44 protein-coding genes, 3 pseudogenes and 1 other annotated feature (2 of these 48 running past the window's edge) are annotated in these 57,671 nt (G+C 65.0%); of the genes and pseudogenes, 31 read left to right on the plus strand and 16 right to left on the minus strand.

The window, feature by feature from the left end; translation table 11 throughout:
• Window positions 1-559: the 5' portion of an IclR family transcriptional regulator gene (locus LRS09_RS05925; RefSeq protein WP_257804884.1), read on the minus strand. It extends 257 nt beyond the left edge of the window; the window shows 559 of its 816 coding nt (coding positions 1-559); the start codon lies at window positions 557-559; its stop codon lies off the left edge, out of view.
• Window positions 559-1,782, minus strand: coding sequence for an FAD-dependent monooxygenase (locus LRS09_RS05930; RefSeq protein WP_257804885.1), 1,224 nt, complete (start codon window positions 1,780-1,782; stop codon window positions 559-561). The genes LRS09_RS05925 and LRS09_RS05930 overlap by 1 nt, the downstream gene beginning before the upstream one ends.
• Window positions 1,783-2,149: 367 nt before the next feature.
• Between LRS09_RS05930 and LRS09_RS05935 the strand changes: the two genes are divergently transcribed.
• From LRS09_RS05935 to LRS09_RS05950, 4 genes and pseudogenes are all read left to right on the plus strand, one after another.
• Complete coding sequence (locus LRS09_RS05935; protein WP_257804886.1) at window positions 2,150-2,599, plus strand: tripartite tricarboxylate transporter TctB family protein; 450 nt, start codon at window positions 2,150-2,152, stop codon at window positions 2,597-2,599.
• Window positions 2,600-4,106, plus strand: a pseudogene (locus LRS09_RS05940) (tripartite tricarboxylate transporter permease). It begins immediately after the preceding gene.
• A 55-nt stretch (window positions 4,107-4,161) separates the two neighbouring features.
• Window positions 4,162-5,151 (plus strand): tripartite tricarboxylate transporter substrate binding protein, encoded by a 990-nt coding sequence (locus tag LRS09_RS05945; RefSeq protein WP_257804887.1) that lies wholly within the window; start codon window positions 4,162-4,164, stop codon window positions 5,149-5,151.
• A 194-nt stretch (window positions 5,152-5,345) separates the two neighbouring features.
• Window positions 5,346-5,822 carry a MarR family winged helix-turn-helix transcriptional regulator gene (locus tag LRS09_RS05950; RefSeq protein ID WP_257804888.1) on the plus strand — a complete coding sequence of 159 codons (477 nt, stop codon included), beginning with the start codon at window positions 5,346-5,348 and terminating at the stop codon, window positions 5,820-5,822.
• A gap of 3 nt (window positions 5,823-5,825) precedes the next feature.
• On the opposite strand, the gene LRS09_RS05955 is transcribed toward LRS09_RS05950, so the two are convergent.
• From LRS09_RS05955 to LRS09_RS05980, 6 genes are all read right to left on the minus strand, one after another.
• Window positions 5,826-6,842 (minus strand): amidohydrolase family protein, encoded by a 1,017-nt coding sequence (locus tag LRS09_RS05955; RefSeq protein ID WP_257804889.1) that lies wholly within the window; start codon window positions 6,840-6,842, stop codon window positions 5,826-5,828.
• Between the two features lie 74 nt (window positions 6,843-6,916).
• Window positions 6,917-8,296 carry an FAD-binding oxidoreductase gene (locus LRS09_RS05960; RefSeq protein ID WP_257804890.1) on the minus strand — a complete coding sequence of 460 codons (1,380 nt, stop codon included), beginning with the start codon at window positions 8,294-8,296 and terminating at the stop codon, window positions 6,917-6,919.
• Between the two features lie 4 nt (window positions 8,297-8,300).
• A complete protein-coding gene (locus LRS09_RS05965; RefSeq protein WP_257804891.1) occupies window positions 8,301-9,950 on the minus strand; it encodes a thiamine pyrophosphate-requiring protein in 1,650 nt (549 codons plus the stop codon).
• Window positions 9,947-11,179 carry an alpha-hydroxy acid oxidase gene (locus LRS09_RS05970; RefSeq protein ID WP_257804892.1) on the minus strand — a complete coding sequence of 411 codons (1,233 nt, stop codon included), beginning with the start codon at window positions 11,177-11,179 and terminating at the stop codon, window positions 9,947-9,949. The genes LRS09_RS05965 and LRS09_RS05970 overlap by 4 nt, the downstream gene beginning before the upstream one ends.
• Window positions 11,179-12,876, minus strand: a complete 1,698-nt coding sequence (locus tag LRS09_RS05975) for a thiamine pyrophosphate-requiring protein (RefSeq protein WP_257804893.1) — start codon at window positions 12,874-12,876, stop codon at window positions 11,179-11,181. The genes LRS09_RS05970 and LRS09_RS05975 overlap by 1 nt, the downstream gene beginning before the upstream one ends.
• A 27-nt stretch (window positions 12,877-12,903) precedes the next feature.
• Window positions 12,904-14,373 (minus strand): NAD-dependent succinate-semialdehyde dehydrogenase, encoded by a 1,470-nt coding sequence (locus tag LRS09_RS05980; protein WP_257804894.1) that lies wholly within the window; start codon window positions 14,371-14,373, stop codon window positions 12,904-12,906.
• A 176-nt stretch (window positions 14,374-14,549) separates the two neighbouring features.
• Here LRS09_RS05980 and LRS09_RS05985 point away from each other — a divergent pair, with 176 nt between their 5' ends.
• Window positions 14,550-15,482, plus strand: a complete 933-nt coding sequence (locus LRS09_RS05985) for a thioesterase family protein (protein ID WP_257804895.1) — start codon at window positions 14,550-14,552, stop codon at window positions 15,480-15,482.
• A gap of 71 nt (window positions 15,483-15,553) precedes the next feature.
• Here the strand turns inward: LRS09_RS05985 and LRS09_RS05990 are convergent, their stop codons facing one another.
• The 3 genes from LRS09_RS05990 to LRS09_RS06000 are packed head-to-tail and all read right to left on the minus strand — an operon-like array spanning window position 15,554 to window position 18,652.
• Window positions 15,554-16,282 carry an enoyl-CoA hydratase/isomerase family protein gene (locus LRS09_RS05990; protein WP_257804896.1) on the minus strand — a complete coding sequence of 243 codons (729 nt, stop codon included), beginning with the start codon at window positions 16,280-16,282 and terminating at the stop codon, window positions 15,554-15,556.
• Window positions 16,279-18,033: a xanthine dehydrogenase family protein molybdopterin-binding subunit gene (locus LRS09_RS05995; RefSeq protein WP_257804897.1), complete on the minus strand. Its 1,755-nt coding sequence runs from the start codon at window positions 18,031-18,033 to the stop codon at window positions 16,279-16,281. Before LRS09_RS05995 ends, LRS09_RS05990 begins: the two co-directional genes overlap by 4 nt.
• Entirely contained in the window at window positions 18,002-18,652 is a 651-nt protein-coding gene (locus tag LRS09_RS06000) for a hypothetical protein (protein ID WP_257804898.1), read from the minus strand. Before LRS09_RS06000 ends, LRS09_RS05995 begins: the two co-directional genes overlap by 32 nt.
• Window positions 18,653-18,952: 300 nt before the next feature.
• On the opposite strand from LRS09_RS06000, the gene LRS09_RS06005 reads away from it, so the two are divergent.
• Window positions 18,953-20,184 (plus strand): IS3 family transposase gene (locus LRS09_RS06005; protein WP_257804818.1). Its coding sequence is split into 2 segments (ribosomal slippage): window positions 18,953-19,244 and window positions 19,244-20,184, totalling 1,233 coding nucleotides; the frame shifts between segments, so codons are not numbered across the junction.
• Window positions 19,237-19,353, plus strand: a sequence feature (AL1L pseudoknot). Its footprint overlaps the gene before it by 117 nt.
• A 36-nt stretch (window positions 20,185-20,220) precedes the next feature.
• Here the strand turns inward: LRS09_RS06005 and LRS09_RS30190 are convergent.
• Together LRS09_RS30190 and LRS09_RS30195 are read right to left on the minus strand one after the other, a co-directional pair.
• Window positions 20,221-20,673, minus strand: coding sequence for a transposase (locus LRS09_RS30190; RefSeq protein WP_374684898.1), 453 nt, complete (start codon window positions 20,671-20,673; stop codon window positions 20,221-20,223).
• A complete protein-coding gene (locus LRS09_RS30195) occupies window positions 20,674-20,931 on the minus strand; it encodes an IS3 family transposase (RefSeq protein ID WP_374684811.1) in 258 nt (85 codons plus the stop codon). It abuts the gene before it with no gap.
• Between the two features lie 426 nt (window positions 20,932-21,357).
• Here LRS09_RS30195 and tssH point away from each other — a divergent pair, with 426 nt between their 5' ends.
• The 18 genes and pseudogenes from tssH (at window position 21,358) to LRS09_RS06100 (ending at window position 44,386) form a co-directional block, all read left to right on the plus strand.
• Complete coding sequence (gene tssH / locus LRS09_RS06015; protein WP_374684812.1) at window positions 21,358-24,075, plus strand: type VI secretion system ATPase TssH; 2,718 nt, start codon at window positions 21,358-21,360, stop codon at window positions 24,073-24,075.
• Between the two features lie 188 nt (window positions 24,076-24,263).
• Complete coding sequence (gene tssA, locus LRS09_RS06020) at window positions 24,264-25,418, plus strand: type VI secretion system protein TssA (RefSeq protein ID WP_257804900.1); 1,155 nt, start codon at window positions 24,264-24,266, stop codon at window positions 25,416-25,418.
• A gap of 5 nt (window positions 25,419-25,423) precedes the next feature.
• On the plus strand, window positions 25,424-25,957 hold the full coding sequence (gene tssB / locus LRS09_RS06025; RefSeq protein WP_257804901.1) for a type VI secretion system contractile sheath small subunit: 534 nt from the start codon (window positions 25,424-25,426) through the stop codon (window positions 25,955-25,957).
• Window positions 25,958-25,960: 3 nt separating this feature from the next.
• Window positions 25,961-27,466, plus strand: a complete 1,506-nt coding sequence (gene tssC / locus LRS09_RS06030; RefSeq protein WP_257804902.1) for a type VI secretion system contractile sheath large subunit — start codon at window positions 25,961-25,963, stop codon at window positions 27,464-27,466.
• A 27-nt stretch (window positions 27,467-27,493) separates the two neighbouring features.
• Window positions 27,494-27,958, plus strand: coding sequence for a type VI secretion system tube protein Hcp (locus LRS09_RS06035; protein ID WP_257804903.1), 465 nt, complete (start codon window positions 27,494-27,496; stop codon window positions 27,956-27,958).
• Complete coding sequence (gene tssE / locus LRS09_RS06040) at window positions 27,939-28,706, plus strand: type VI secretion system baseplate subunit TssE (RefSeq protein ID WP_257804904.1); 768 nt, start codon at window positions 27,939-27,941, stop codon at window positions 28,704-28,706. The genes LRS09_RS06035 and tssE overlap by 20 nt, the downstream gene beginning before the upstream one ends.
• 2 nt (window positions 28,707-28,708) lie before the next feature.
• The gene (tssF, locus tag LRS09_RS06045; RefSeq protein WP_257804905.1) at window positions 28,709-30,583 is read left to right on the plus strand and encodes a type VI secretion system baseplate subunit TssF; all 1,875 of its coding nucleotides are present in this window, start codon (window positions 28,709-28,711) and stop codon (window positions 30,581-30,583) included.
• Complete coding sequence (gene tssG / locus LRS09_RS06050; RefSeq protein ID WP_257804906.1) at window positions 30,547-31,620, plus strand: type VI secretion system baseplate subunit TssG; 1,074 nt, start codon at window positions 30,547-30,549, stop codon at window positions 31,618-31,620. Before tssF ends, tssG begins: the two co-directional genes overlap by 37 nt.
• Window positions 31,617-33,029, plus strand: a complete 1,413-nt coding sequence (tagH, locus tag LRS09_RS06055) for a type VI secretion system-associated FHA domain protein TagH (RefSeq protein WP_257804907.1) — start codon at window positions 31,617-31,619, stop codon at window positions 33,027-33,029. The genes tssG and tagH (LRS09_RS06055) overlap by 4 nt, the downstream gene beginning before the upstream one ends.
• A 3-nt stretch (window positions 33,030-33,032) precedes the next feature.
• A complete protein-coding gene (tssJ, locus tag LRS09_RS06060; RefSeq protein WP_257804908.1) occupies window positions 33,033-33,533 on the plus strand; it encodes a type VI secretion system lipoprotein TssJ in 501 nt (166 codons plus the stop codon).
• A complete protein-coding gene (tssK, locus tag LRS09_RS06065; RefSeq protein ID WP_257804909.1) occupies window positions 33,533-34,867 on the plus strand; it encodes a type VI secretion system baseplate subunit TssK in 1,335 nt (444 codons plus the stop codon). The genes tssJ and tssK overlap by 1 nt, the downstream gene beginning before the upstream one ends.
• A complete protein-coding gene (gene icmH, locus LRS09_RS06070; protein ID WP_257804910.1) occupies window positions 34,867-36,228 on the plus strand; it encodes a type IVB secretion system protein IcmH/DotU in 1,362 nt (453 codons plus the stop codon). Before tssK ends, icmH begins: the two co-directional genes overlap by 1 nt.
• Window position 36,229: 1 nt before the next feature.
• A complete protein-coding gene (gene tssM, locus LRS09_RS06075; RefSeq protein WP_257804911.1) occupies window positions 36,230-39,775 on the plus strand; it encodes a type VI secretion system membrane subunit TssM in 3,546 nt (1,181 codons plus the stop codon).
• On the plus strand, window positions 39,772-40,293 hold the full coding sequence (gene tagF, locus LRS09_RS06080; protein WP_257804912.1) for a type VI secretion system-associated protein TagF: 522 nt from the start codon (window positions 39,772-39,774) through the stop codon (window positions 40,291-40,293). Before tssM (LRS09_RS06075) ends, tagF begins: the two co-directional genes overlap by 4 nt.
• 69 nt (window positions 40,294-40,362) lie before the next feature.
• Window positions 40,363-41,450, plus strand: a pseudogene (locus LRS09_RS06085) (DUF2169 domain-containing protein).
• On the plus strand, window positions 41,447-42,454 hold the full coding sequence (locus tag LRS09_RS06090; RefSeq protein ID WP_257804913.1) for a hypothetical protein: 1,008 nt from the start codon (window positions 41,447-41,449) through the stop codon (window positions 42,452-42,454). Before LRS09_RS06085 ends, LRS09_RS06090 begins: the two are co-directional and overlap by 4 nt.
• Window positions 42,455-42,464: 10 nt before the next feature.
• Window positions 42,465-43,529, plus strand: a complete 1,065-nt coding sequence (locus LRS09_RS06095; protein ID WP_257804914.1) for a DUF4150 domain-containing protein — start codon at window positions 42,465-42,467, stop codon at window positions 43,527-43,529.
• Window positions 43,530-43,552: 23 nt separating this feature from the next.
• Complete coding sequence (locus tag LRS09_RS06100) at window positions 43,553-44,386, plus strand: hypothetical protein (RefSeq protein ID WP_257804915.1); 834 nt, start codon at window positions 43,553-43,555, stop codon at window positions 44,384-44,386.
• Here the strand turns inward: LRS09_RS06100 and LRS09_RS06105 are convergent.
• The 3 genes from LRS09_RS06105 to LRS09_RS06115 are packed head-to-tail and all read right to left on the minus strand — an operon-like array spanning window position 44,383 to window position 48,186.
• Window positions 44,383-45,459: a HEAT repeat domain-containing protein gene (locus tag LRS09_RS06105; RefSeq protein ID WP_257804916.1), complete on the minus strand. Its 1,077-nt coding sequence runs from the start codon at window positions 45,457-45,459 to the stop codon at window positions 44,383-44,385. The genes LRS09_RS06100 and LRS09_RS06105 overlap by 4 nt on opposite strands.
• A gap of 13 nt (window positions 45,460-45,472) precedes the next feature.
• Window positions 45,473-45,901, minus strand: coding sequence for a DUF6484 domain-containing protein (locus tag LRS09_RS06110; RefSeq protein WP_257804917.1), 429 nt, complete (start codon window positions 45,899-45,901; stop codon window positions 45,473-45,475).
• An 8-nt stretch (window positions 45,902-45,909) separates the two neighbouring features.
• Complete coding sequence (locus tag LRS09_RS06115; RefSeq protein WP_257804918.1) at window positions 45,910-48,186, minus strand: type VI secretion system Vgr family protein; 2,277 nt, start codon at window positions 48,184-48,186, stop codon at window positions 45,910-45,912.
• 165 nt (window positions 48,187-48,351) lie between these two features.
• On the opposite strand from LRS09_RS06115, the gene LRS09_RS29980 reads away from it, so the two are divergent.
• From LRS09_RS29980 to LRS09_RS06145, 7 genes and pseudogenes are all read left to right on the plus strand, one after another.
• Entirely contained in the window at window positions 48,352-48,963 is a 612-nt protein-coding gene (locus LRS09_RS29980; RefSeq protein ID WP_308240284.1) for an FHA domain-containing protein, read from the plus strand.
• Between the two features lie 5 nt (window positions 48,964-48,968).
• Complete coding sequence (gene tagH / locus LRS09_RS29985) at window positions 48,969-49,424, plus strand: type VI secretion system-associated FHA domain protein TagH (protein ID WP_308240285.1); 456 nt, start codon at window positions 48,969-48,971, stop codon at window positions 49,422-49,424.
• 476 nt (window positions 49,425-49,900) lie between these two features.
• The gene (gene tssL, locus LRS09_RS06125) at window positions 49,901-51,052 is read left to right on the plus strand and encodes a type VI secretion system protein TssL, long form (protein ID WP_257804919.1); all 1,152 of its coding nucleotides are present in this window, start codon (window positions 49,901-49,903) and stop codon (window positions 51,050-51,052) included.
• A gap of 28 nt (window positions 51,053-51,080) precedes the next feature.
• A pseudogene (gene tssM / locus LRS09_RS06130) lies at window positions 51,081-53,084 on the plus strand (type VI secretion system membrane subunit TssM); the annotation flags it as partial.
• Window positions 53,085-53,127: 43 nt separating this feature from the next.
• Complete coding sequence (locus LRS09_RS06135) at window positions 53,128-54,627, plus strand: ImcF-related family protein (RefSeq protein ID WP_257804920.1); 1,500 nt, start codon at window positions 53,128-53,130, stop codon at window positions 54,625-54,627.
• 173 nt (window positions 54,628-54,800) lie between these two features.
• Window positions 54,801-55,583, plus strand: coding sequence for a PP2C family serine/threonine-protein phosphatase (locus tag LRS09_RS06140; protein WP_257804921.1), 783 nt, complete (start codon window positions 54,801-54,803; stop codon window positions 55,581-55,583).
• 3 nt (window positions 55,584-55,586) lie between these two features.
• Window positions 55,587-57,671: the 5' portion of a serine/threonine-protein kinase gene (locus tag LRS09_RS06145; RefSeq protein WP_257804922.1), read on the plus strand. The gene runs 15 nt beyond the window's last position; 2,085 of the gene's 2,100 nt are visible here — the first part of the coding sequence; it begins with the start codon at window positions 55,587-55,589; its stop codon lies beyond the right edge, outside the window.

Genomic DNA, 57,671 nt, shown 5'->3' on the forward strand with positions numbered 1-57,671 from the left:
GCCGCTGTCTGATCAGCGGCAGGCTCTCCTCGGCCCGCCGCTTCAGCGTCGCGTCAACAGGGCGCTCGCGGGCCTCGACATGCTGGATTGCCGAACGCGCCTTGTAGGCGAGATAAACCCGCCCCGTCGCCGCTTGATAGAGCGGCAGGACGTAACCAACGCGTACCGACACCAGCACCTCGACGGTGGCGTCGACCTTGGCGATAATAACCGGACCGCGATTGCCCCAGACGGTGAGGAAGACCAGCAACCCCGTCGCCGACTGCAGGCTGTCGAGGGCCTCCCGAGAGACCTGCGCCACGTCGAGCTGGCGCATCGCCGCGGCGCCGAGCTGCAGCGCGTAGGGACCGAGCCCGTATCGCATCGTAACCGGATCCTGCTCGACGAGACCGGCCTGGATGAAGCTTGCCATGTAGAGATGCGCCCTGCTGGCGGGCATGTCGGCGAGCTCTGCAATCCTGCTCAGCGGCAGCTTGCCGCTGGCCGCCTCGAGCACGCGGATGAGGCGGAAGCCGACATCGATCGACTGGATGCGGCGCTGGTTGCGAATCTTCTCCATCATTCCGCGCCTACCAGGTCCCTCGAGCGGTCCGCGGAGACCGGCACGCTCGTAGCGTCGTATGTGAACAGCCATTCATAGCGCTGCCGGACCTTGGATTCCTCCCATTCGGCATTGACATAGGCTTCCGCCAGCGCCGCGTCCGAGAGGGCGGGGTTGTGGAACCGGCCGAGATTGGCCTCCGCGCCCTTGACGATCTTCGCCGTGCGCTCGTTGCGCGCCGCCTCGTAGTGGCGGAACGCGGACTCGTGGTCGTCGCCGTTGGCGGCGAGCGCCCGAGCCAGGACGAAGCCGTCCTCGATCGCCATCACCGCGCCCTGCGCCAGGAAGGGCAATGTCGGGTGGCAAGCGTCGCCCAGCAGCGTGACGCGGCCTTGCGTCCAGTGCTCCATCGGCTGACGCAGCATCAGCGCCCACTTGTAGGGCGTGTCGATAGCCTTGATCAGCGTATGCACATCCTCGTGCCAGCCGTGATAGTCGGCCAGGCATTCCTCGACCGTGCCGGCCACCGACCAGGATTCGACCTGCCAGTTCGCCCGCTCGACCACCGAGACGTAGTTCATCAACTCGCCCCGGCGCAGCAGATAATGGATGACGTGTCCGCCCGGCCCGATCCAGTTGGTGCCGATGGGACGGTGGAAGCGCTCCGGCAGCCGGTCGACAGGAATGACGCCGCGCCAGGCGACGATGCCGGTAAATCTGGGGTCATCTGCGCCGAACAGCGATTCACGGATGGCCGAATGAACGCCATCCGCGCCGATCGCGATGTCGGAGGTTGCCATCGACCCGTCCGCGAAACGCAGCGTCACGTCGCGGGAGGTCTGGTCGATGCTCGTGCACTTCATGCCGAGCCTGATCGCGTCGGGTGCGATTCGCCTTATGCCGGCGGCGAGGGCCTGGTGCAGGTCGTTGCGGTGGATCGTGATGTAGGGGAAGCCGTAACGCGCCACCGAGAGGGGACCAAGGTCGAACAGCTTCCAGGTCTTGCCGGTGTTCCACAGCCGGATCTGCTTGCCACCGGGCTCGCTGGCAACCTTCATGATGTCCTGCTCGAGTCCCAGCGCAAAAAGGACGCGGGTGCCGTTGGCACTGATCTGTACGCCCGCGCCGACTTCGCGAAGCTCGGGCGCCTGCTCGAAGACCTGGACGTCGAAACCTTGCCGCAGCAGCCCCAACGCCGCCGTCAGCCCGCCAATCCCGCCCCCGATGACAGAGATTTTCATAGCTGGATCACTCCGAATTGCCTGAAACCATGAAACGCGTCCGTATTGATGTCAAATTCGTTTTGACAGTGTATAATTCTCTTTGCTTAAATCCAACGACCGGACGGGAAAGCCGATATCGCCCGGCAAAGCCCGCAGGACCGACATCATCATTGACAATGAATGTATGGTGGCCTGATATAAGGATGCCATACGATCTGCCGAATGTGAAGCGCGTGAAGGGCGAGCCGCCCTCTTTGATATGATCAAATCGAGTTGGCCCACGGCGAACGACCCGGGAGGAGGTCTCCGCCAGTTCAGTGAGCCGATAGGTCGAGACGCCGGCGCGTCGAAGCGCTGAGCGTGCGGAGGCCCGGGAGGAGAATTGATGCTCAAGGTGAAGAGCCCGCAGGATCTTGGCGCGGGGATAGTGTTTCTGCTGATTGGACTCGCAGGCATCGTTCTCGGCCGCGATCTCGATCTCGGCAGTGCGCGGAATATGGGGCCGGGATACTTCCCCCTTCTCATCTCTGGCTTCATCGTCTTGATCGGCGCCATCGTCGCGGGGCGCTCATTCACGGTCGAAGGCCCGGCCATCGAGCGCTTGCAACTGCGCCCGATCCTGATGCTCCTCGTCGCGCTCGCCGTCTTCAGTTTTCTCATCCGAGAAATCGGCGTTGTTCTCACCTCGATCATCATGATGATCGTCGCCGCATATGCGCGGCCGAACGTAGGCATCGTCGAGACAGTTATCTTCGCCATCTGCGTCGCAACGTTCGTTGCTGTCGTCTTCGTCTTCGGCCTCAACCAGCCGATGCCGCTCTGGTGGAACGGCTAGATGGAAATGTTCGAGCATCTGGCGACAGGCTTCGTCGCCGCAGCCTCCCTGCAGAACCTTTTGTTCTGTCTGATCGGCGTGCTGCTCGGCACGCTTATCGGGGCATTGCCGGGTATCGGCCCGATACCGACGCTCGCGATCCTGCTGCCGATCACATTCGGGTTAGACCCCCTTTCGGCGCTGATCATGATGGCAGGCATCTATTACGGCGCTCGAGTACGGCGGCTCGACCACTTCCATCTTGGTCAACATGCCTGGCGAAGCCTCCTCGGTCGTTACCTGCATCGAGGGGCATCAGATGGCCAAGCGCGGCCGCGCCGGGTCGGCGCTCGCCACAGCTGCGCTCGCCTCCTTCTTCGCCGGTTGCGTCGGCACCGTCTTTCTCGCGGCTTTCGGGCCGCTTCTGTCGAAAATAGCCCAGCAATTCACTTCGCCGGATTACTTCTCCCTGATGGTGCTCGGCCTGGTGATGGCGGTGGTGTTGGCGCACGGCTCGCTCCTCAAGGCGGTGGCTATGGTGCTGATCGGTCTGCTGCTCGGTCTCGTCGGCACCGACATCAACAGCGGCCTGACCCGCTACACATTCGGCATTGGCGGCCTGTGGGAAGGCATCGACTTCCTGCCCCTCGTGCTCGGTCTGTTCGGCATTGTCGAGATCATTCGCAATCTCGAGAACCCGCCCGGCCAGCGCATGCCGATCTCGACGCGCCTGCGCGACCTGTGGCCGACCCGCTCCGAGTTCCGCTTGGCCTGGCCCGCCGCGCTTCGCGGCACCGGTCTCGGCTCAATCCTCGGCATTCTGCCCGGTGGCGGCGCCGTGCTGGCCTCTTTCGCCAGCTACACCGTCGAAAAGAAGATCACACGTCGACCGGAGCGGTTCGGCAACGGAGCGATCGAGGGGGTGGCGGGTCCGGAGGCGGCCAACAATGCCGCCGCGCAGACCTCCTTTATCCCCCTGCTCACGCTCGGCATTCCGTCCAACCCCGTCATGGCGATCATGATGGGTGCGATGATCATCCAAGGCATCCAGCCCGGCGCGGCGGTCATGACCGCTCGCCCGGAACTGTTCTGGGGCATGGTCGCATCGATGTGGATCGGCAATCTGATGCTGGTCGTCATCAACCTGCCGATGCTCGGCATCTGGGTGAAACTGCTCTCGGTCCCCTACCGGTTCCTCTACCCGGCGATCCTGCTGTTCTGCGCCGTCGGCGTCTACTCGACCAGCACCGAACCGTTCATGATGGTCCTGATGATCGTATTTTCGATCTTCGGCTACGTGCTGATGAAATTCGGCTGCGAGCCTGCACCGCTGATCCTCGGCTTCATCCTCGGCCCGCTGATGGAGACCAATCTACGGCGTTCGCTCACGCTGTCGCGAGGTGATCCGATGATCTTTCTCGATCGCCCGATTTCGGCAGGGCTGCTGATCGCCACGTTGCTGGTGATTGCGCTCATTGTCTTTCCGCAGTTCCGCAAGACCCGAGAGGTGGCTTTCCAGGAGGACTAGCTTCCGTTCGCATTCACACATGCATCACGCCGGACTCACTCAGGAGGAGAAGAGAATGTCCAATGACCAGATTATGATGACGCGCCGCAGGGCACTGGCACTCGCAGCCGGCACCGCCGCGCTGCTGGCACCCAGATTCGCCTTTGCGCAGACAGCCTATCCCAGCAAGAACATCAGCTTCATCTGTGCGTTCCCGGCCGGCAGCGGCGCCGACGTCCTCGTCCGCTTCTTCGCCGAGAAGGTCGCGGCTGTTGCCGGCCACACGGTCATCGTCGAGAACAAGCCCGGCGCCGCGGGCAGCATCGCCACCGAATTCACCGCGCGCGCCCCGGCCGATGGCCACACGATCTTCGTGCACTCGGGCAATTCGGTCGCCGGCAACATGTGGCTGATGAAAAAGCCGCCGGTCGATGCCGCCAAGGACCTGCAGACCATCGCCACGGTCAACAAGCAGGCCTTCATGATCACCGTGCGCGCCGACAGCCCCTACAAGACACTGGCGGATCTCGTCGCCGACCAGAAGGCCAAGGGCGACAACGGTTCCTATGCGGTCAACGCGACCTCGGGCCGGGTTCTGGCCGAGGAGTTCAAGCAGCTCGCCGGTCTCCAGACGCTGCCCGTCTCCTACGGAACGGCCTCGGATTCCGTCAACGACATGCTGAGCGGCCAGGTCGATTTCGGTTCTCACGATCCGGTCTTCTCGCTGGCGCAAGTGCGCGCCGGCCGCTTCCGGGTCCTGGCACTGGGCGCGGCGGAACGCCTGCAGGGCATTCCCGATATACCGACCTTCAAGGAACAGGGCTACGATATCGACCAGCTCGGCTGGTGGGGCGCCATGGTTCCGGCAGGTGTTCCGGCCGACGTCGTCACCACGATCAATGGCTGGTTCAACAAGGTCCTCGCCGAGGATGCGACGAGAGAATTCCTGATGAAGCAGGGCGGCGATCCTTACATCTCGACGCCCGAGGAGTCGCAGAAGCTGATGGAAGACACGATCACGGAGTGGAAGCGCCTCGTCGAAGTCGCCCAGATCCCGGCGCAGTAAGGCGTAGGAAGGTCAACACGCGGGCGCCGGCAGCAATGCCGGCGCCTCGGCGCTTTTTGGCCCCGACAAAGCGGTCCCCTTTTCCCGTCGACGGAAAAAACCGCCTATTCTGCGCAACGCTGCGATCGGCGTTCGCTTGATGTGGCGCACCAATCCGGTTAGTCCGGGTGGTAAAGCAAGGGGCAGACACGGCATTGTCCAGGAGCAAGACGTCAACCGGCGCCGACCGCGAAATCCTGCGGCCGCGCGCCATGTTCTTCCTCAATCAGGCGAACCATGCGGTGCGCAGCCGGCTGGACGCGGCGCTGGCCGCCATCGAGATGACGGCGATTCAGTATACGGTGCTGAGCGTCATCGGCGCCCGTCCCGGACTGTCTTCGGCCGAGCTGTCGCGGCGCTTCTTTGTCACGCCACAGACGATGAACGAGCTGATCGCCGCCCTGGAGCGCCGCGGCTTCATCGTCCGCAAGGCTGATCCCGCGAACCGCCGGATCCTGCGCATGGACGTTACCGTCGCCGGCCGCGAGATGCTGGCGAAATGCGATGCGCTTGCCGACGCGGTCGAACGGGACGTCTTCGGCGCGATGCCGGACGAGGACTATCGCAGGCTGGCCGAACTGACCCGCGATCTCGCGCATCATCTGCGCACCCGGGACGAGACCGCCGGCTGACCCTTATACGGTCAGCCCGAGCAGTTTCTCGGCATTGCCGTGATAGATCTTGTGGCGCACCTCCTCGGTGACGTCGAGCGCGTCGAGGATCCGCAACGTCTCGCGGATATACATCGGCCCGCCTTCCGGGTCGAAGGGCGCGTCCGAGGCAAACACGACGCGATCCTCGCCGAAAAACTCGATCGCATGCTCGATCGCCTTGCGTGAGCCGAACGAGGCGGTATCGGCGTAGAACTCCTTGAAATACTCCAGATGTGGCCGCTTCAGCGCTTTGAGCACGGGTTTCAGATCGCGGTCGCTGGTGCGCTTGCCCATCTGGTCCCAGCCGGGTCCGACACGGCCCTCGAAATATGGGATCATGCCGCCGGCGTGGTGGGTGATGACCTTGAGCCCGGGAAACTTGTCGAACATGCGCGAGAACACCATGCGTGCCATCGTCACCGAGGTTTCATATGGCCAGCCGAGCGTCCAGAAGATTTCGTATTCGGAGCGCGTCTCGGTCTCGTAGTCCGCGAACTCCTGCGTTCGTGCCGGATGAAGGAAGATCGGCTTGCCCGACTTCGCCATGTAGTCGAAAAACGGCTCGAACTCAGGCAGATCGACCGGCTTGCCATTGATGTTGGTGAAGATCTGCACACCGCCGGCGCCGAGATCCTCGATCGCACGACGGCTTTCTTCAACCACTGCATCCGGATTGTTCATCGGCGCCGTGGCAATGAAGGTGGGGAACCGATCCGGATATTTCTGCACCAGTTCGGCCATCGAATCCGAGCCGATCTGCGACAGCTCGAGCGCCACCTCTGGCCCCGCAAACTTCTCGAGCGGCGGCGAGGCCAGCGACAGGACCTGCTGGTAGTCCGATCCGAACATATCCATCACCTCGAAGCGACGGTCGAGATCGGTCATCATCGGCACGTCGCCCGAGCGCTTGGTCATCTGAGTCATCGTGCCGAGTTCCTTGACCAGGCGGTCGAAGAAGGGCTTCGGCCAGATGTGGTTGAAAATGTCGATCTTGCGCATGCGGTCCTCCAATATGTCAGGTCGCCTGATACTGTATCGGGTCGCGGGGACGGGTCAACTGGTGACGACGCGATTCACTCGGTCTGGCCCAGCTTGCCGGGGTTCATGATGCCGGCCGGGTCGAGCGCCGCCTTGATGGCGTTCATCACGTCCACCGCGTCGCCGTGTTCGCGGCGCAGGTAGGGGAGCTTCGAGATGCCGATGCCGTGCTCGCCGCTGAATGTGCCGCCCATCTCCATCGCCCGGGCATAGAGCCGTCCGGCAAGCCGCTCGGCCTCGGCGAGTTCCTCTGCGATCTCGGGCTTGATCAGATAGCCGACGTGGAAGTTGCCGTCGCCGACATGGCCGATGATCTTGGCGATCAGAAAAGACTGGTCGACATCTGCCCGTGCCGCGAGCACCGCCTCGGCAAGCCGCGAGATCGGCACGCAGACGTCGGTCGTGTAGGTCTTGCAGCCCGGCCGCAGCGACTGGTTGGCATAGATCGTCTCGTGCCGCGCCTTCCACAGCCGCTCGCGGTCTTCCGGGCGTGTCGACCAGGCGAAGTCCGAGCCGCCATGGTCCGCCGTGATCTCGGCGACCGTCCGCGACTGCTCCTCCACCCAGCGCGGGCTGCCGTGGAACTCGAGGAACAGCGTCGGCGCCCGCTTCAGCCCCAGCTTGGAATGCGCGTTTGCCGCATCCACCGCCACCTCGTCGAGAAATTCGATCCGCGCGACGGGAATGCCGCTCTGCATCGTGGCGACCACCGCCTCCACCGCGCCGCGCATCGTCTCGAAGGTGCAGATGGCAGAGGCGACGGTCTCGGGAATTGGCTGCAGCCGCACGGTGACCTCGGTGATCACGCCGAGCGTTCCCTCCGCGCCGACGAAGAGCTTGGTCAGGTCGTAGCCCGTGGAGGACTTCTTCACCCGCCGACCGGTGGTGATGATCTTGCCTGTGGGCGTGACCACGCGAAGCGCCAGCACATTCTCCCGCATTGTCCCGTAGCGCACCGCCGTCGTGCCGCTCGCCCGCGTCGAGGCCATTCCGCCGAGCGTCGCATCCGCGCCGGGATCGATGGGGAAGAACAGGCCCATGTCGCGCAGGTGCGCATTGAGCTGTTTGCGCGTCACGCCGGCCTCGACCACCACGTCGAAATCCTCGCCGTTGACCGTCACGATGCGGTTCATCCGGCTGACGTCGAGTGAGACGCCGCCCTTCAGCGGGATCGTGTGGCCTTCCATGGACGAGCCGGCTGCAAACGGCGTGACCGAAATGCCGTGCTCGAAACAGGCCGCCACCACGCGCTGCACCTCGTCCTCGCTCTCAGCAAACACCACCGCGTCCGGCAGTCGTGTCGGCTGGCGCGACATGTCGTGGCCATGGTGCTCGCGCACCGCGTCCGACACCGACAGCCGCTCGCCAAAATGCGGCTTGAGCCGGTCGATCACCTGCTGCAGCGAGTTCGTCATACGGTCAGGCTCCTGCCGCGGCGCGGTGGTAGCGCGAGCGCTGGATTTCCTTCGAGGTGATGAACTCGAGGAGGACCGGAACGCCTTCTTTCGTCTTCTCGATCCCGCGCAGGATCGCCGGCACGATCTCCTCCGGCGTCGTCACCCTTTCTCCGTATGCTCCCATGGCGCGCGCGAAAGCGGCGTAGTCGCCGGAAATGTCCGTCGAGCGGTATTTCTCGGTCGACACGGGCATGATCGGCAATTCCATCGCCATCGAGAAATTGTTGAGCAGGATCGACAGGATCGGAATGCGCTCGCGCACCGCAGTCTCGAAATCCATGCCGGTGAAGCCGATCGCGGCGTCGCCCCAGACGTTGATGCACAGCTTGTCCGGATGCGCGAGCTTGGCGCCCATCGCGAGCCCAAGCCCGTAACCGAGCTGGGTCGACTTGCCCCAGCCGATATAGGTCAGCGGTTCGATCGTCTTCCAGAACGGCGACAGCTGGTCGCGCGGGCTGCCGGCATCGTGCGTGATGATCGTGTTGGCGACGTCGACCGTGTGCTGCAGGTCCCACAGCACCCGGTAGGGCGATAGCGGCGCGTCGTTCGAGGTCAGCTTCGGCATCCACTCGGCGAGCCAGGCCGCCTGCACCGACCCGATCTCCGCGGCTGTCTCCGCCGCATCGCGGACGGGCGTCCCCCGCGCGTCGAGTTCGGCGATCACCGCGTCCAGCGTCAGCCCGGCATCGCCCACCAGCGCAACCCTGGCCTCGACGTCCTTGTTGATGTGGTCCGGGTCGAGCGTGGCGTGGATTATTGTCTTGGCAAGCGGCATCTGCACGCCGAACGCGGTCTCCGTGAAGGAGCAGCCGATGCCGAAGATGACATCCGACGCATCGAGGAAATGGCGCAGCGTCTTCGAGATCGCGGCGCCTCCCGCGCCGATCGACAGCGCGTGCGTCTCGGGGAAAGCGCTCTTGCCTTCGAGGCTGGTCGAGACGGGGATTGCCAGCCGCTCCGCCAGCGCCTTCAGCTGCGGCCAGGCGCGGGCGTAGTGGACGCCCTGTCCGGCATAGAGCACCGGGCACCTGGCGGCCAGCAGCAGGTCGACCGCCTCGGCCACCGCCGCCGGGTCGGGCCCGTAGCGGGTGGCGAGCACCGGCCGGTAGTCCAGCGGCTCCGGCACCTCGAGCTGCCACATGTCGTTGGGGATCTCGATCAGCACCGGCCCACCGCGCCCGTTGCGCAGCCGGCTGAAGGCGCGGCGAAACACGTTGGTCAGCTGGGCGGCCGAGGTGATCGGCTCGGTCGACTTGGTGATGCCCTTCATGGAGATCGTGGCGTTGTAGTTCGGGTCGATATGGGCGAGACGGCGCTCGTAGCCCATCGGCAGCACCAGGAGCGGTACCGATTCCGAATAGGCCTGCGCGATGCCGCCGTAGGAATTCTCCGTCCCCGGGCCGAGCTGCATGGCGAAGACGCCGATCCTGCGGCCGGACGACAGCCGCGAGATCGCGTCGGCCATGTGGATACCGGTGCGCTCCTGGCGAACGATGACCGGGCGGATGTCCGCCTCCGCCGCCCGCTCCAGCACGTGGTTGACCGGGTAGCCGCAGATGAGCTCGACGCCCTCCCGCTTGAGGATTTCCGCGATCGCTTCACCGAGCCTCATCGTGCGTCTCCTGTCCGGGCCGGCCATGTCCAGGCCGTCGGATGCCGCACCGATGCGTGGCGCGCCTCCGCGGCCGATCGCAGCCCGGACTGGCCGAGCGCGAGGGTGAATTCCTCGATCAGGCTCGCCGCCATGTGGCGCGCCCCGTCGTCGCCGATGGCAGCCAGCGCCAGCATGAAAGCGCGGGCCGAGAAGGTTGACTGCGCCCCGCAGGCGAGCGCGCGCATCATGTCGACGCCGGAGGTGACGCCGCTGTCGAGGATCACCGTCATGTCGCGCCCGACGGCGGCGGCGATCGCCGGCAGCATATCGACCGAGGCGGGCGCTGCGTCGAACTGGCGGCCGCCATGGTTGGAGACGATCACTCCGTCCATCCCGATCGCGCGCGCCCGTTCGCCGTCGGCGGGGTGCAGCAGGCCCTTGACCAGCATCGGCCCGCGCCATCTCTCCCGCAGCCGCGCCAGCACGTCCCAGGAAAAGCCGCCGCCGACATGCGCCCCAACGAAAGCGGCGGGGTCGCCGCCCTTGGCATAGGCTTCGATGTTGGCGAAGCGCGGCATGCCCCGCCTAGCCAGCGCCCGCATCCACGCCGGCGAAGCCGCAATGTCCAGTGCGTTTCGATAGCTCAGCCTGAACGGCATGACGAAGCCGTTGCGCAGGTCGCGCGGCCGCTTCGACCGAACCGGCACGTCGAGCGTCGCCACCAGCACCTTGGCGCCCACCTCCTGTGCGCGGCGGGCGAGGTCGAAGCTGATGCGGTGATCGTCTGCAGCCAGCGGATAGAGCTGGAACCAGGTCACGTCCGGCGCCCATCTGGCGACGTCCTCGATGCGCGCCGTCGCCAGCGTTCCGACGAGGTAGGGAATGTTCATCCGCTGCGCCGCCCGCGCGAACAGCTCGGTGGCCCCCGGCCACATCAGCCCGTCCATACCGATCGGCGAGATGCCGATCGGGGCGGCATAGCGGCGGCCGAACAGCTCGACCGACGGATCGACGCCCTGCGTCTCGACCCCGTAGCGCGGCACGATCTCGATGCCCCTCAGTGCCGATCGGTTGCGGGACAGGCCGCTCTCGTCGCCAGCCCCGCCCTGCAGGAATTCGAAGGCGAAACGCGGTATCCGGCGCGCCGCCCGCCTCTCCAGGTCTTCAATGGTGGGAAACCGACGCCGCAAGAGCGGCAGCCGCAGCGCCAGCCGCGCCTCGGATGCCGTCTGGCGCGCCGCGTCCACTAGTAGCTCACCACCACGTCCAGCAACGCCTGCTGGCCCGAGCGGGTCGCCGCCAATGCGCGCTGGATGGCGGCAGGCAGGTCCGCGCCGTCGTCGACGCGCTCGGCGTAGGCGCCGTGTGCGCGCGCGATCGCGGCATGATCGGGCAGCGGGTCGAGCGCGGTGATCGGCATCACGTTGGCCGCCGCCGCGCTGCCATCCGGATACATGTAGAGCGTCGAGCGCCGCACGGCGTTCCAGATGCCGTTGTTGAAGACGACAGTGAGCAGCGGCAGTTTCAGCGCCGCCGCCGTCTGATGGCAGGCCACCGGATTGGCGAACATGTAGGACCCGTCGCCGATCGTCGCGATGACCTGCTTCGACCGGTCGCCGAACTGCGCGCCGAGCGCGGCGGTCATCCCCCAGCCGAGGCCGCCGGACAGCGGCGTGCCGAAGTAGCTGTCCGGCACCTCGAACCGCATCGCGCCCGGCTCGATGCCGAGTTCGTTGAAGAAGACCGTGCTGTCGTCCGCCGCGTCGGACAGGCACCGGCTGACATAGGCCGGCGACATCGGCGAGCCGCTGCCGGTCGCCAGCCGCTTCTGCAGCGCGGCCTCCGCCTCGGCGCGCGCCGCGGCGACGCGCGCGCGGCGGGCGGCAAACTGCTCGGTCGTGGGCACGCGGTCGCGCATAGCGGCGTCGAGCGCGGCCAGGCCGGCGTTCAGCCCGCCCGCCAGCGAGATGTCGATGCGGAAGCTGCGCATCGGCAGGCGCGGGTAGAGCGGTTCGGGGCCAAGCGCGATGATGGTGCAGCCGTCGTCCGGCTGAACATGGGCGGCGATCCACGGGACCATCGCGCTAGCGACGAGGATCACGTCGGCCTCGCGCACCCAGGGGGTCGGCTCATGGCCGACATGCATCGGGTGGCTGGTCGGCAGACACTGGCGCGTCGCCCAGTATTCGACGACGGGCAGCGCGAACCGCTCCGCGAAGCCCGCCAGCGGTTCGAAGCCGGAGCCGCTCTCGCCGCTCTGGGTGATGATGACCGGGTTCTTCGCCTTCGCCAGCGCCTCCGCGGCGCGCACCAATGCGGCGGCGGCGGGCGGTCCGAACGTCGTCGGCGCCAGGTTCGGGCCTGTGGCCGGGGGTGCAATGGCCTCGGCAAGCGCCTCCCTGGGCAAGCTGACATAGACCGGACCGCGCGGCTCGCTCATGGCAATGCTGATGGCGCGGTCGATCGCCGGCCCGGCCTGATCGGCATAGCGCAGTTCGTAGTCCCACTTGACGATCTCGCGCACCATGCCGGCCTGGTCGCGCATCTCCTGGCCCCAGTGGATCGGGCTCGACCGGCTGCCGAAACGGCCGCTCTCCGTCAGCGGCGTGCGCCCCGAACACATCAGGATCGGCACGTTCTCCGACGCCGCATTGATCAGCCCCATGACGGAATTGGCCAGCCCGACATTGACATGCACCATTACCGCCGCCGGCTTGCCCGTCGCCAGATAGTAGCCGTGCGCCATGCCGACCGCGACGCCTTCGTGCGGGATCACCAGCGGCTCCGGCATAGCGATGCCGCTCTCCGGCGACCGCGCGAAGGCCTCGATGATCGAGGGGAAATCGGTGCCGCCATTGGCGAATAGGACGTCGACGCCGGCGGCCTTCATACGGCCGAGCACGGCTTCCGCAGCGAACGGGCCCTCCGGACGGGTATGCTTCATCGCGTCGGCCTCCCTGCCATCAAGCCTTCAGACGGTAACGCTGAGCGTCTTGGTGACGAGGAAGGCGTCGATCCCCTCCATGCCGACCTCGGATCCGTGACCGCTCTCCTTGACACCGCCGAATGGCGTCTCGGGCATCGAGATGTTGAACGAGTTGATGCCGACCATGCCGGCCTCGATCGCGTCGCCGAGCCGGGCGATGTTGGAGGCCGAGGAGGTGAAGGCATAGGCGGCGAGCCCATAGGGCAGGCTGTTGGCCTTTTGCACGGCGTCATCGAGCGTGCTGAACGGGTTGAGCACGGCGACTGGGCCGAACGGCTCCTCGCGCATGATCCGCGCGTCGCCCGGCACGTCCGCGAGCACGGTCGGCTCGAAGAAGCTGCCCTCGTTGCCGACACGCCGGCCGCCGGTCAGCAGCCTCGCGCCCTTGGCGACAGCATCCTGCACCAGCGCCTCGACGGCGTCGCGGCGGCGGCCATGGACGAGCGGTCCCATCTGTGTGCTCGCCTCCAGTCCGTCGCCTACCTTGATCTTGGCGGCCCGATCGGCGAAGCCCTCGCAGAAGCTCTTGTAGGACGCGTCCTGCACGTAGAACCGTGTCGGCGACACGCAGACCTGCCCGGAATTGCGGTATTTGCGCTGCACGCCCATGTCGAGCGCGGTCGTCATGTCGGCGTCGTCGAAGACCAGCACCGGCGCGTGGCCGCCGAGTTCCATCGTGGTGCGCTTCAGCCCGTCGGCGGCAAGCTTGATCAGGTGTTTGCCGACCGGGATCGAACCGGTGAACGAGATCTTGCGGATGACCGGCGACGCCAGCAGATGGCGCGAGATCGTGTCCGGCACGCCGAATACGACCGCGATCGCGCCTGCCGGCACGCCCGCATCCACCAGGCACCGCGCCACCGCGAGCGCCGAGGCCGGCGCCTCTTCGCCCGGCTTGTAGACCATGGTGCAGCCCGCGGCCAAAGCCGCCCCCATCTTGCGCGCGGCGTTGCCGATCGGGAAGTTCCAGGCGGAGAAGCCGGCGGCGGGGCCGACCGGCTCGCGCACGACGGTGAAGCGCGTGTCGTGCAGGCGGCCGGGGATGACGCGTCCGTAGCTGCGGCGGCCCTCCTCGGCGAACCACTCCATTTCCTCGGAGGCGAAATGCGTTTCGAGCCGCGCCTCGGCGAGCGGCTTGCCCATCTCGAGCGTCGCGAGGCGCGCGATCTCCTCCTGGCGCTCGCGCATCAGATCGGCGGCCTTCCTCAGGATCTTGCCACGCTCGCGCGGGTTCACGTAGCGCCACGACGCGAAGGCCCGCTCGGCCGCAGCCAGCGCCCGGTCGAGATCGGCGGCGGTCGCGTGCGGCACGACGCCTATGACGCGTCCGTTGGCAGGATTGACGATCGGCTGGGTCTCCCGCGCCGACGCCTCGATCCATTCGCCATCAATGAGGAGTTCAGGAGAAACGTAGCCGCTCGCAACGACGGCAGGGCCCCGGGACACGGCGTTCATCAGTCGTCCTCCTCGATCCGATGGCTGCGCCAACGTATCATCAGGGTCCCTGATAATTGTCAAGACCTAACCGCGATCACCGGTCGTCGGATCCCGGCTCGTCTCGCACCCCGGGAACCCCTCTGATTGAAAGATATCAGGACGCCTGATAACAACCGCTTAGGAAGGAGTAATTCATGAGCGAGCCTGAACACGACATGAGCGGCGGTGTCGAAGTCTGGCGGGGCGGCGTCAATACGTGGGAATGCGACGAGATGGGCCACATGAACACGCGCTTCTACGTCGCGCGCTGCATGGAAGGACTGTCTGTGCTCTTCGCACTCGCCGGACTGCCCGGACTTTTCGCGCACGACGCAACCGCCACAGCGCAGGTGGAGGAGATGCACATCCGCTTCCATCGCGAGGCCCAGTCGGCGACACCTCTCTACATGATCGCCGGCTTCTCTGCCTTGGGCGAATGCGATGCCGAGATCGTGGCTCTGCTGCGGCGCGACATCGATGGCGCGCTTGCGGCCACCTTTCGCATCGTGCTCAGCGCCTCCACGCCGGCCGGCGATCCGATTGCTTGGCCGACACCCTTCCCGGATCGGGCCACGGCTCTTGCGATGGAGGTGCCACCCGAGGCTCGCCCTCGAAGCGTGAACGCCGGTCCCGCACCGTCCTCTGATGCACCGTCCGCACTCGGCGCCCACAGGCGTATCGCACTCGGGTCCGTTGCAACGTCCGACTGCGATGCGTTCGGGCGTATGGTCCCCCAGAAGTTCTTGGGCGCCGTCGCCGACGGCATCCGCGGCCTGACCGCGCCCCTGCGCGAAATCGTCGCCCGGTACGCCGAGACCGTCCCGGAGCGCTTCGGCGGCGCGGTGCTCGAATCTCGCATCGTCCTCGTCGGCCGGCCTCGCGCCGGCGATTGTTTCGAGGTCCGCTCTGCCTTCACCGGCGCGGACTCGAAGACGCTGTTTCTCGAACACTGGATGGTCGACCCTGTCGGCGGTCAGGTCTGGGGCTACATGGAATCGGTGGCGATCGTGTTCGACCTCGACCGCCGCAAGATCGTCGGCATTACCGAAGTCGCGACCGCCGCGCTGAGACCCTTGATGCTGCGTTGAGCAGACGTAAGTGCTCCACGGAACTAACCCTATCCTATCCGCGCGGCCCAAATACCAGGAATGTTCCTCGTTCAGCGGAAGCGCTCGGCAAACGCGACGCTGTTGATCAAGGCCGCCAGCTCCTTGCGGGCGGCGAAGGACGTCTCCGGCGCGGTCGACAGGAAGGCCTTCACGGCCCGCACGGTCGCGGCCGAATTCTTCGCCAGCTGGGTGACGATCCGTTCCGTTTCCGCCTCCAGGGCATCGGCCCCGGTGACGACGCCGATCAGGCTGAGCTCCTTGGCCTCCGCCGCCTCCACCGCGTCGCGTGTTAGCACGAGCCGCGCCAGCGCAGCACGCGGAATGCGGTCGGCGAGCGCATTCATCACCAGCGTCGGCGCGATATCATGGTTCATCTCAGGCACCTGGAAGCGGGCTGTGTCAGCCGCCACCACGACGTCGGCGAGCGCCGCGATGGCGCAGCCTACGCCATTGGCGCGGCCGCGCACCTGAGCCACGACGGGCACAGGAATCTCCCGCAAGACCTGGTAGAAATCGAGCACGGGATCCGAGATCAGCCGCCGCAGATCGAGCGCCGTCGCCCGTGTCCCCGCCGCCGGCGTCGCCGCGCTGCGCCCGGTGCAGAAGTCCGCGCCCGCAGCCTTGACCAGCACCACACGCGTTTCGGTATCGAGCGCGCGCAAAGCTGTCGTAATCGCCTCCGCCATCGCCGGCGTCAACGCATTGCCCTGTTCGGGGCGGTTCAGCTCGATCTCGAGGACGTGGTCGTCGCGCCGGGTAATGATGACTTCGTTCGTCAATGGTCCTCTCCTTCGCTTTGTGTCCGCCCTGCCCGCGCGTCCTGGATCGCCTGCCAGATCCGCATCGGCGTCGCCGGCATCTCGACATGGCGAACACCGAGATGGGCCAGTGCGTCGAGCACGGCGTTGATTGTGACGCCCAGCGCCGGCGTGGTGCCGCCTTCGCCGCCCGGCCGGAAGCCCATCGGGTGGTTCACGGACGGCACCTCGCTTAGGTCGGTCTCGAAGCTTGGGAAGTCGCTGGCGCGCGCCAGCGCATAATCCATCATCGTGGCCGACAGCGCCTGTCCGGTGTCGTCGTCGAAGCGCGACCATTCCAGCAGCGCCTGGCCGGCCCCTTGGACGATGCCGCCATGCGTCTGGCCATGCACGATCATCGGGTTGAGCGCACGCCCGACGTCGTCAACCGAGGTATAGCGCTCGATCACCCATTCGCCGGTCTCCGGATCGATCTCGATCTCGCAAACCGCCGCCCCGTAGGGAAAGGCGAGGCCCGGCGTAACGGCATCGGCGGCGGCGCGGAACGGCCCGCGCAGCGCCTCGGGCAAGCCGCTGCCGTCCTCTCCATGGCGAGCGAGTTCGAACAGGGTCGCTACCCGGTTCGTGCCGGTCACATGAAAGAGGCCATCCGCAAATGCGATTTCTTCCAGCGGCCGCCCCGATATCGCCGCGAGCACCGACCGCGCACGCAGTATGATCACGTCCGAGGCCTGCTGGAACACGATCGAGGCGAAGCGCAGCGACCGGCCGGAATGCGAGCCGCCGCCAGCGGTCACGAAATCGGTGTCGCCGGTTCGGATGCGCACAGTCTCGGGTGGGACTCCGAGCAGGCCGCCGACCAGCTGTGAAAAGGCAGTTTCGTGGCCCTGGCCGGTGTCCTGCGTTCCAACGATGACGTCGACCGATTCAGCGCTGCCGTCGATGGCGATCTCGGCGCGCTCGTGCGGAATACCGCTGGTGCCCTCGATATAGTTGCCGAACCCGATGCCGCGGCAGCGTCCGCGCGTGCGCGCCTCTGCCCGGCGTTCCTCGAACCCGTTCCAGTCGGCAAGATCGAGAGCCCGCTGCATGACCGCTTCGTAAGCACCGTTGTCGTAGGTCACGCCGAACGGGTTCCGGTAGGGCTGGTCCCGCGCCGGGATCATATTGCGGCGGCGCAGATCGATCCGGTCGAAGCCATGTTCGCGCGCCGCCAGGTCGATCATCCGTTCGATGGCGTACATCGCCTCCGGGCGGCCGGCGCTGCGGTAGGGAATTGTCGGCGGCGTATTGGTCATCACCGCCCGCGCAACGACCGATGCGGCCGGGACGCGGTAGAGGCTGGTCATCAGCTGCGCGCCCTTATTGAGCGGCACGTATGAGACGGTGTGAGCGCCGACATTGGCCGTGTTGGTCGAGCGGAACGCGAGGAAATTTCCCTCCGCGTCCAGCGCCAGCTCCGCCTCTATTTCGAGGTCGCGACCCTGGTAGTCCGAGAGAAACGATTCGGTGCGTTCGGCGATGTGCTTCACCGGCCGCCCGATCTGCCGCGCAGCGAGCGCAAGCACGACGAACTCCGGATAGAGCGCATTGCGCGTGCCGAAATTGCCGCCGACGTTCGGCGGCGCCACGACGCGCACCAGCCCCGGGTCCGCGCCGAGCGTCGCCGCCAGTTGGTCCCGCATCATCACAACGCCGACGCCAGAGGACGCATGGAGTGTGAACTGACCGGTGGCGGGGTCATGTGCGGCGGCCGCGCCGCGCGGCTCCATGTGCGCCGGTGACGCGCTGCACGTGGCCGGTAAAGGACACCCGGTGCGGCGCTTTGGCGAAGGCGGCTTCGGTCGCCTCCAGATCTCCGATGACAGCTTCTAGAGCGAGGTTGTCGCTCACATGTGTCCAGAGTTGCGGGCCGCCGTGTCCTGCTGCCTCCGTGGCGCGAACGACCGCATCAAGTTCGTCCCACTCGACGTCGATCAGGTCGATCGCGTCCTTGGCGATGTCGACGCTTTCGGCGATCACCGCGGCGAAGGCCTCGCCGACGAAGCGCACCTTGTCGGACGGCAGCGCATGGTGTGGTGTCCGCGCCCGCTCCGACCCGTCCGTATTGGCCAGAGGAACGTCGGCACCTGCTCCGGACGAGCCGATGTTATGGGGGATCGGCACAATGCCGGCCGATGCGACGTCCTCGCCGGTCAGTACGGCCAGGACCCCGGGATGCGCCCTTGCCCCGGTGACATCCAGTTTGACGATGCGCGCATGGGCGTGCGGCGAGCGGACGAATACGGCGTAGGCGGTGTTCTCGAACGTCAGGTCGTCGGCGAAGCTGCCGGCGCCACGCACCAGGCGATCGTCTTCTGTGCGCCGGATGCCCTCGCCGATCCCCTTCATCCGATCGTCCTCCTTTGTCGCCGGCCCCAACGGCCATCACCGGGCTGAGGTCGCCTCTCCTCCTGGCAGCGCAGCCACGACCATATATCAGGGAGGCTTATATACCATCATCAGCGTATTCAATACGCGCACGCCGAAAATCGTCAGATGCGCTCCGCCGGACACCACCAGTCTCTGATCCGTCCGCGAGAGACCCCTTTCTCGGCTACAAAGACGGGTAGGTCATCGGCAGGTGGGACGTTGTCCGCCCTGAACCGCGCCGGGTTGATCGGAGGCTCCAATCCTTGAGAAGGTGGAGCCATGACAAGCAAGACAACGAACAGGTTTTCTCCCGAGGTCCGTGCCCGCGCGGTGCGGCTGGTTCTGGATCACGAAGGCGAGCACACCTCGCGGTGGGCGGCGGTGTCGTCGATCGCCGCCAAGATCGGCTGCACGGCGCAGACGTTGCATGAGTGGGTGAAGAAGGCCGAGCGCGATAGCGGCGTTCGCGCCGGTGTGCCTACGGATGTGGCGACGAAGCTCAAGGCTCTGGAACGCGAGAACCGCGAGCTTCGGCAAGCCAACGAGATCCTGCGCAAGGCGAGCGCGTATTTTGCCCAGGCGGAGCTCGACCGCCGGTTCAGGCCATGATCGCGTTCATCGACGATCATCGTGGGGCGCATGGGGTCGAGCCGATCTGCAAGGTGCTGCCGATTGCCCCGTCGACCTACCATGACCGTGTCGCCAAGCGCGTCGATCCCTCCCGGCTGTCGGTTCGGGCAAGACGGGATGCAGCCTTGAAGGATGAGGTTCGCCGCGTGTTCGAGGCTAACTTCCGCGTCTACGGCGTTCGCAAGGTCTGGCGCCAGTTGCAGCGCGAGGGCTTCGATGTTGCCCGCTGCACGGTTGCCCGCCTGATGAAGGCCATGGGTCTCGAAGGCATCATCCGCGGCAAGCCGCTCCGCACCACGGTGAGCGACAAGGCCGCACCTTGTCCGCTCGATCACGTCAATCGCCAGTTCCATGCCCCGGCACCGAACATGCTGTGGGTCTCCGACTTCACCTACGTCGCGACCTGGACCGGCTTCGTCTATGTCGCCTTTGTCATCGACACTTATGCGAGAAGGATCGTCGGCTGGCGGGTGAGCCGGACGGCGCATGCGAGCTTCGTCCTGGACGCTCTGGAACAGGCTCTCCACGATCGGCGGCCAATCCATCGCGGTGGGCTCGTGCACCATAGTGATAGAGGCAGCCAATACGTCAGCATTCGATACACCGAGCGCCTGGCGGAAGCCGGCGTCGAGCCGTCGGTCGGCAGCGTCGGCGACAGCTATGACAACGCTCTCGCCGAAACCATCAACGGTCTCTACAAGGCCGAGGTGATCCACCGACGCGGACCATGGCGCTCATTCGAGGCAGTCGAGTTCGCGACGTTGGAATGGGTGGACTGGTTCAACAATCGCCGGCTGCTGGAGCCCATCGGCAACATCCCGCCGGCGGAAGCCGAGGAACGCTACTACGCCATGCTGGTAGAACCAGCCATGGCCGCGTGACTCAAACGAAACGGCCTCCGGAAAACCCGGCGCGGTTCACCCCGAGGTAGAGGGGCATGATCGCATTGGCCCAAGCCACTTGTGCAGGAAGGCTCCTTCCGCGACTGGATCGATTTTTAGTGAATGCATGCTAACCAAATGAATTGCGATACGCTCACGATGTGAGCTGCTCTGCGTGTTTGGATCGCTCCGGGTCGGAACTTCGGGGTGGTGAGGCTGAGGGCGGGACGGCCGCCAGGAGCCTTTCATGAGCGATATCGGCGGCTTGTTGCCGATATCGCTGTGGGGTCGGACTATGTAGTCTTGACACCATTCCTCCATCTTGGCCCGGGCGTCGTCAAGACTCAGGAACCGGTGGGCGTTCAAGCACTCCGCCTGGAACTTGCCATTGAACGACTCGATGAATGCGTTATCCGTGGGCTTTCCCGGCCGAGAGAAATCGAACTCGACACCTTCACTCGGCGCTTCGGTCTTCGGCGGGCAATCGATTCACTGGATCGCTTGCTTGTCCGCCTCACCGTTCCGCAGCTGATGGCCCATCTCGTAAAGGCGATAGATCCGTTTCGGATTGACCACCCAGCCCTCGCGACGCAGCAGGACATGGACCCGCCGGTAGCCATAGCGCACCCGCATCTGGGCGATCTCCCTGATTCTGGCTTTGAGGTCGGCCTGCTCGCCGCGCTTCGACCTGTAGTGATAGAGCGACGTATCAATTCGAAACGTCGCACAAGCCCGGCGGATCGACACCTTCCAATCCGCACGGACCTCATCAACGAGCCGTCGCCGGCAGGCAGGCTTCATAGCGTTCCCCGGACAACATCCTGCAGCATGGCCTTGTCGAGCGGCAGGACGGCGACGATCTTCTCGGCTTCTGGCGGCATAGTTATGTTGTCCTCTAACTCCTTTAGGGCCGTCAGCAGGGAGAATTATAGTCGGTGAAATCCGATACCGCCCGCCGCCACCTTAGAAAGAACCCGGCCCAAAGCACTTTTTAGCCCCGCTTTTTGTAATGGCGTTCATCCACCTCGTGTGGGTGCATTGGCTCCGCCAATTACGCCTCCGCCACAACTGTACTTGGCGCGAGGTCTTACCAGACCAGCGATTCGCAAAGTCCGCGCGGATGTGGCAATCTGTTTCCGTTGCGGCAGCAGGAACATCGTCATGGATGCCAACGTGACACGCAGGTCGTCCCCGGGCGTCAAGCGCAAGGAACTGGTCGGCAAGCTCAATCAGACGTGCATGCTGGCGTTCAGGGCCGCGGCCGATACGGCCAAGATGCGCGGCAACCCCTATGTCGAGCTCGTCCACTTCATCCAGCAGCTCGTGCTGTCCGACCGTTCCGACGTGCAGATGATCCTCGCCGAGGCGGGCGTGGACGCCAGCCGGATCGCCGCCGACATCACGCGGGCGCTCGACAAGCTGCCGCGTGGTGCAACCTCGATCGAGGAGTTCTCCGACCACATCTTCCACGCCATCCAGGAGGCGTGGAACCTTGCGCAGCTCGAGTTCGGCGTCGACGAGGTGCGCAGCGCCCACATCCTGCTCGCCGGGCTGAGGACGGCGACGCTCGAAGGCCTGCTGTCGAAGATCAGCGGCGAATTCGACAAGATCGACGCCGATGCGATGATCGGTCGGCTTGACGACGTGCTCGACGGGTCTCTCGAAGGCCCCGCCGCTGCAGACGCACCGGAAGTCCAGGCTCCCAGGCGCGGGCCGGGCGCGGACTCGGCGCTGGCTAAATATGCGCAGGATCTGACGCAGAGCGCCCGCGAGAGCAAGATGGACCCGGTCGTCGGCCGCGATCCGGAGATCCGCCAGATCATCGATATCCTGATGCGCCGGCGGCAGAACAATCCGATCCTCACCGGCGAGGCGGGCGTCGGCAAGACGGCGGTCGTCGAGGGCTTTGCGATGCGCGTTGCCCGCGGAGACGTGCCGCCGGCGATGCGCAACGTCAGTGTGCGGGCGCTGGACATCGGGCTGATGCAGGCTGGCGCGAGCGTCAAGGGCGAGTTCGAGAAGCGGCTGAAGGCGGTGATCGACGAGGTGCAATCGTCGGACACACCGATCATCCTGTTCATCGACGAGGCGCATACGCTCATCGGAGCCGGCGGGGCGGCGGGCACGGGCGACGCCGCCAACCTGCTCAAGCCGGCGCTCGCGCGCGGCGAACTCCGGACCATCGCTGCAACGACCTGGGCCGAGTACAAACAGCATATAGAGAACGATCCTGCGCTGACGCGGCGTTTCCAGGTCGTCAAGGTTGACGAGCCGTCCGAAGCGACCGCCATCCTGATGCTGAGGGGCGTGGTGAGCAATCTGGAGAAGCACCACAGGGTGCAGGTTCTAGACGAGGCGCTGGTGGCCGCGGTTTCGCTGTCCCAGCGCTACATACCGGCCCGCCAGTTGCCGGACAAGGCCGTCAGCCTCCTCGACACCGCCTGTGCCCGGGTCGCGGTTTCGCAGCATGCGACGCCGGCGGAGGTCGAAGATATCGAGCGGCGGCGGCAGGCGCTGGCCGTCGAACAGGAGATCATCGAGCGCGAGGCGGCCATCGGCATCGATGTCGGCGAACGGCGCGCGCGTGTCGAGGCCGCGCTGGCGGAATCCGAGACGGCGCTGGCGGCCGCAACGGAGCGCTGGAACCGCGAGCGCGCGCTGGTGACGGAGATCCTCGACCTTCGCGCCAAGCTGCGCGGCGAAGCCGTCGCGCTGGATGACGTGACCGCGCCGCAGGATGGCGACGCGGTAGCGACCGATGAAGCAACGCAATCCGCCCCTCCGGACGACATCGCGCCGGACACGGCGGCCGACCTCGCCCGCCTGAGCGAGCTGATGGCGGAGCTCGCGGACGCGCAGGGCGAGGCGCCGCTGGTGCTGCCCTCCGTCGACCGGAACGCGATCGCCTCTGTCGTGCAGGACTGGACCGGCATACCGACCGGCCGCATGCTGTCGAGCCAGACGGAAAAGGCGTTGAGGCTCGCCGAGACCCTGTCGACGCGGGTCGTCGGCCAGGACCACGCGATGGAGATGATCGCCAGGCGCGTGCAGACCAGCCGCGCCGGGCTCGGCGCGCCGGAAAAGCCGGTCGGCGTCTTCCTGCTCTGTGGCCCCTCAGGCGTCGGCAAGACGGAGACTGCGCTTGCGCTCGCCGAGACGCTTTATGGCGGCGAGCAGAACCTGATTTCCATCAACATGTCCGAATTCCAGGAAGCGCACACTGTCTCAACGCTCAAGGGGGCGCCGCCCGGCTATGTCGGCTACGGCAAGGGCGGTATCCTGACGGAGGCGGTGCGCCGCCGCCCCTATTCGGTGATCCTGCTCGACGAGGTCGAAAAGGCCCATCCGGACGTGCACGAGATCTTCTTCCAGGTGTTCGACAAGGGCATGATGGATGACAGCGAAGGACGCCGAATCGATTTCAAGAACTCGCTGATCCTGCTTACCTCGAATGTCGGCTCAGACGTGATCATGGCGAAGACAGACAACGGTCGTCTTCGCACCGGCATCGACGATCTGGACAGCGCACTGCGGGCACCGCTGCTGAAGGTCTTTCCCGCAGCCTTTCTCGGGCGCGTAGTGACGATTCCCTACTATCCGCTGTCGGACGCGATGATCGAGTCGATCACACGCCACCAGTTCGCCAAGATCGCCCGCCGGCTGCGTGCCAATAACGATGCAGAGCTGGTCATCGGCGAAGGAGTGCTCGACCTGATCAAGGCGCGTTGCACGGAGATCGAGTCGGGCGGGCGGATGATCGATGCGATCCTGACAAATACGGTACTTCCGGAACTCAGCCGTGGCGTGCTGAACCGCTCGCTGGAAGGCAGCGCGTTCTCCAGGGTGATGATCGAAGCCTCCGATTCCGGATTCACTTATTCATTTGTTTGAAGTCGACTGTTTCCCCGGGGGTGAGATCGAGACAGACTCGCGCTGAACTCTATTTTGGATCAACTGGTTACTGGTCTATTGACCACTTTGACTGAAACGCGGTCTCCTACTTCCCTTAGGGTAGGTGCAGGAGGTATGATCGCGCAGTTGTTCTCTGATGCTGCAACTCGTCGGCAACGGAGGTTGCGTTGATCGAACTGGCTCAGTGGCTGGCTCCGTTGGACGGTGAGAACCCGTCGGGGGAAGATTTGCGCAACGATGCCCGCTTCCATGACCTCGAGCGGATCCTGGAACCACAGGTGAAGGTCGTCTACGACGACCGCAACAAGCCGACGACGCAGGTCAGCACGCCGGTCGACTGGAACACGGTACTCGCACGGGCGGCCGAGCTGCGGATACATGGACGCGACCTGCGGTTGCTGGTCGTCGTGACGCGCGCGCTTGCCAACGAGGAAGGTCTCGGTGGCCTGGCAGAAGGGCTGACGCTCATTGCCAAAAGCTTCGAAGCCTATTGGGAGAACATGCATCCCATGTTGCGCGCCGGCCCGCCGCGCGACGCCGCGCTGCGCCGCATCAACGCGCTGCTCGATCTGCAGAATGGCCAATCCGGTTTGCTCAGCGACCTCAGGCAGCGGGCCATGTTTTTCTCCCCCGGCATCGGCGGGATAACCGGGCGCGATCTGGAGCAGGCCTGTCTTGACGATCGGGCAATGCTCCAGGAAGCCGCATCCGGCCTGAATGCGGCCGAGAAAGCGATCCTGTCCAAGGCGCATGAACAGCTGATCGGCCGCGTACGAACGGCGATGGCGGCGTTTGCGGACAGGTCGGCCACGGATCTCGCGGCCCTGGTCGAGGCGGCCCGCGCGGCGCGGTCGGCGATGGACCAGCTCGATGTCGTCGTGAACGCCCGGCTCGAGACTGTCGGCCCGGCGATCCCCGAGTTGAGCCGTTTCATCGACCGGGTGCTGGCGAGTCTGGAGCGTGTGCAGCCCGCCAAGGTCAGGGCCGAGCAGACGGTGAATCAAGCGGCGGCGCCCGCGGCGGCACCCCTCCCCAACGGTCACGTCGCGGACTTTCCCTCTTCGATTTCCGCGACCGGTCTGCCCGATCGGATCACCTCTCGCGACGACGTCGTGAAGTGTCTCGACCTCGTTGTCGCGTTCTACGACCGGACGGAACCTTCGAGCCCCATTCCGCACCTGGCGCGCCGCGTCCGGCGGATGGTCCACATGGATTTCGTCGAGTTGATGGAAGATCTCGCGCCGTCGGGACTGAAGGAATTCCGGCTTCTCGCCGGCATGCAGGACAAAGACAAGAAAACCGCTCAGAAGGACGAAAGGTAGCGTACATGGCCGAAAGCAAAGCCAAAGTCATAGAGCGAAACCGCGCACCCCGCGTGCAAATCGCTTATGACGTCGAGCACTATGGAAGCCCGACGACGATTGAACTGCCCTTCGTGATGGGCGTCATGGCCGATCTGGCCGGAGCCTCCCAGACGAAAGAAGCGCAGAAGACCTTGCAGGAGCGCGGCTTCGTCGAGACGGATGCGGGGCGTTTTCCGAAATTCATGGAAGCGCTTGGGCCGCGCGTGAAGGCGCGGGTCAAGAACGTGCTCCCGCAGGCAGACGGCAATGAACGCGACGAGGAACTCGCCGTCGATCTCACCTTCAGCAGTATGGGCGACTTCGCTCCGGACCGGATCGCCGAGCAGGTGCCGCAGCTTGCCGAGATCCTCAAGATGCGGCGGCAGCTGGAAGAGCTCCTTGGCTTCATGGACGGACGCGTCGATGCGGAAAAGCGCATTGCCCAGATGCTGAACAACGAGCCGTTGCTCGCGCAGATCGCCGATCAGGCAATGAGCGAAGACAAGGGTGGAGAATAAGCCATGGCCGAGAAACAGAAGAGCACAGCCGCGGCATCCGAAGCCGAAGCCGTCGACCTGGGCGAGTTCAGCGAACTCCTCGAGAAGGACTTCAAGGTCAAGAAGGACGACAGCGAAAGGCTGCAGCAACTCGTCCGCAATCTGGCGCTTGCGGCGCAGTCGCGCTCCGAGACGACGACGATTTCATCGAATGCGATCCGTTCCATCAAGTCGCTGATCGCCGGCATCGACAAGATGCTGTCGGCCCAGATGAACGAGATCCTGCACGCGCCGGAGGTGCGCGAGATGGAAGGGACCTGGCGCGGCCTCTGGTATCTCGTCAACAACACGGAGACGGACCAGAAGCTCAAGATCCGTGTAATGAACATCTCGAAGACCGAACTGGCGGACACGCTGGAGGACTTCGAGGGCCAGATGTGGGACCAGAGCCCCATCTTCAAGAAGACCTACACGGACGAGTATTCCATGTTCGGCGGCGAGCCGTTCGGCGTCATGATCGGCGCCTATGAATTCTCGAACCATCCGCGCGATGTCGGCCTGCTTCGCAACATGTCCGGCATCTGCGCCTCGGCCCACATGCCGTTCATCGCAGCGGCGTCTCCCCGGCTCTTCAGAATGGACAGTTGGCAGGAGCTCCCAAATCCGCAGGATCTGCAGCAGATCGTCTCGAACCCGGCCTATGCGTCGTGGCAATCGCTGCGCGAAAGCGAGGACGCCCGCTACATCGGGCTGACCATGCCGCGCGTTCTCGCACGCCTTCCCTACGGCGCCGAGACCGTCCCTGTGAAAGGTTTCGCATTCGAAGAGGAAGTTCAGGGCGATCATAACAAATATGTCTGGATGAACGCGGCTTTTCCGATGGGTGTGAATATCAACAGGAGCCACAAGTTGTACGGCTGGGGCACGCAGATCAGGGGCGTCGAGAATGGCGGAACAGTCCTGAACCTGCCGGTTCACTCGTTCCCGACCGACGACGGCTCGATCGCGATGAAGTGCCCGACGGAGGTCGCGATCGACGACCGCCGCGAAGCCGAACTGGCCAAGCTGGGGCTGATGCCGATCCTGCACCGCAAGAACACCGATCTTGCAGCCTTCATCGGCGCCCATTCCCTCCAGGACGACGAGACCCGCGCCGGCCGCCTGGTCGATCCCGACGCGCAGTCGAACGAGCGGTTGAGCGCCAACCTGCCCTACCTGTTCCCCGTGTCGCGCTTCGCGCACTACCTCAAGGCGATCGCCCGCGACAAGGTTGGCTCGTTCAAGGAACGCGCCGACATGCAGATCTGGCTGACGGAGTGGATCAACCGTTACGTGCTCGCCAATCCGGCGTTTGCCGACGACAAGGCGCGGGCGAAGCGTCCTCTCGCCGCAGCCGAGGTTCAGGTCGACAGCGTCGAGGGGCGTCCCGGCTACTACAACGCCCGCTTCTATCTGCGGCCGCACTACCAGCTCGAGGGCATCAACGCATCGTTGCGCCTCGTATCCGAACTGCCTTCCGTGAAGTCGTGACTGTTCGTTTGAGAAATGGAGCGCGAAATGCCTGATACGAGAACGAAGATCGACGGATTTCTAAAGGTTCCAGACATTCCGGGCCCGAGCGAACGCGACGGCCATGAGGAAGAGATCGAGGTCTACGGCGTCGATTTTTCGATGGTCGCGCCTCACGATCCGAACTCGCTGTCCCGTCGCGGTCGTGTCGCGCTCGGCGCGGTCGAGTTCACCAAGCACTACGACAAGTCGTCGCCCTATCTGAAACAAGCACTCTATGAGAACACCAAACTCGACGAGGTGGTGTTCACCTGCCGGCGCACGATCGAGGGCGAAACCAGCGATTATCTGGTGGTGACGATGACCGACGCCTCGGTCATTTCCTACAACATGCACCACAGTCCCGACGAACCCGACGTGATCGAAGACAAGGTCGGATTCGCCTACAAGAAGATCAAGTTCGTCTACGACGACGACCACGAGACAGAGATGAATGTCGCGACCGGAGTCTGAGCGACTAGGCCGACGACCGGACAGGGGACTCGCGTCCGCGGCGGGCGGAAGCTCGGCAACGCGCGAGACCCTGCAGCCGTCGCTCTGGGATCGGCTGGTCGACGACATGCCGGGACTGGAGACGGAGATCGACGCGATGCGCCGCTCCGCAGATGCCGAGATCGGCGCCGAGCGCGTGCAGACGCTGCTCGGCGGCAGTGTGCGTGCAATCGAAGCCGCTCCCGATCTCAGCGCCGAACAAAAGCAGAAGCTGCAGCGCCTCGCCTTCCAGACGCGTCGTCGCGATGAGCTTCAGACGCTGAACGTCGTCGTGTCGAACAGGGTTCTGCGCGAGGCGGTGCGCCGCGACATAGAGGCGCTGTTCAACACCGAACGATACGAGGCCGTTCCCCTTCGATCCGAATGGGAGGCGGAGCATTTCGACGACGGCATCCTCGACCTTGCAGACTTTCCCGAGGTGCGAAGAAGCGTCGTCAACTACGGCGTGCCGCCCTTCTCCGGCCGATCGTCGCGCGATTTCGATCGCGATGAATTGGCCCGCGAGATCCGCGCGGTGCTCGCAACCTTCGAGCCGAGGCTGAAGCAGGGGGCGACCAAGGTCGACGTGACGCTCGGCGACAAGACGAGCGGCGTGAGGATCGAGATCGACGCGGTGCTGATCACAACGCCAAGCCCGGAGCGCATGCGCCTACGCACCACCATCAACCTCGAGAACGGCAAGGCTCGAACCGAATTCAGGGACGGCTGACGATGGATCGGGCTTTCCTGGAATATTACGAGGAAGAGCTGACCCACATACGCGCCCTCGCCGCGGAATTCGCCGACATGCATCCGACGATCGCGCGCAACCTATCGCTCGATACGGTGCCCTGCCCTGACCCCTATGTGGAACGACTGCTCGACGGCGTCGCGTTCCTGGCGGCGCGAACCCGGCTGAAGGTCGACGCAGAGCGCTCACGCTTCTCCCGCAGCGTGCTGGACCTGCTCTATCCGGACCTTGTCTCACCGACCCCGGCGACGGGCATGGCGGTGCTCAAGCCGGGACAGCAGGTCCACACGATGGACGCCGGGCACGTTATCGCCCGCGGCACCCGGCTCATCTCGGGATTGCTGCCCGGCATATCGACCAGAGCGACCTACTGCACGGCGCAGGACGTCCATCTCTGGCCACTGGACGTGGCATCGGTCCGCTACCTTCAGGACAAGAGTTCGATAGCGAATGCAGGCATCGCGGCGGCCAAGGGCCAAAGCGCGGAGTCCGCACTCTGTCTTACGCTGGCGCGCATCGGCAAAGGCAATCTGAGCGACCTCGCGGTCGATCAGCTTCGCTTCTGCTTCGCCGGACGCACCAAGGCGCCGCTCATCTTCGACGCCATCTTCGGCGCCTGCTCGGGCGTCGGCGCCCGGCCCGAGGCGCGCGCGGGCCAGCTGTCGCCACTTCCCATGCCCGCCATGGTGGGCATTTCGGATTCCGAAGCCCTGATGCCGCGCACCCGCTCGAGCTTCGAGGGATACCGGCTGCTGCGCGAGTATTTCATGATGCCGGAGCGCTTCCATTACGCCCGCATCGAGGGGTTGCGGCCGACTTTTCGGGTCTGTTCGGGGCGGCTGGACATCGTGTTTCTGTTCAAGCGGCCCGCGCCCGAGCTGGCGGATCTGACACCGGCCGATTTCGAACTCTTCGCCACGCCAATCATCAATCTGTTCGAGCGCGAGTGCAACATCGTCGAACTGGACGCGCGCAGAACGCGCCAGCCGGTCTATGCCGACCGCACGCGGCCGCGCGACTTCGAGATCTTCCGCATCACCCGCGTTGCGGACGCCGACCACGTCGGCCCGGAGGCGTCCATTCCCGAACTCTTCAGCCTCGGGCAGAACCGCGGCAGCGGCTGGGTTTATTCGACCGAACGGCGGCCGCGGCGAGCGACGGAGGACGAACGGCGTCAGGGCGTCACACGCGCTTCTTACGTCGGCGACGACGTGTTCCTCTCAGTGTCGCGGCGGCCGGACGGGACCAGGTCCGACCGACCGAAGCGGATCGACATCGTCGCGCTATGCACTAACCGCGACCTCCCCATTCTGGACGATACGCCGACGCTGACGCTCGACGGTGGCGACCCCGTCGAGTCTATCAGGCTGATAGGCGCCCTGCGCCAGCCGCAAAGATCGATTGCGGCGTCGCTGCCTGCCAGCGCGGAGGGCGAGTCGCGCGCGGACGAGCTGGCCTGGCGCCTGGTCTCGCAACTGTCCCTCAATTTTCTCAGCCTAGCGGCGGACGGCCGGGGCGCCGACCCGCTGCACGCGCTGATCGATCTCTATGCCGAGAGGGGCGATCCCGGCCTCGCCAGGCACGTGCGCTCGATCGCGCGCGTCTCGTCAAGGCCGGTGGTGGAACGGCTGGTGATCGAGGGGCCGATGTGTTTCGGGCGCGGGGTGGAGGTGTCGCTCGACATCGACCAGTCGGTGCTGACCGGCCACAGCGCGCTCCTGCTGTCGGCCCTGCTCTCGCGTCTCTTCGCCCGATATGCCGGCATCAACGGGTTCGTGCGGACGCGCTCGCGACTGCTGCAGAAACAGGAGGATGTGCTGTGGCCGATGTCGCCAGGCAATCGCCACCTGATCTAGGGCAGCGGAACGCGGATGAAGCCGGGCTGTCGGAGGCGTTCGACTTCTTCGAACTGCTGCGCCGCCTCGAGCAGGACGGCCGGACGTTCGGGCAGGCAGGCGGGCCGGAGCTCGAGCCGGCGCGCATCGGCCAGCAGATCCGCCTCGGTTTCGCGACCGACGACGTTGCCGGCTTCGAGGGAGCGACCGCGAACCGGCCGGCCCAGGTGACGGTCGCCAATATCGGCCTCCTCGGTCCGGAAGGGCCGATGCCCTTGCACATCACGCGCTGGGTTCTCGACCGCCTGTCGCAGCGCTGGTTCGCGGGCGCAGATGCGAGGCAGACGAGCGACACGACCTTCGTCGATTTCGTCAACATGCTGCAGCACAGGCTGATTGCGCTGTTCTACCGGGCGTGGGCGGACCAGACCCCCGCGGTCCAGGTGGAGCGCCGGGGCGGCGGACGAGTGGAGGCCATGCTGGCCGCGCTGGCGGGCATCGGCCTGCCGGGGACCCGCAATCCGGCAGATCCGGAACTCGATACGGTCAAGCTCCGCCAGGCGACGGCATTGGCGAACCAGGTCGACGGCGCCGAGCGCCTCACTCTGTTCGTCGCCGAAGCCTTCGACGTTCCGGTCGCACTCAAGGAGTTCGTCGCAGTCTGGATGCCCATCCCCAAGTCCCTCCAGACCCGCCTGGGCGGCGCTTACGCGGCGCTCGGCGCCGGGGCGACCATCGGACCGCGCACGTTCACCCGGCAGAGCCGCGTGGAGCTTCGGATCGGCCCAATGGGCATCGCCGACTACCTGTCGTTCCTGCCGGGCGGCCCGCGTCTCAAATCTCTCAAGCGGGCATTGCGGGACCTTACCGAAGACAATGTGGATGTCGATGTGCGGCTTGTCCTGGCGAAGGCGGAGATCCCTCCCCCGAAGCTCGGAGCGGCCCTGCTTGGGCGGACAACATGGCTTGCGCCCCCTCCTGAAAGGGGAGATGCTGAGGACATGCGGCTGCGGGCAGTCGTTGGATGGCGGCCGGAAATCACAGAGGTCGGCACATGAGCTTGGTGCTCACCCTTGAGCATGGACCACGCACCCAGGCCGTGCGCGAGGCAAGGCTCGAAACGGGCGAGCTGGTGATCGGACGCAGCCCCGAAGCGGATTGGCAGATCGAAGACCCGGAAATGTTCGTCTCCCGCGCCCACTGCAGGATCTCGGGAGGACCGGACGACTACGTCGTCACGGACATATCGAGCAGCGGGCTCTACATAGACGACTCGGCCAGCCCGCTCGGCTCCGGGAATTCCACGCGTCTGCGCCACGGAATGCGGCTCCGCCTGGGCGACTACGTGCTGTGGGTCGCCGTAAGGGCGGATCGCGCGGCCACGCCCGAGCAGCCGCAGCCCGTGGGCCACGTGTCGCGTCCCCCGGTCAGCCTCGACAAGGACGATTTCTTCCTGATCAAGTCGGTGGAAGAGCCGCCGCGCCCGCGTCCGGCTGAACTGCCGAGATCGTTCGAGCAGCCGAAGCCGGGACAGGACCAGCCATTCCGGGAGCGCAATTCCCAGGCCTTCGACGACCCGTTTAGCCTCGACCCCGTGTCCAGCAGGAGAGCGCCGGCCGAGACCAGGCCGCGCACGTCGATCGATCCGCTGGGCTTCGGCAATCCGCCGGTCGAGCCGCCTCGACAGCCGGATCCCTCGCCTCGGCCTGCCTTCAGCGCCGACTTCTCCTTCGGCCCCGCGCCCGTCCGCGAGGCTGTGCCGGAACCGCCGGCGCGGGCTCTCCCGCAGCAGCCAGCGGCGCCATGGGAGATCGCACCGCGGCGCCCGGCTGAACGCGCACCCGCGCCGGACGTCGCGCGCGCCGCAACGGCGGGCGAGGCCTTTCGCGGCGCGCAGCCCGACGAGTTGCGCGCGGCCTTCCTGCGCGGTCTTGGCATTGGCGACGATGCCACGGCTTCGCGCGATCCGGTTGCCGAGATGGAGAAATTCGGCCGCGAGTATCGCCTGATGCTGGACGGGCTGATGCAGCTCCTGCGCAAGCGCGCCGAGGAAAAGGGCAATGCACGCGTCGCCCAGACGGTGATCGGCTCGTCCGAGGTGAACCCGCTGAAATTCCTGCCGACGGTCGAAGACGTGCTTGCGACGATCATGGCGGAACGCAGCCCGGGCTTCCTTGGGGGCGAAGCGGCGATCGGCGACAGCGTGCGCGATCTTGCGCAACACCATGTCCGCGCCTGGCGCGGGGTCCAGGGCGCCCTGCGGCGCATGATCGACCGCTTCGATCCCGAAGCGATCGAGGAAGAACTGAAATCGAATTCGGCCCTGGGAACCCTCCTGTCCGGCGGCCGCAGCGCGAGACTGTGGGAACTCTACCGGAAGCGCCATCGCGAGATCGCCCAGAGTGCGGAGACGCGCTTCCTCGGCGAGATCGGTGCCGACTTCCGCGACGCCTATGAGGAGGAGTGAGAGATGACCAGCCGCCGCGCCGTCCTCGCCGTCCTTGGCTCCCTTGCCTCCGTGGTCTTCACCACGGGTTTCCTGTTCGCGCCGAAGCCGTCGAAGATCAACGTCAAGGTGTCGGGAGGCGCCGGCATGAATCCCGGGCCGAACGGCGGCGACCGGCCGGTCGTCGTCATGATCTACCGGCTGCGCAGCACCGGCACCTTCGACCAGGCGGACTACTTCGCGCTCGAAGCCGACGCTGCGGCGACCCTCGGAGGAGACCTGATGGGGTCCGACACGCTCGCCGTGGCGCCGGGCAAGCTGGCGTCGAAGATGATCACCGTCGAGCCCGAGGCGGCGGCGCTCGGCTTCGTCGCGTTCGTGCGCGAGCCGACCGGCCGGCAGTGGAAGGTCACGAAGGCGATGTCTCCGGGATCGAAACTGACGATCGGCATAGCATTGGGCCGCGGAGGCATGTCGGTCAGCAGCCGCAAGGACGGGCTCTTCTCATCTCAGGACAACAGGTGATGACCGACGCGAACAGAGTGCTCTGGTCCGAAGGCCTGTTCCTCAGGACGCAGCATTTCCAGCAGCAGGACCGCTTCATCGACGCGTCGATGCGCGGCGCGCTGCAGGCGGGGCGCCTCCAGACGTTCGGCTTCCGCGCCCTGACGCTCGACTCCGCCCTCCTGGAAGCGGGCCAGATTTCGATCCTCTCGGCTCGCGGCATCTTCCCGGACGGAACGCCGTTTTCCATCCCCGAGACGATGGACGCGCCGCAGCCGCTGTCGGTCACGGCAGACACGTCGGCCGGCGCCGTCCTCGTCGCCCTTCCGCTCGAACCGGCCGGCGGGGTTGCCTTCGACCCCGCTCATGCGAGCCTCAGCGGCGCGCGCTATCGCGGCAGGATCGTCACCATCAACGACGCCGTGCAGGGCGGCGCCGATCCGGAGGAGGTCGAGATCGCCCGGCCGCAGGCGCGCATTCTCGCGCCTGGCAAGTCGGTGGGCGGCTACACCACGCTGCCGATCACGGAGATCAAGGGCCTGCGCGCCGATGGCGGCGTTGCGGTGGTCGAGACCTTCCTGCCGCCCGCGCTCGTGACCGGGGCGGTGCCGTGGTATGCGCAGTTGCTGCAGGAGATCATCACCGGTCTCGATCACATCGCCGATGCGCATGGCAAGGTCGTGTTGGGCGGTCCGGGCCGCAGCGTCGAAGACCTTCTGATGCTCAACCTGGCCAACGCGGCAAGGCCGCGTCTGGCGCACATGCTGGCGCAGGAGGTCTATCATCCGGCCGACCTGTTCCAGGAACTGTCAGGGCTGGCCGGCTCGATGGCGACCTACGGTTCGAGTTCGCGCAGGCTCGGCGAACTGCCGCCTTATGACCATGTGACGCCGGCGCCTTCGTTCACGGCGCTTGCCGACACGCTCCGCTCGCTGATCCTCAGCCTCCGCTACGTCGAGCCGAAGTCGCGGGCGCTGCCGGTGATGCGGCATTCCACCAACGTCTGGAAGGTTCGCATCGACAATCCGAAGCTCCTGACGGCAAGCCGCATCGTCATCCGCGTCGGCTCGGAACTGTCTGAAGACGCCTTGCGCAAGATCTTCGTCAACCAGGCGACGGTCGGTTCGTCGGACGAGTTCGAGGGGCTGTGGAAATCCCGACTGCCCGGGATACCGCTGAAGCCCCTGCACTCCCAGCCGCGCGAGATCCCCTATGACGGCGACCGGCTGTGCCTGGAGCTCGACCAGCGCAGCGAGCACTGGGCATCGCTGCTCGACGCACCCGGCTTCGTCATCGGCGTGTCGGGCGTGCTGCCCAGCGAACCGCAGGTCGACTGCTACTCGGTGAACCGGTGATGAGCAGGGACGATCCATTCGGACTGTCGGGGGATCGCGAGAAGACACGCATCCGTCTGGTCAACGTCGCGCCGCGCCAGCCGGCGCCTGGCCAGCCGAGACGCGAGCAGCCATCCTATTCGCTCGAACCCCAGGCCGCCTCCGTCAAGAGCAGCCGGGCGCACCCAAACTCGCTCGTGGCGGCCTTCGCGTCGCTGCTCGAGTTCGCGCCCGAGCTCGAGAGCGCAGTCGCACCCGAGAACCCCGAGGCGCTGCGCACGCGCCTGCTCGGCGCTCTTGTCGCCGCGCGCGATACCGCCATCGCCTCGGGCTCGTCGCTGGAGCGGGCGGACCGGGCCGCCTGGGCGGTTGCAGCCCTTCTCGACGACCTTGCGCTGAATACACCCTGGGGCGGCGCGGGCGTCTGGCCGCGCCAGCCGCTGGTGGTCATGCTGCGCGGCGATGTCGACGCCGGCACACAGTTTTTCGACCGGCTCGAGGAGCTCGAACGCCATCCGACCCGCGACCCGGAAATGATGGAACTCATGTACCACTGCCTCGCGCTCGGATTCCGCGGCAAATACCGCGTGCCGGGGCGTGCCGGTGATCGATCGCTGAACGCCGTTCGCGTCGCGGCGGCACGCTTTCTGCGCAACAAGGATGCCGAGGACGCGCCGCTGTCGCCCAACTGGCGCGGCGTGATCGCCGGCGACGAGCCGCAGCGTTTCATCGTACCGATCTGGGTCATGGCAGCGACCGCCATCGTCGTATCGACGCTGATCTACCTCGGCCTGTCGATGGGCCTTTCAAGCCATGCCACCAAATTGACGACGCTGGTCCGCGCGCTACCGCCCGCCGACCGCACCGCCATCACGCGCGCCGTGCCCAAGGCGGAGCCGCCTCCGCCGCCACCCGCAGTGGTCGACTTCGCCCTCTTGCCCGAGTTCGAAGCGGCGGCTCCGGAGAGCCTGCGGCCCGCGCTCAAGGGTAGCGAGAGCATTTCGCTTGCGCGGCTGGTCATCCAGGCGACCGCGCCGGAACTGTTCCAGTCGTCGCGCGCCAACCTGACCGACGGATTCGAGCCGCTCATCGATTCGGTGGCGAAGGTGATCCTCGACAACGTCGACCTGATCGGCAACATCACGATCATCGGCCACACCGACAGCGTGCCGCTGCAGAGCAGCAACCCGCTATCCACCAACCAGCGCCTCTCGGAAGCGCGCGCGGCGACCATCGCCGAACTACTTGTTCAGCGGGGGGTTCCGGCGGGACGGGTGAGGTCCGAGGGACGCGCGGCGACGGATCCGGTGGCCGACAACGGAACCCGGGAAGGACGCGCGGCAAACCGGCGCGTCGAGGTTCTGGTCGAGAAGAGATTGTAAGATGTTCATCTTGCGATTCATCTGGGCCGTCATCACGTCACGCATCCTGTGGACACTCATCGGACTGACGCTGCTCTCGCTTCTGGTCTGGATTTTCGGGCCTATCGTCAGCATCGGACACAGCCAGCCTTTTGAATCCGAAACGGTACGGATCGCCATCATCGCGGGCCTGATCATCCTGTGGCTGATCTGGCTGATCATTGCCCAAAGGCGTGCGATACGCGCCAACCGGGTGTTTGTCGCCGAGATCGCGCCGACGGTTGAGGAAAAGCCGCCGAGCCCAGGCGAGGAAAGCGTGGCGGCGGTCGGCGCCAAATTCCAGGAGGTTCTGGGCGAATTGCGTCGGCGCAAGCTGGGCAACAGGAAGTTCCTGCGCGAGATGCCGTGGTACGTCATCGTCGGGCCGCCCGCGACGGGCAAGACGACGGCGCTTCGCCAGTCAGGCCTCAACTTCCCCATCGACCTGACCAACGATCTTCAAGGCGTCGGCGGCACACGCAATTGCGACTGGTTCTTCACCGAGAATGCGGTGCTGATCGACACGGCCGGACGCTACGTGGAGCAGGAAAGCCAACCCGACGTCGATTCCACCGAGTGGCTCGGCTTCCTCGATCTCCTGAAGCGGCATCGCGGCCGCAGGGCGCTGAACGGCGTCATCGTGGCGATCTCGATCGACGTTCTGTCCGAGGGCGACGAGGTGATCAAGGCGCACGGCCGCAAGATCAGGCGGCGCCTCGCCGAACTTAACGAGCGGCTGGAAATCAACCTGCCCGTCTACCTGATGCTGACGAAGGCCGACCTGATCAAGGGATTCGAGCCGTTCTTCGACGATCTCTCGACCGCGGATCGCGAGCAGGTCTGGGGCGCGACGTTTCCGCTGGATGCGCGTGTCGATGCAGCCGCCGTGGGCGAGGAGATATCGGCGCTGGCGCGCGAGCTCGAACTGCGGATGATTCCGCGGCTCGAGGGTGAAGACAAGCTCTCGCAGCGCGCGGAGATCTTCCGCTTTCCGGCGCAGGTCACAAGCCTGTCTGAACCGATACAGGTGCTCGTCGAAGCGATGGCCGGCGAGAGCAGATACGAGGAAAGCGCCTGGCTGCGCGGCATCTACCTGACATCGGCGACACAGGAAGGCGCGCCGATAGATCGGCTCACGGCGGCACTGTCGTCTTCATTCGGGCTGCCGCCGCACCGCACCATGCTGGCTCAGCGCGTCGAGCGGCGGAGCTTCTTCCTCAAGTCGCTGATGACGGACGTGATCTTCAGGGAGGCGGGGCTGGGGACGTTCGATCCGCTGGCCCAGCGCCGCCGCGCCTGGATCTGGCGCGGTGCGGCCGCCGCATGCACGCTCGCCGCGCTGGGAGCAGGTGCTGTTTTCGCATTCTCGTATTTCGACAATCGCGACGCCGTCGACGCCCAGTCCGCCCAGCTCGAGGCACTGCAGCGTCCGCTCGCCGTCGCGGCCGCGCAGCCCGCTCTCGTCGAGGCGCCGGACATGGAGTCGGCGCTTGCCGCGATGGATGCGGTTGTGGAGGCGCAGACGCCGCCGCCGGGTGCCCTGCGCGATGCTGTCGGGCCCACGGCAGCGCCCGAACTGCTGCAGGCGCAGAAGGAAGCCTACGAACACGCCCTGCGCAACGTGCTGGAACCGCGCATGGTTGCCTTGCTCGAAGCGACCATGTGGCGCCAGATCCGCGAGCCGGAGTTCATGCTCGGAGCGCTGAAGACCTACCGCATGATGACCGGCCTGTCGCAGATGGATCCCGAGTTCGCCCAATCCTGGTGGGTGGACGAGCTGCCGGAGTTCGCGCCCGCCGCCCCGTTCCCGACCGAGGACGCTGAGCAGCATCAGCTCGCCGCGATCCGCCGGATGGCCACGGACGACCAGTATGTCACGCCGGACAGCAAGCTGGTGGCGGAGGCGCTCGCGAGCGTGTGCACGATCTCGCTGCCGGTTCGCGCCTACAAGCAGCTCTTGAACGACCCGGCCGTGGCCACGCTGCCGGAATGGATTCCCGCGAACTTCGCCGGTCCGAACGGCGCCAAGATTTTCGTCCGCTCCTCCGACAAGACACTGCGCAACGGCCTGCCGGGAGCTTTCACCTATGACGGCTTCCACGAGGTTATACTCGATCGCGTCGAGGATGTGGCCGCCCAGGCCGCGCTGGACCGCGCGGTCTTCGCCGGCGGATGCTCCGAGAACGCGGAGACGTCCGTTGCCGCACTCTCCAAGGACGTGCTGAAGCTCTACTACGAAGACTACATCGCGCAGTGGGACAGTTTCCTGCGCGACGTCAAGCTGGCCCCTCTGACCGACCTCGCGACGGCGAGCGACAATTTGAAGGATCTGTCGAGCGCCGATTCCGCCCTGCGCCGGCTGGTGACGGCCGTCGTGCGCGAGACCGAGCTGACGCGATCCGACGAAGAAGAGGGAGCCACCGGTGACAACAAGGCGGTTAAGAAGGGCAGCTCGAAACTGCTCGGCAAGCTGGGCAAACTGGGCAAGCTTGCCAAGCAGGGCGTGAAGCTGCTGCCGAAGGCGGGTTCGGCCGAGGAGGTCGACCTTACCGGGACGCTCGTCGCCGACCATTTCAAAGCGCTTAAGGCCACCATTGCCGAGGTCGACGGACAGCCGCCGGCGCTTGATGCCGCGGTCGTGACCCTCACCAATCTCTCCAACATGCTGCAGACGGTCAACGCGACGCCGGACCCTGAGGAGTCGATCAAGAAGCAGGGCGGCCTCGCGGAACTGACCGGCGCAGTGGCGCGCCAGGCGCAGATTCTGCCCGATCCGATCGACGACTGGTTGAGCGGCATCGCCGGCGACACTAGCGGCCTGACCCAAAAGGCGGTCACCTCCGAGCTCAACTCCATCTGGCGGGCGGAGATCCTGCCTTTCTGCAATGCCGCCCTCGACAATCGTTACCCCTTCGATGCGGGCAGCGCGGTCGACGTCAACGTCCGCGATTTCGCGCGCCTGTTCGGACCGGGCGGGATGATCGATGCCTTCATCAACGACCATCTCCTCGCCTATGTCGACACGACCTCGCAGCCGTGGAAGTGGCGGGCCGATTTCGGTCTCGACTCGACCGCTCTCGCCGCCTTCGAACAGGCCCGCCGCATCCGTGACGACCTGTTCGCCGGCGGCAGCGGCCCGGTAATGAGCTTCACCCTGGAGCCGATCGATCTGTCGCCGAGCGTGACGCGCGTGACGCTCGATCTCGATGGCCAAAAGCTCGTCTACTATAACAACGCGACCCGGCCGCAGGCGATGACCTGGCCGGGCAAGGACGGAACGGGCGCCATCTCGCTTAGCTTCCAGCCGATCGATGGGTCGCCCGAGGTCATCGTCAGCGAGACCGGCAGCTGGGCGTGGCTGCGCATGCTGCGGACCGCGCGTTTCACCGCGACGTCGTTGGCGGATGTCTACAACGTGCGCCTCGGCGCCGGGGGCTTCTTCGCTGACCTGCGGCTGAAGGCGTCGAGCGTCGACAACCCCTACAATCTGCAGATGTTCAAGAAATTCACCTGCCCGGTGCAGATATGACGACAGGCTTCTTCGGCAAGATTCCGGCAACGGGCGACTTCGTCAGCTGGAACCTGCCGCGCATCTTCGTCGAGCGCTGGGACCGCTGGATGTCGATAGAGCTGCGCGACCGGCCGGAGGCGGCAGAGCTCAATCCCCGGATATGGCGCTTCGCGGTCCGCGCGGACATTTTCGGCGACCAACCCTGCGCGGGCGCATGGCGGATGAGCGAGGACAGGGTCGGCCGGCGCTATCCGTTCACGATCGCGCGGATCGGCCGGCCGCCGGATATCGCCGACCCATGGTTCGACGCGATCGCCGACATGCTCGAACGGTGCGTCGAGGACGGCTGGTCGACCACCCGAATCCAGGAGAGGCTCAAGGCGCTTCCGCCCCCAAAGGAACTCATGTCGGAAGACCGGATAGCGTTCTGGACCGACGACCGGGAAGCGAACGAACTGGTCTTCGCCGACATCTACGATCTCGCCGACAATGGCCTTCCCGCCATGCGGCAGGTTCCGGCGGTCGAGGAATCCTGACCATGACAGCGTTCGCCGGGAATATGGGTGGCTCCATGGCTGATGTTCTGGTGAGTGGATAGATCCTCGATGTTCGTCAGCCAGAACACCACACCCTTTCTCGCGGAGACTTTTCCCTACGCGGACAAGCACGCCGTGAAATGGTGCGTGGCGGTCGTTCGCGCGACCTATGACGTCGATGAGGAAGGCAGCTGCACTCCGGCGACGGAACAGCTGCCCTTCGTCTTCGCCGACGCGCATTACGGCGATCCGGAGACGACCTCGATCCGGGTCGAGTCCGACTTCGTGCCGGTGAAGCCGCATTGCGAGGTGGTACTCGATGCGATGGCGGTTGCGCCCGGCGGACGTCCGGCGCAAGCGGTCGAAGTCGGCCTGTTCGGGCCGAATCTGCAGAAGCGGGCGATCGTCACCGGGCAGCGCCGATGGTTTCGCGGTGGGCTCGGCATCCAGTCCTCGAGTCCGGTTCCGTTCACGTCGATGCCGCTGGCCTGGCATCTGACCTTCGGCGGCTGGGACCGCACAGATCCCGATCCGGCCAGGCACCGCAGTGACGCGGTCAATCCGATCGGCAGCGGTTTCCTCGTCGGCCAAGGCAATGTCGATGGCACGCCGCTGCCGTCGGTCGAGGATCCGCAATCACGGCTGCGGACCTGGAACGATCGCCCCAGACCGATCGGCTTCGGCCCGGTGCCGCGTTTCGCCAAGGAGCGTGCGCGCTATGCCGGGACGTATGACAAGCATTGGATGGAGAACGTCCTGCCCTTCCTGCCGCAGGATTTCGACGACCGGCATTTCAGGCTGCGCCGCAAGACCAATGGGTCGAGAAGCTCAGCGAGGGGATGATTTTCGGGTGCGTGAACATGAACGCGTCGGGCCGGTTCAAGGTCAAGCTGCCGCCGCTCAAAGTGCCGCTGAGATTCATGTTCGACGATCACACGGAACACAAGTTCGCGCAGCCGGATACGCTCAATCTCATCCCGCATGACGGCAAGATCGTGCTGGTCGGGCGCGCGTCGGTGAAGCTGCCGCGCAAATTCGTGAGGCTGCAGCAGGTGCAGGTGGGACCGCCGCCCGAAGAGCCCAAGGCCAAGCCGCACTATGCCGGCCTTGGGGAGGCGGTGGCGGCGCTCACCAGGCTGCGAGGACGACGCCGATGACGGTCGTCAGCTGCGTCAGTCTCGTTTCGCCGGTCGGCTATAGCGCCGCCGCGACCTGCGCGGCGCTGCGGGCCGGCATCGCGGCCTTCGAGGAACTCGACTATCGCGACCGCATGGCGATGCCGATCCGGGGCGCCCGTGTCGACGCCATTGCGCCTTCAAAGCGTGGGCGCGAGCGGCTGCGCATGCTTGCAAGGCTGGTGCTGGAACATATCGAGCCCGACATCGGCGCGGCACTGCCCTGGGCGCAGATGCCGCTGATCCTGTGCACCCGCGAGAAGGAAACGCCGGGCGCGCGGCTGAACGGCATGTTTGCGGATCTGCGTTTTCCCGATGGCTCGGCGATGAACGAGCGGCGCACGGCGCATATCGCGGCCGGCCAGCCTGCCGCCTTCGCGGCGCTGATGGTTGCGCGAAAGATGCTTGCGGAGGGTACGCCGGCCTGCCTGATCCTCGCGATCGACAGCCTGATCGACGCCCGCACCATGGCCTGGCTCGACGGTGCCATGCGCCTGAAGACGAGCGAGACGACGGACGGGCTGATCCCCGGCGAAGCGGCATGTCTGGCGGTCGTCAGCCACCGTCCGCTGATGCCGCGCCATGTCGTCGTTCGCGGCCTGGGGCTCGGCGAGGAGACAGCGACCGCGATCAGCGAGGAGCCTTTCCGCGCCGACGGACTGGCAGGCGCCTTGAAGACGGCGCTCGCCGAGGCGCGCACCGAGATGCACGAGGTGGCCTTCCGCCTTAGCGACGTGGCGGGCGAATCCTATGCCTTCGAAGAACTGGTGCTGGCGCAGATTCGCAACATGCGCCAGACGCGGCCGGAACAGCCCGTGTGGCACGCCGCCGACTGTATCGGCGACACCGGGGCGGCGGCGGGACTGATCCAGCTTGCCTGGGCCGAGCAGGCCTTCAGCCGCGGCTACGCCCCCGGCGCGCTGGCCGCGCTACATGGCAGCTCGATGGCCTTCGGCGGGCGCGCCTCCGCGATCGTCTCGGCTTGAGGAGGGCGGGATGACCAGGAACGTCTTCGCCGGAAAATGGGAGATCGCCGCAGAGAACGGCATGAACAAGTCCATCGCACGCTTTCCGGACGTGTGCATGTCGCCGCCTTCGCCGCCGGCGGGACCAATCCCGATCCCTTATCCCAACACCTCGTTCTCCAACAATTTGAAGTCCGGTTCGTCCACGGTGAAAATCGGAGGCAAGGGCGCCGCGTTGGCGCAGAAGTCCTACTACAAGGAGCCGGTCCTAGGTAACGAGGCGGCGACGCGCACTTTCGGTGCAGCGGTCATCACGCATCAGATCACGGGCAAGACGTATTTTCAGTCGTGGTGCATGGACGTCAAGTTTGAGGGCAAGAATGTCTGTCGTCACATGGACATGACGACAAGCAATCATGGGAGCGATCCTCCATCCACGCCCCCTGCGCCGGCACCTGAGACACAAACCATGGCTCAGTCACAAGATCTCGTGGCTGAAGGCAAGTGCCCTTGCTGCCACGAACCTTTGCACGAGTGGCAGAAGGATGAGAATGATAAAGCATTTCCTGTAGTTACCGAGAAGACCTTTTGGGCGAACAGACGAAAAGAAATCACGAACCCCAAAGCGATCGCGGAGTTCGACAAAGTCGTGGGACCCATGCTGGACGCCAAGGACAAGTCGCGAGCGGCCGGTGATGCCGGATGTCCAAACGTGCATCCAAAGGAAGAAGGCCCGTGCGCTCTGTATTTCGACGTCCCGCGAGGAGCGATGTCCAGGTATACTAGTCCTCGAAGCTCCACGCCGGCGAAGCCATACCGGGTCATTCGGCAAGCAAAGAGCGGCAGAAACCACTTCGATGATAATGGTCTAAAAGACAAGGCGATGAAGGTTTGGACGGATGCCAACACGAAAGAGGGACAGCCGCCTCCCGATTTCAAAGGAAAGACGATGCACCACAAGACACCGATGATGGGCGGCGGATGCGCCACGGCTAACAACGTACTGCCCGACGACTACCTTAAAGCGTCGCCTAGAGAGTGTCAGAATATCGAGGCTTGGCAGAAGACTCTTGAACAAGTTACGACCAATGTCTGAATATTTAATGCTGAGGCGATAACGTGTCGATTACGTACGACGGGTTCCATTTGAAACCCCAAGCCACCGACAATGCCGGCGAACATTGGAAGACATATTTCTATATTCGTGACAAATGCAAAGTCGGAAAATTCAGCGAATTGGAAGAACTTGTTCCCCATATGAAAAGAAACTCCGGATATTTCTTCTGGAGGGCAACTACTGACCTTATTGGTTATTCCGGAAGCTGGAACCAGATATCAAGCGTATTTAAGGCATTCAACTCCAGAATAGATGATAAAGATTTCCAGTATTTTTTTGCTTCGGCGTTGGGAGCATCTTGCAATATTTCTGCTGTGCAGTTGTTGCTTCAACTTCACCGGAGTGCTGACGACGAAGAATCCCGGCATCAGATTGAAAATCACCTGTCGTTCTTGCTCGAGGAGGAAGATGGCCCGGTTTGGGACGGGGCTGACCAGCACTTGGAATTTCCAGACGAGAATGATGTCCCTTACAGGCTAGTTGTTGATCGGGAGCCATACTTCGAGATCGTTCAAAATGCTCTTGCCAATCTTGCACACACTCAGGTTTCCGGCCCGACGCCAGTGTACAACGGTGCGGTTCTCGACATCTCCTTTCTCTCAAGGAGACTGCACGAAAGCCTTCTTGCGGACGATCCGCAACTCGGCCGCATCAACCGAGAGCGGTTTGCGTTCGAAGCAGCAACCGGACGCGACACACGCGGCTTCTACAACGAGAACGGCACTCTGCTACGGCTGGCGGCGGCGGGGATTGTCGAAGATTACTTCGAGAGTGACGACTCCACCAAATTTCGACCCGGCCAGCGGTATTTCTTCGGCCATCCGATACCGCTCTAAATCTTACGCCCTCGGCTCAGGGCTTGCCACTCCTCGACCCTATCCGGGATGGCGACGATCACCACATCATCCTCGAAAAATTTCGTAAAATCCCGTCCCAGCTCCGCCGGGTCGACAGTATACAGCTTCGTATCCTCCCGCGCTTCAGGAAAGAGCTCCAGAAAGGCCGCGCTGGCGGGGACGGCGACGTGGGGCTCCTTCATCCGCTCGATCAGCCAGGGCAGGATCGAGCGATCGCCCAGCATGCCGATGCCGCGCACCGCGAGCGGCGCGGTGGCCGCCGATTTCATCAGCCCGCCCATCCAGGCGCGCACGTCCTTCTCGGGGCCGGCCTTGATCGCGGCGCGAAGGGCAATGAGCGCGTCGGCGCCGCCGGCGACAGCAGCCTTGCGCAGTTCGACCCGCGCCAGGTCGCCGGTGCCGATCTCCGCCAGCGCCCAGCCCGCCCACAGGCGCACGATGTCATCCTCCGCCTCCAGCGCCGACGCCATCTCGCGCGCGAGATCCGCCCGCTTCAGCCGGCCAGCCAGACGCAGGGCAAAGGCGCGCGTCGGTGCATCCGGGTCATTGACCAGACGCGCGAGCGACTGTCTTGGATCTACCCCGTGCTCGAGGCAGGCACCGACCGCCAGGTAACGCTTGAACGGGTCCGGCGCGACCAGCCAGTCGCGCACGAGGTGGCCGATCTTCGGCGGCTGGTGCCAGGCGAGCGCCCCGACAAGGCCACGCCGCTCGTCCACCTGTTTGGCCGCCGCGACAACCTGGTCCACGCGCGTGGCGTCGCCCTGCTCGATCGCCATCCAGCCGGCGACGAAGAACTCGCCTTTATCGGGAAAATCGTCGAGCTGTCGTTCGGCGGCCGGCCATGCCGCGGCGCCGGCGATCCGCAGGCCGTCGAGATTGACCTCGACGCGCTGTGCGATCTCGCCGATCACCGTCTCGTCGGGCGGTTCTTCTTGGCTCCAGCTGTCGCGTTGAGCCCACAAGAATGCAGCCTGCTCGACGTGCTGTCGCACCGCCTCGGCCGCGATGCGGCGGGGCGGCGCAAAGAGCTGTTCGATCGCCGATGCCATCAGCAGCGAGCCATCAGTTCAGGTTGATGGAGCCGCCGCGAATGCGCTGCGCGCCGCTGGCGTGGCTGATGATGTGACCGCCGCGGATGGTGATGCGGCCATCACTGTCCATGATGATCGTCGCCTTGCCGCAACGCAGTTCCAGCCTCTCCTCCGCGCTGATACGGACATGGTTGCCGTCTCGGACGACATGGTGGGCGGCGGCGGGACGCACGGGATCGACGATGCGTCCGACGATCAGCGGCTTTCGCGGATCGCCCCCCTCGAAGAGCAGCGCCACCTCCTGACCGATCATGTCCGACGAGAGTTCGCAGAGACTCCGCGCCGTCAACGCCGTCTCCTCCGGGCTGCCCGGAAAGACCACCAGCGGCGCCGACTCCTCGCCGAAACCGAGGAAGGCTCCGATCACCACCCCTTCGATGCGATGCAGGACGTCTTCCATGTCAGCCTCTAATTCTCGTTGATCTTCGAGCCCTTGATGATCACGTCGCTCGACGCCTTGATGTTGATCTTGCCGGAGCCTTTGACCGTGATGTCCTTGCCTTCGATGATGATCGTGCCGTCCTTTTTCATGACGATCTGCGCGCTGCCGGTCTTCAGGGTGATCGCGTCCTTGGCGGTGATCGTCATCGTCTTGCCGACGTCGATGACGCCGGTCTCACCAATGTCGATCTTGCTGCCCTTGGCGATCTTCAGGATATGGCCGCCGCCGACATCAGTCATGTCGTTGGAGCCGATCTTTGCGTTGCGGCTTGCGCCGACGTCGAAGCCCTGAGACGCAGCCACCTTGACCGACTGCGATGCGCCGATGTTGACTGTCTGGTTGGCCCCGATGTCCCAGCTGTCATCCGTGCCTATGCCATGGCTCTGGCTTATTCCGACAGTCACCGAACGCGTGGCACCGACCGTTCGCGTCTCGGCCGCACCGACGGTGACCGTCTGCATGATCGCCACCGTCTGCGTATGGTTGGCGCCGATCGTTTCGGTCGAGTTGCTGCCAATGCTAATCGTCTCGTTGGCTCCGACGGTGAGCGAACGGTTGGAACCCACCGTCTCGGTGTCGTTCGAGCCGATATTCGTGGTCTGATCGACGCCGACCTTGACCGTCTTGTTGTTGCCGACGTCCTCGTCGAGGTTGTGGCCGACGGAGTGCTTGGCGTCGTGGTCGATGCGGTCGGACTGATCGTGCTGGACGAGCTTGGTGCGGTCGTTCTTGATCAGCAGGTTGTGGTCCTTCTGGGCCTGGAAGTTGACCAGTTCGGAGCCCGCCTTGTCCTCGAACATCAGCTCGTTGTAACCGCCGCCCCCTTTCGACGAATTGGATTTCCAGCCTGACTGCGTGGCATTGCCGGGAAGCCCGTAGGGCGGCATCTGGGAGGCGTTGTAGACGCGGCCGGTGATGATCGGACGGTCGGGATCGCCCTCGACGAAATCGACGATCACTTCCTGGCCGATGCGCGGGATCTGAATGAACCCCCAGCCGCTGCCGGCCCAGGTCTGCGAGACGCGCACGAAGCACGAGCTGTTCTGGTCCTTCTTGCCTTCGCGGTCCCAGTGGAACTGCACTTTCACCCGCGCATATTTGTCGGTGTAGATCTCCTCACCGGAGGGTCCGACCACGGTCGCCGTCTGGGGGCCGCGCATGATCGGCCGCGGCGTGATCCGGGGCGGTCGGTAGACGATCGACGTGGGCGCGACGCCAAGCAGCACGGTATAGGTTTCGCCCTCAGCCGCGATGCCGGACTCGAAGCTCGGGTCGAATATCCGGTATTCGGCACTGACCACCAAATACTCGCGATTCTGGTCCTCGCGCGGATACAGGTCGAGCTTGAACGTGCATCCCGGCAACAGTCCCCGCGCGTGGCCCACGGCTGCGATGCGCTGGTGGACCGCCTGGAGCTCTTCGCGCCGGATGGCTGCGACGGCATCGCCGCGGCCGGTATCGAGATGCGCGCCCGGCTGCCGGTAGTTCTCGCCGCTTGCTTCCTTGTGCCCGAATGGCTGCGAGGATTGCGACATGAGATCCGCGCCGGGCTTCTGGAAGTCGAAGTCCGTGTGCACATAGGCCCCGGGGCGCACCGTCGAGATGAACGCCCACTCGGTGATGTATTCTTTGTCGCGGCGGCTGCCGATCGCTCCGTAGTTGAACTCCACGGTCTCGTAGTCCGGCACCGGCTTGAGCTTGCTCATGGCATCGGCAAGGATCAGCGTATGCTCGCCGTCATCGTGCTCGAAGAAGTAGAATATGCCTTCGTGTTCGAGCAGCCGCTGCACGAAGTCGAGATCGCTTTCGTCATACTGAACGCAGTACTCGCGAGGCGGATACGAGCCCTGCAGCCGCTTCTCGAATTTCGCGATCCCATATTTCGAGAAGATGTCCTCGACGATATCGATGACGCTCATATTCTGGAAAATGCGGCAGTCGGTCGTATTCGAGAGGAACCAGAGCCACGGCCTGACCACGGCTTCGTACCGCGCCAGTCCGTCCTCGATGCGGATCAGCCGAAAATCGGAGACCAGCCCGCTGAACCAGCGTTTCGGCTCGTCCTCGGCCTCGATCGAAACCGACTGGCCGAGCATCTGGAGCGGATCGACATGTGCGTCCCGGCTGATGAGCACGACCGTGTAGGCAAAGCACCGGCTGATCTCGTCGCGTCCGTCAAGGCGCGCAAAGGTGACCGTGTCACCCAGAGGCGTGCGGGCGACCGCCTTGGCGTTTGTAGGCATTCCGTCATGCTCCGGTCGCCGTCCAACGTTGCTTCTATAGCATAGGACGATGCGCGAACCCAGCATGACCGACCCGTCCGCGTATGTGCCGAATTCACACTGTCGCCGCGTCGGGGGATGCTGCTACAATTATCCGGACGCCGTGAGTTGAGCGAGGCGCACGCGATGGACATTCGTCTGACGATCGGGAATGTCGAGCGGCTGCCGGACGGTAGCCCGACAAGCTTTTCGGCACGGGACCGCAGCTTCCAGATCGGCCGCGATGGCGGCGACTGGAGCCTTCCCGACCCGCAGTTGATCATCTCGGGCCGGCACTGCGAAATCCGCTTCGAGAGGGGCGGCTTCTGGCTAAACGACCTGTCTCGCAACGGCACTTTCGTCAACGGCTCCAACCACAGACTGGACGGCGTCCACCTGCTCAGGACGGGTGATACGATTCGCATCGGTCGATACGTGATCAATGTGTCGATCGAACAGGAGCGGGAAGGCTTCGCGGGCGCGGCCGACTATCCGTCCGGGAATAGACCGCCGGCACCCCGCCTGGAAGATCCCGCAAGGAATGCGCCTTTCTTCCCCCCGCGTGAGACGCAGGCCGCCGGACATTCGAGAGGGTCCCTTCAGTTGCAGTCCGGGCGGCAACTGCTTTCCGGCAATTCGACTCCCGCGACCGATCCAGCCGGGCTTCTGCGCGAGATCGCCGTCGGCGCAGGGATCTCACCCGACACGTTCACGCAGCGCGATCCGCATGAAGTGGCCGAGGAGATCGGCGCCGACTGAGGATCGTGGTCGACGAGCTCGCCTCGATGCTGAAGGCCCGCGCGGCCGCGAAAGCGATGGCCAAGAGCAGCCAGCAGACGATGATCAGCAGCACGGGCAACAACCCGCTCAAGTTCGTCCCCGGAGCCGAGGAGATGCTGGAAAAGATGTTCGGGCGTCGCAGCCCTGGATACCTCGACGCGCGGCAGAGCCTTGCAGAAGCGTTCCGGGATCTGAAAACGCACGAGATCGCAACCTATTCGGCGATGCAGGCGGCACTTGCGCGACTTCTCGACGACATCTCGCCTCTGACCATCGAAACCCGTCTCGCATCGTCGTCCTTCACCTCGAGGAAGAGCCGTGCCTGGGACGCCTTCGTCGCCGCTTGGGAGGCCAAGGAACAGCGGCATGAAAACGGCATGCTGGACGCATTCCTCGACTATTTCAGCGAAAGCTATTCAAAGGCGGCGAAGGCGAAATAGTGCACTTTTGCCTGCCGCGAATTTGCTATCTTCGCTTTATTCTTATTATCTTCGTCCCGGTGGTTGGCCATGAGGCCTTGCTTAGCCGAACCCGAGCGGCCGATTCGATGCAGGCGTCGCGATGAGTTCGAAGGATGATCCCTTCGGCCCCGATGGGAAGACAGTCGTAAAGCCGGCTCCCGCGCCTGGCCGGCGCGCTGGCGTTGACCCGGCTCGTGCGCCCTCCCGCAATCGCAAGGCGGATCCTACTGTCCTGCTGCCGAAAGTGGAGCGGCGGCCGGCCAGGGGCGCGGCGATCCCCCGGACGATGCTTGCGCGGGACCAGCCGGAAAGGTCGTCCGCCGACGAGAGCCACGCTCCGACGCTCGACCGGCTGTTTCAGGCAAATGACCAGGTCGACTACAGAATTGCCAATCCGATGCTGGCCGGCGCGGCTCCGGGCATTTCTGCTGCTTGGCCATCTCCGCCAGATACCCGTGGAGGTGCAGCCAGACAGGCTCGCGGCCCACCTCGCGACCATGATGCAGGATTTCGACCGTAGGATCGCCCATGCGGGCGTCGGCGAGGCCGACGGACGCATCGCGCTTTACGCCCTGTGCGAAACCGTCGACGACATCGTCCAGAATCTGCCGGGATTCGGCCGGTCCGAATGGATTCCTCAGGGCATGCTGTCGCGCTTCTTCCACGCCGATGCGGCGGGTGTCGGATTCTTCGACGCCCTGAACAGGATTCTTGCGGATCCGGAAGACCAGCTCGATCTGCTCGAATTCATGCATGCCTGCCTGTCACTGGGCTTTGAAGGTCAGTATCGCCATGCGCCGGACGGCGCCGCCGGCCTCGATCGGGTGAGGCGTGACGTCTTCGAGACGCTCCGCTACTTCCGACCACCACCCGGCGACGACATCTCTCCTCAGTGGCAGGGCGTACCGATCGGCCTCGCAAAGCCGCGTGCGCGCGTCCCCCTGTGGGCCGCCGCCGCCGCGGCCTGCGCGCTTGTCGCAGGCGGGTTCTTCGAGATGCGCAACCTGGTTACCGATGCTGGCGAGGCGATGGCGGCCGCAATTCTGGATCTCGATCCGCCGCGGCCGGTTACGATCCAGCATGTGAGCCAGATGCCGGCCTTCGAGGTGGAGCCCGCGCCTGTCGCAGTGCCTGCGGCCGCTGCATTGCCGCGCCGGGATGAGCAGCTCGAGAGGGTCAGGGCAGCCCTGTCGGCGGAGATTGCCGCGGGCAAGCTGACGGTCGACGCCAGAGGCCAGTTCATTGTCGTCAAGATCAACAATCTTCAACTGTTCCCGCCTGGCCGGGCGACACTGAAGCCGGATTTCGACGCATTGGCAGGCCCGATCGCCGCGGCATTGTCCGCCGAGCCCGGCTCAATCCGGATCGTCGGACACACGGACAGCGAGAAACCGGGACGCGGCAGCGCGTTCAAATCCAATTTCGACCTGTCCGTGGCGCGCGCTAGGGCGGTCGAGAAACTGCTTTCGCCGCGGATCGCGGATGCCGGCCGTATCGAGGTCGAAGGCAAGGGCGAGGACGAGCCAATCGCCGACAACGCGACTCCTGACGGCCGCGCCAGGAATCGGCGCGTCGACTTGATGATTGCGCGCGAGGACGTCCGATGAGGCGCGCGCGGGTCTGCGGAACGCGCCGATGATATTGCTGGCCCGCCTCTTCGGCGTCGTCGCCCTGGCAGGCTTCGGGGCCGCGGTCTGGTATGCGGGACCCCTGATCAGCTTCAACGACCAGCGGATACTGGAAGGCAACGGAACTCGCCTTTCCATCATCGGCGCCGCAGTGGGACTGGTCGCGGTGTACTATGCCTTTCGCTATTTGCGCGAGCGCAATGCGCAGAAAGCGCTCGAGTCAGCGATAGCCAGCGGCAGCGAAGCTGAAAGCGATTCGCAGGTGCTCGAAGAACGGATGGCGCAAGCCATCGAGGTTCTGAAGACTTCATACGGAAGTCGAAACTTCCTCTATGAGCTGCCCTGGTATCTGATCATCGGGCCGCCCGGTGCCGGCAAGACGACCGCGCTGGTCAATTCTGGTCTGAATTTTCCGCTGGCCGGGTCGGGCGCGGCGCAGCCGGTCGCCGGCGTCGGCGGCACGCGGTACTGCGACTGGTGGTTCACCGAAGACGCCGTGCTGATCGACACGGCGGGCCGCTACACCACGCAGGACTCGGACGCGCGCAGGGACAAGTCGAGTTGGCTCGCCTTTCTTGGCAGCCTCAAGCGGCATCGTCCGACTCAGCCTTTCAACGGGGTCATCCTGGCGATCAGCCTGCACGATCTGATGACCCTGGATGGCCAGGAACTTGGCGCACATGTCACCGAGATCCGAAATCGCCTTCAGGAGATCCATGATGTTCTAAAGATCGAGTTCCCGGTCTATGTGGTGTTCACTAAGGCCGACCTCATCAGCGGCTTCATGGAGTATTTCGCGGCCTTCGACGAGGCGCGACGCAAGCAGGTCTGGGGAACCACGTTCCAGACCGACGATCGCACGCGCAATATGGTCGCCGAGGCGCCAGCCGCGTTCGATTCCCTCGTGGCGCGCCTCTCAGAGGATCTGCCCGATCGCCTGAACGACGAATCCGATCCGCGGGCGCGCATCGCGATCTTCGGCTTTCCGATCCAGTTCGCCAGCCTGAGAGACCAGGTCACGAAATTCCTGAGAGGCGTGTTCGACCCGACGCGCCACCACATCGACGCCTCCCTGCGCGGCTTCTATTTCTCCTCGGGGACACAACAAGGGACGCCGATCGACCGGCTCCTGGGTTCCATGGAGCTAAGTTTCGACGCGCCCGGACAGGCACGGATGTCCGGCACAGGCAGGAGCTTCTTCCTGCACGATCTTTTGAAGCAGGTCGTCTTTCCTGAGGCAGGCTGGGTGTCGTTGGACAGGCATGCACAGCGCCGCATCGCCCTCTCCCGCTACGCCGCACGCGCCATCATAGGACTTGTGACCGTAGCGGCGCTTGGTGCGATCGGATGGAGTTTTCTGAACAACCAGGCGCTTATCGCCTCGACTGCACGATCGGTGGACCAGTTCCGTTCCTTGGCCGCCCCTCACCTGGCCGCCGCGACGGTTGCCGACACAGAACTTGCAAACGTCATCGGGGCGCTCGATGCGATACGGGAACTTCCCGTCGGATATGGCTCGCGTGACGTGGACACGCCCGTGACCGAAACGTTCGGCCTCAGCCAGCGCGCGCGGCTGCAATCAGCGTCGGAGACGGCATACAGGCGGGCCCTCGAGCGCATGCTGAGATCGCGTCTCCTGCTCCACTTGGAACAGGTGATAGACCAGGTGAAGGGTGACGCCGGCCTGGTCTACGAGCCGCTGAAGGTCTACCTGATGCTTGGTGGAAAGGCACCGAAGGCCGACAGCGCACTCGTCATTTCCTGGTTCGTCCGCGACTGGGAACAGAACCGTTATCCCGGCTCGACGAATAGGTCGGGGCGCGAAAATCTGGAGAAACACCTGCGGGCCATGCTGGAGCTCGACGATGAGTACGAGCCGGTATATGCGCTGAACCAGCCGCTGATCGAGGCCGCGCAACGCTCCTTGGGTCAATTGACACTCGCCGAACGGGCGGGTGCAGTCGTTAGGTCGGTCTACCATTCGGCCGACCGGTTCGATTTCTCGATCGCGCAGAACGCCGGCAGCGAAGCGCGACTTGTCCTGGCCACGACCGATGGAAGCAGCCTCTCGGCCCTTCGGGGTACCCGGCATATACACGCCCGCGGGCTTCGACACGGTGTTCCTGGAAGAACTCTCGAAAGTCGCGCAGAACCTCGTCGAGGACCGGTGGGTGTTCGGGGCGGGCGGCGCCCAGGCGGACATCGATTCCGAGCTGCAGCGCGTCGGCCCCGAACTGGTGGACAGATATGCAAAGGAATATGTCGCGGCTTGGCAGGCTGTGCTGGATAAGTTGAAGCTCAGGGATATGGCGGCCGCCAAGCCGGAATACCTCGCCCTGTCGGCAGCGGCATCGCCCGACTCGCCCATCGTTCGCCTGTTCGAAGCCGCCGCGGAGGAGATGGTGCTGACAGGCGAGCGGACAGCCGATGGGGGCGACGCTACCAGCAGCCCGGGCGAACTGGCGTCGCAGACGGTGGACCGCGCGCGGGGACTGGCACGGATCGGTTTGAAGTTTGCCGCCCTGAAATCGCAAACCCGCGCCGGATCCGGCTCGGGCGCGACCACCGAGGCGAACCCCGTCGCAGCGATCGAGGCGCAGCTTCGGCCCTTCGTTGCTATGGTCAGCGGGTCGGCGGGCCAGCGACCGATCGACGTTCTGACCCAGAACTTCCGCGATATTCTTCAGAGCCTTCGGCTGGCGGATTCGATCGCCAGTCAGAACGATCGCACAAGCGCCAACCTCCGGCTGCAGATATCAAACCTGCGCGCCAATGCGTCCCGACTTCCGAGACCGATGTCGCGAATGGTCCGCGCCGCCGCCGACGAACTCGAGGGACAGTCGTTGCAGGCGTCGATCACCCAGCTTAACCAATCGCTCGGCCAATTGGCGGCGGCCTGCACCGAGGCGATCGCCGGCCGGTACCCCTTCGTCGCGGATAGTGCGGAGGACTTGCCACTGCAGGATTTCGCCAAGGTGTTTGCGCCAGGCGGTCTGATCGATTTGTTCTTTGCCCGGGAACTCTCGTCGCAAGTGGACATGAGCGGTGCTTCGTGGCGGTGGAAACAGGATGCGCGGCTTGCACGGGAATTCTCCGAGGCCTCGCTCAAGCAGTTTCAACTGGCCTCGGAGATTCGCGACACGTATTTTCCGGCGCGGCAACCGCTGCCCTCGGTTCAATTGACGGTGACGCCATTTTCTCTCCACGGCGAAGCGGACATGGCGCGGCTGGATGTCGACGGGCAGGTCGTCGAGAGCCTGCACACCGGCAGTTCTCCGGTGCAGATCACTTGGCCCGGAGATTTGCGAACCGGTTCGGCGCGGCTCAGCCTGAGTCCTGAGCTCCCCGGACGAGAGTCGGCACTCGGCTTCGATGGCCCGTGGGCACTGAAGCGGCTGCTGGATCGCGCGACAGTGTCGCAAAACGGCGCCAATCTGGAGCTTCGCTTCCTGATCGGGGGGCGCGATGTCGCGTATGTTCTCGACGCCGGAACGGCCGCAAATCCATTTGCGCTGCCCGCGCTTTCGTCATTCAGCTGTCCGCTGCCGCCATGAGGGCAGATCGGGATGCCCGGCATCTTCCCGGCTGGTCGCACATGGACGCGGAAGCTGCGCTTGGCCGGACTTCTGATTCCGGTGTTCTCTTGGGGAATGATGTGGCACACTCCTCGCCGCATCGGTGTGAAACCCCGTCGAAGAGGGGCGCCTTCGTCGGCGCTGACAGGTCGATGGACGACGTTGCCCTGCCATTCGAGAGCTACGGGCTCAGCCATCGTGGCCGCGTGCGCGAGCACAACGAAGACAATTATCTCATCCTGCCGCGCAGCGGCCTGTGGCTGGTTGCCGATGGCATGGGCGGGCATGAGGCGGGCGAATTCGCCTCGGCAACGATCGTGGAGCATCTCTCGACGATCGGGATCGCCTCGTCTGCGCCCGATCTGCGGGCGCGCTTCGAAGACCGGTTGATCGGTGCCCATGACGAGATACGTGAGACCTCCCAGCAGCATGGCGTGACGATCGGGTCCACCGTTGCCGCCCTCCTCGCCATGGACGGACGCTTCGCATGCCTCTGGTCCGGCGACAGCAGGGTCTACCTCGTGCGCCACGGAGTGATCTCGCAGATCTCGCGCGATCACACAGAGGTGCAGGAATTGCTGGACCGGGGTGTGATCAACCACACAGAAGCACAGGACTGGCCGCGCAAGAACGTCATCACGCGGGCGGTCGGTGTCGGCGAGGACATTGTCATCGATTACCAGCACGGTGAACTGCAACCGGGGGATATTTTCGTCCTCGGCACCGACGGACTGACCGCCCACGTGTCGGACGACGAAATCGAGACGGTGGTGAATTCGACCGGCGCTCAGGCGGCTTGCGAAGCGTTGCTGTCGAAGGTTCTCGAACGGGGCGCAACGGACAACGTGACCGTGGTGATCGTGCGCGTCCGGGACGAGCTGGCACGGCTCCAGACCGCAGGTCCGGTCAATCCGGACAGAGGCACGGGGACCTGACGCATGGACGACAAGACCCGCATCTCACCGGATCCTGGAGCCGCGGTTGTCGGCCCCGGAACGCAGCTGAGCGGCATCTTCGAGCTTGACGAACATATTGCCACCGGCGGCATGGGCGAAGTCTATCGGGGCCACAATATCGAGACCGGCGACAAGGTGGCGATCAAGATCGTTCTCCCCGAGTTTGCCCGCGATCCTACGATCCTGGCGCTCTTCCGCAAAGAAGCATCGATCCTCAACCATCTGTCGCATGACGCGATTGTTCGCTACCACGTCTTCACCGTGGATCCGCGCCTCGGCCGGCCGTACATGGCTATGGAGTTCGTCGACGGGGACGCGTTGTTCGACGTCATGCAGCGCGGTCCGATGTCGAAACCGGACGTCTGGCAGCTGTGCCACCGCCTGTCGCAGGGTCTCGCGGCTGTGCATGACGCGGGGGCGGTGCACCGCGACCTGTCGCCCGACAATGTGATCCTTCCCGGCGGCCGGGTCGATCGGGCCAAGATCATCGACTTCGGCATCGCGCGATCCGCACATGTCGGCGGCGAGACGCTCATCGGCGGCAAGTTCGCAGGCAAGTACAATTTCGTTTCGCCCGAGCAGTTGGGCCTGAACGGCGGCCAGGTCAGCGACAAGTCGGACATTTACAGCCTGGGGTTGGTCTTGGCGGCGGCGCTACGCGGCAAGCCTCTCGAGATGAGCGGGTCGCAACTTGAGATCATCGAGAAGCGCCGCGCGGTCCCGGATCTTGCCGAGATCGACGAGGATTTCCGTTCCATCCTCGGCGCCATGCTGCAGCCCGACCCGAAAGATCGTCCCAGCAGCGCGGAACTGGCGATGCTGATCGGCGTCGGCGCATTCAAGTCCAATGTCGCCGCAAGCGCCAGGGGCGGCGGGCACGATTCGCATCCGCCATCCGGCGACGGGTTAAAGGACAGCGACGACAAGCCCCGCTTCGTACCGCACAGGCCGCCGGCCCTATCGCCGAAGCCGCGCACTGCTCCTGCCCCTGCGCGGACGTCCGCCCAGCCGAGGCCGGCGGCGGGACGCCGAACTGGGCTGTTCGCAGCCATCGCCGCAGTCCTGGTTCTGGGCGCTGCAGGCGCATACCTCACCGGTCTGGTTTCGTTTGGAACACCGCGAGGCGAGGCCGAACCGGAAACTCCGACCGCAGTCCTGACCCCCGCGCCCGCGGATCAGGCTCCGGCTGATCCGGGCAAGCCGAGCGACGCCCTGTCGCCCGCTGCGGAGACGCCTCCTCCGGCCGCGGCCGAACCGGTGAACCCGGATCCGGATTCCGCAAAGCCGCCTTCCGTATCCGAGCCGGAAGCGCCAGCCTCGACCGAGCCGCCTGCCACTGTGGCGGACGAACCCGTGCAACCGCCTGCTGCGCCCCAGTCTGACACTGCCTCAAAGGAAGAGATTGCGGCGCTGCCAAAGACGCCGGAGCCCGTTCCGCCTCCAACTGTCGATCCGGTCAGGGCTATTGCCTGGATCAGAGACCATCAGGAAGGAAGCTGCTTCTACGCCAATGCCGCCGTCGCGGAACCTGGTGCGGTGACGATCTCGGGTCTCGGGACCGCGGCCGCTCCGCTTGATCGAATGGCGGCAGCCTTCGAGGATACGTTCAAGCTACGCCCGACGCTTCACATGCAGGTGATCGAGCCGACGCAATGTGCCGTGACCGATTTCCTCAAGGCGGCGCCCGCCGGCGACCTGAACCAACTCAGGCTAACGCTCGAGGAGGCGGCCCTGTCGAACGGATCGCCTTTGGCCGGCGCGCTTCGCACCGGAGGCGGTCCCGGCACGGTGCTCTACCTCATCGACCACAAGGGTATGGTCTTCAATCTCACCGAGAGGATCGACGCGCTGTCGCCGGAGGCGGCCTTCAGCATTCCGATCGCCCTCAGCGCGGCGGACAACGCCGCTGGACGCGTGGCGCCGCAATTGCTGGTGGCGATCACTGGTACCAGGGGTATCGACGCGGCGTCGTTCACGCGACCAACCCCGGCTGCGGAACTGTTCCCGCGAATCCGCGGCGAGATCGAAGCTAAGGGCAAGGCGCTGGCGGCAACCGCGCAGTATTTT

The sequence above is a fragment of the Mesorhizobium sp. J428 genome (assembly GCF_024699925.1).
GTDB lineage: Bacteria > Pseudomonadota > Alphaproteobacteria > Rhizobiales > Rhizobiaceae > Mesorhizobium_A.

What these genes read in the sequence shown, in the direction of transcription:
- LRS09_RS05930 (WP_257804885.1), bottom strand. Translation starts at nt 1,782, where the DNA reads ATGAAAATCTCTGTCATCGGGGGCGGGATTGGCGGGCTGACGGCGGCG.
- LRS09_RS05935 (WP_257804886.1), top strand. Translation starts at nt 2,150, where the DNA reads ATGCTCAAGGTGAAGAGCCCGCAGGATCTTGGCGCGGGGATAGTGTTT.
- LRS09_RS05945 (WP_257804887.1), top strand. Translation starts at nt 4,162, where the DNA reads ATGTCCAATGACCAGATTATGATGACGCGCCGCAGGGCACTGGCACTC.
- LRS09_RS05955 (WP_257804889.1), bottom strand. Translation starts at nt 6,842, where the DNA reads ATGCGCAAGATCGACATTTTCAACCACATCTGGCCGAAGCCCTTCTTC.
- LRS09_RS05960 (WP_257804890.1), bottom strand. Translation starts at nt 8,296, where the DNA reads ATGACGAACTCGCTGCAGCAGGTGATCGACCGGCTCAAGCCGCATTTT.
- LRS09_RS05965 (WP_257804891.1), bottom strand. Translation starts at nt 9,950, where the DNA reads ATGAGGCTCGGTGAAGCGATCGCGGAAATCCTCAAGCGGGAGGGCGTC.
- LRS09_RS05975 (WP_257804893.1), bottom strand. Translation starts at nt 12,876, where the DNA reads ATGAAGCATACCCGTCCGGAGGGCCCGTTCGCTGCGGAAGCCGTGCTC.
- LRS09_RS05980 (WP_257804894.1), bottom strand. Translation starts at nt 14,373, where the DNA reads ATGAACGCCGTGTCCCGGGGCCCTGCCGTCGTTGCGAGCGGCTACGTT.
- LRS09_RS05985 (WP_257804895.1), top strand. Translation starts at nt 14,550, where the DNA reads ATGAGCGAGCCTGAACACGACATGAGCGGCGGTGTCGAAGTCTGGCGG.
- LRS09_RS05995 (WP_257804897.1), bottom strand. Translation starts at nt 18,033, where the DNA reads ATGGAGCCGCGCGGCGCGGCCGCCGCACATGACCCCGCCACCGGTCAG.
- LRS09_RS06000 (WP_257804898.1), bottom strand. Translation starts at nt 18,652, where the DNA reads ATGAAGGGGATCGGCGAGGGCATCCGGCGCACAGAAGACGATCGCCTG.
- tssB (WP_257804901.1), top strand. Translation starts at nt 25,424, where the DNA reads ATGGCCGAAAGCAAAGCCAAAGTCATAGAGCGAAACCGCGCACCCCGC.
- tssC (WP_257804902.1), top strand. Translation starts at nt 25,961, where the DNA reads ATGGCCGAGAAACAGAAGAGCACAGCCGCGGCATCCGAAGCCGAAGCC.
- LRS09_RS06035 (WP_257804903.1), top strand. Translation starts at nt 27,494, where the DNA reads ATGCCTGATACGAGAACGAAGATCGACGGATTTCTAAAGGTTCCAGAC.
- tssE (WP_257804904.1), top strand. Translation starts at nt 27,939, where the DNA reads ATGTCGCGACCGGAGTCTGAGCGACTAGGCCGACGACCGGACAGGGGA.
- tssF (WP_257804905.1), top strand. Translation starts at nt 28,709, where the DNA reads ATGGATCGGGCTTTCCTGGAATATTACGAGGAAGAGCTGACCCACATA.
- tagH (WP_257804907.1), top strand. Translation starts at nt 31,617, where the DNA reads ATGAGCTTGGTGCTCACCCTTGAGCATGGACCACGCACCCAGGCCGTG.
- tssJ (WP_257804908.1), top strand. Translation starts at nt 33,033, where the DNA reads ATGACCAGCCGCCGCGCCGTCCTCGCCGTCCTTGGCTCCCTTGCCTCC.
- tssK (WP_257804909.1), top strand. Translation starts at nt 33,533, where the DNA reads ATGACCGACGCGAACAGAGTGCTCTGGTCCGAAGGCCTGTTCCTCAGG.
- icmH (WP_257804910.1), top strand. Translation starts at nt 34,867, where the DNA reads ATGAGCAGGGACGATCCATTCGGACTGTCGGGGGATCGCGAGAAGACA.
- tssM (WP_257804911.1), top strand. Translation starts at nt 36,230, where the DNA reads ATGTTCATCTTGCGATTCATCTGGGCCGTCATCACGTCACGCATCCTG.
- tagF (WP_257804912.1), top strand. Translation starts at nt 39,772, where the DNA reads ATGACGACAGGCTTCTTCGGCAAGATTCCGGCAACGGGCGACTTCGTC.
- LRS09_RS06090 (WP_257804913.1), top strand. Translation starts at nt 41,447, where the DNA reads ATGACGGTCGTCAGCTGCGTCAGTCTCGTTTCGCCGGTCGGCTATAGC.
- LRS09_RS06095 (WP_257804914.1), top strand. Translation starts at nt 42,465, where the DNA reads ATGACCAGGAACGTCTTCGCCGGAAAATGGGAGATCGCCGCAGAGAAC.
- LRS09_RS06105 (WP_257804916.1), bottom strand. Translation starts at nt 45,459, where the DNA reads ATGGCATCGGCGATCGAACAGCTCTTTGCGCCGCCCCGCCGCATCGCG.
- LRS09_RS06110 (WP_257804917.1), bottom strand. Translation starts at nt 45,901, where the DNA reads ATGGAAGACGTCCTGCATCGCATCGAAGGGGTGGTGATCGGAGCCTTC.
- LRS09_RS06115 (WP_257804918.1), bottom strand. Translation starts at nt 48,186, where the DNA reads ATGCCTACAAACGCCAAGGCGGTCGCCCGCACGCCTCTGGGTGACACG.
- LRS09_RS29980 (WP_308240284.1), top strand. Translation starts at nt 48,352, where the DNA reads ATGGACATTCGTCTGACGATCGGGAATGTCGAGCGGCTGCCGGACGGT.
- LRS09_RS06135 (WP_257804920.1), top strand. Translation starts at nt 53,128, where the DNA reads ATGGAAGCAGCCTCTCGGCCCTTCGGGGTACCCGGCATATACACGCCC.
- LRS09_RS06140 (WP_257804921.1), top strand. Translation starts at nt 54,801, where the DNA reads ATGGACGACGTTGCCCTGCCATTCGAGAGCTACGGGCTCAGCCATCGT.